At 64.7% G+C, this 49,910-nt stretch carries 43 protein-coding genes and 1 pseudogene (1 of these 44 only partly in view); 22 read left to right on the top strand and 22 right to left on the bottom strand.

Going from position 1 to position 49,910, the window contains the following annotated elements; genetic code table 11:
• Positions 1 to 141: 141 nt before the first annotated feature.
• A pseudogene (locus GRZ55_RS18275) lies at positions 142 to 795 on the bottom strand (ArdC family protein); the annotation flags it as partial.
• Positions 796 to 924: 129 nt separating this feature from the next.
• Positions 925 to 1,242, bottom strand: coding sequence for a hypothetical protein (locus GRZ55_RS18270; protein WP_169288390.1), 318 nt, complete (start codon positions 1,240 to 1,242; stop codon positions 925 to 927).
• 211 nt (positions 1,243 to 1,453) lie between these two features.
• On the opposite strand from GRZ55_RS18270, the gene GRZ55_RS18265 reads away from it, so the two are divergent.
• Positions 1,454 to 2,074 carry an SOS response-associated peptidase gene (locus GRZ55_RS18265; RefSeq protein WP_169288389.1) on the top strand — a complete coding sequence of 207 codons (621 nt, stop codon included), beginning with the start codon at positions 1,454 to 1,456 and terminating at the stop codon, positions 2,072 to 2,074.
• Positions 2,071 to 2,766, top strand: coding sequence for a hypothetical protein (locus tag GRZ55_RS18260; RefSeq protein WP_368856641.1), 696 nt, complete (start codon positions 2,071 to 2,073; stop codon positions 2,764 to 2,766). Before GRZ55_RS18265 ends, GRZ55_RS18260 begins: the two co-directional genes overlap by 4 nt.
• A gap of 32 nt (positions 2,767 to 2,798) precedes the next feature.
• Here GRZ55_RS18260 and dinB read toward each other — a convergent pair whose 3' ends face one another.
• From dinB to GRZ55_RS18190, 14 genes are all read right to left on the bottom strand, one after another.
• On the bottom strand, positions 2,799 to 4,061 hold the full coding sequence (gene dinB, locus GRZ55_RS18255; RefSeq protein WP_169288388.1) for a DNA polymerase IV: 1,263 nt from the start codon (positions 4,059 to 4,061) through the stop codon (positions 2,799 to 2,801).
• 4 nt (positions 4,062 to 4,065) lie between these two features.
• Entirely contained in the window at positions 4,066 to 7,356 is a 3,291-nt protein-coding gene (locus GRZ55_RS18250; RefSeq protein ID WP_169288387.1) for an error-prone DNA polymerase, read from the bottom strand.
• Positions 7,353 to 8,819, bottom strand: a complete 1,467-nt coding sequence (locus tag GRZ55_RS18245; protein WP_210257409.1) for a DNA polymerase Y family protein — start codon at positions 8,817 to 8,819, stop codon at positions 7,353 to 7,355. Before GRZ55_RS18245 ends, GRZ55_RS18250 begins: the two co-directional genes overlap by 4 nt.
• Entirely contained in the window at positions 8,791 to 9,546 is a 756-nt protein-coding gene (locus tag GRZ55_RS18240) for a damage-inducible protein (RefSeq protein ID WP_169288385.1), read from the bottom strand. The genes GRZ55_RS18245 and GRZ55_RS18240 overlap by 29 nt, the downstream gene beginning before the upstream one ends.
• 92 nt (positions 9,547 to 9,638) lie before the next feature.
• A complete protein-coding gene (locus tag GRZ55_RS18235; RefSeq protein WP_246734857.1) occupies positions 9,639 to 10,427 on the bottom strand; it encodes a hypothetical protein in 789 nt (262 codons plus the stop codon).
• A gap of 327 nt (positions 10,428 to 10,754) precedes the next feature.
• Positions 10,755 to 12,374, bottom strand: coding sequence for a hypothetical protein (locus GRZ55_RS18230; RefSeq protein ID WP_169288384.1), 1,620 nt, complete (start codon positions 12,372 to 12,374; stop codon positions 10,755 to 10,757).
• Positions 12,371 to 13,168, bottom strand: coding sequence for a TIGR02391 family protein (locus GRZ55_RS18225; RefSeq protein WP_169288383.1), 798 nt, complete (start codon positions 13,166 to 13,168; stop codon positions 12,371 to 12,373). Before GRZ55_RS18225 ends, GRZ55_RS18230 begins: the two co-directional genes overlap by 4 nt.
• Positions 13,169 to 13,175: 7 nt before the next feature.
• On the bottom strand, positions 13,176 to 13,991 hold the full coding sequence (locus tag GRZ55_RS18220; RefSeq protein WP_169288382.1) for a hypothetical protein: 816 nt from the start codon (positions 13,989 to 13,991) through the stop codon (positions 13,176 to 13,178).
• A gap of 7 nt (positions 13,992 to 13,998) precedes the next feature.
• A complete protein-coding gene (locus tag GRZ55_RS18215) occupies positions 13,999 to 15,762 on the bottom strand; it encodes an ABC-three component system protein (RefSeq protein WP_169288381.1) in 1,764 nt (587 codons plus the stop codon).
• Positions 15,759 to 16,004 carry an ABC-three component system middle component 6 gene (locus GRZ55_RS18210; RefSeq protein WP_169288380.1) on the bottom strand — a complete coding sequence of 82 codons (246 nt, stop codon included), beginning with the start codon at positions 16,002 to 16,004 and terminating at the stop codon, positions 15,759 to 15,761. The genes GRZ55_RS18215 and GRZ55_RS18210 overlap by 4 nt, the downstream gene beginning before the upstream one ends.
• On the bottom strand, positions 16,001 to 16,819 hold the full coding sequence (locus GRZ55_RS18205) for an ABC-three component system protein (protein WP_246734856.1): 819 nt from the start codon (positions 16,817 to 16,819) through the stop codon (positions 16,001 to 16,003). Before GRZ55_RS18205 ends, GRZ55_RS18210 begins: the two co-directional genes overlap by 4 nt.
• A gap of 85 nt (positions 16,820 to 16,904) precedes the next feature.
• Positions 16,905 to 17,291 (bottom strand): XRE family transcriptional regulator, encoded by a 387-nt coding sequence (locus tag GRZ55_RS18200; RefSeq protein ID WP_169288378.1) that lies wholly within the window; start codon positions 17,289 to 17,291, stop codon positions 16,905 to 16,907.
• On the bottom strand, positions 17,276 to 17,587 hold the full coding sequence (locus GRZ55_RS18195) for a type II toxin-antitoxin system RelE/ParE family toxin (RefSeq protein WP_246734855.1): 312 nt from the start codon (positions 17,585 to 17,587) through the stop codon (positions 17,276 to 17,278). The genes GRZ55_RS18200 and GRZ55_RS18195 overlap by 16 nt, the downstream gene beginning before the upstream one ends.
• 370 nt (positions 17,588 to 17,957) lie before the next feature.
• Positions 17,958 to 19,370, bottom strand: coding sequence for a site-specific integrase (locus GRZ55_RS18190; RefSeq protein WP_169288376.1), 1,413 nt, complete (start codon positions 19,368 to 19,370; stop codon positions 17,958 to 17,960).
• A 312-nt stretch (positions 19,371 to 19,682) separates the two neighbouring features.
• Between GRZ55_RS18190 and GRZ55_RS18185 the strand changes: the two genes are divergently transcribed.
• Entirely contained in the window at positions 19,683 to 21,317 is a 1,635-nt protein-coding gene (locus GRZ55_RS18185; RefSeq protein ID WP_169288375.1) for an AMP-binding protein, read from the top strand.
• Here GRZ55_RS18185 and GRZ55_RS18180 read toward each other — a convergent pair.
• The 3 genes from GRZ55_RS18180 to secA form a co-directional block, all read right to left on the bottom strand.
• Positions 21,314 to 22,597, bottom strand: a complete 1,284-nt coding sequence (locus tag GRZ55_RS18180) for a GNAT family N-acetyltransferase (RefSeq protein ID WP_169288374.1) — start codon at positions 22,595 to 22,597, stop codon at positions 21,314 to 21,316. The genes GRZ55_RS18185 and GRZ55_RS18180 overlap by 4 nt on opposite strands.
• A complete protein-coding gene (locus GRZ55_RS18175; RefSeq protein WP_169288398.1) occupies positions 22,597 to 24,009 on the bottom strand; it encodes a lipopolysaccharide biosynthesis protein in 1,413 nt (470 codons plus the stop codon). Before GRZ55_RS18175 ends, GRZ55_RS18180 begins: the two co-directional genes overlap by 1 nt.
• A gap of 177 nt (positions 24,010 to 24,186) precedes the next feature.
• A complete protein-coding gene (gene secA, locus GRZ55_RS18170) occupies positions 24,187 to 26,916 on the bottom strand; it encodes a preprotein translocase subunit SecA (protein WP_169288373.1) in 2,730 nt (909 codons plus the stop codon).
• A gap of 264 nt (positions 26,917 to 27,180) precedes the next feature.
• On the opposite strand from secA, the gene GRZ55_RS18165 reads away from it, so the two are divergent.
• The 6 genes from GRZ55_RS18165 to GRZ55_RS18140 all read left to right on the top strand — a co-directional run bounded on the left by GRZ55_RS18165 (position 27,181) and on the right by GRZ55_RS18140 (position 31,229).
• Positions 27,181 to 28,056 (top strand): peptidylprolyl isomerase, encoded by an 876-nt coding sequence (locus tag GRZ55_RS18165; protein ID WP_169288372.1) that lies wholly within the window; start codon positions 27,181 to 27,183, stop codon positions 28,054 to 28,056.
• Between the two features lie 21 nt (positions 28,057 to 28,077).
• Positions 28,078 to 29,325 (top strand): bifunctional glutamate N-acetyltransferase/amino-acid acetyltransferase ArgJ, encoded by a 1,248-nt coding sequence (gene argJ, locus GRZ55_RS18160; protein WP_169288371.1) that lies wholly within the window; start codon positions 28,078 to 28,080, stop codon positions 29,323 to 29,325.
• Between the two features lies 1 nt (position 29,326).
• On the top strand, positions 29,327 to 30,115 hold the full coding sequence (locus GRZ55_RS18155) for a GNAT family N-acetyltransferase (protein WP_246734854.1): 789 nt from the start codon (positions 29,327 to 29,329) through the stop codon (positions 30,113 to 30,115).
• On the top strand, positions 30,112 to 30,525 hold the full coding sequence (locus GRZ55_RS18150; protein WP_169288369.1) for a (deoxy)nucleoside triphosphate pyrophosphohydrolase: 414 nt from the start codon (positions 30,112 to 30,114) through the stop codon (positions 30,523 to 30,525). Before GRZ55_RS18155 ends, GRZ55_RS18150 begins: the two co-directional genes overlap by 4 nt.
• A gap of 170 nt (positions 30,526 to 30,695) precedes the next feature.
• Complete coding sequence (locus GRZ55_RS18145) at positions 30,696 to 30,950, top strand: hypothetical protein (protein ID WP_246734853.1); 255 nt, start codon at positions 30,696 to 30,698, stop codon at positions 30,948 to 30,950.
• Between the two features lie 93 nt (positions 30,951 to 31,043).
• The gene (locus GRZ55_RS18140) at positions 31,044 to 31,229 is read left to right on the top strand and encodes a Flp family type IVb pilin (protein WP_169288367.1); all 186 of its coding nucleotides are present in this window, start codon (positions 31,044 to 31,046) and stop codon (positions 31,227 to 31,229) included.
• Here the strand turns inward: GRZ55_RS18140 and GRZ55_RS18135 are convergent, their stop codons facing one another.
• Positions 31,230 to 32,123, bottom strand: a complete 894-nt coding sequence (locus GRZ55_RS18135; protein ID WP_169288366.1) for a methyltransferase domain-containing protein — start codon at positions 32,121 to 32,123, stop codon at positions 31,230 to 31,232.
• A gap of 124 nt (positions 32,124 to 32,247) precedes the next feature.
• Between GRZ55_RS18135 and GRZ55_RS18130 the strand changes: the two genes are divergently transcribed.
• From GRZ55_RS18130 to GRZ55_RS18115, 4 genes are read left to right on the top strand one after another with little or no spacing between them, the layout of a single operon-like run.
• A complete protein-coding gene (locus GRZ55_RS18130) occupies positions 32,248 to 32,988 on the top strand; it encodes a ComF family protein (RefSeq protein WP_169288397.1) in 741 nt (246 codons plus the stop codon).
• Between the two features lie 31 nt (positions 32,989 to 33,019).
• Entirely contained in the window at positions 33,020 to 33,295 is a 276-nt protein-coding gene (grxC, locus tag GRZ55_RS18125; protein ID WP_169288365.1) for a glutaredoxin 3, read from the top strand.
• Entirely contained in the window at positions 33,292 to 34,146 is an 855-nt protein-coding gene (locus GRZ55_RS18120; protein WP_169288364.1) for a carbon-nitrogen hydrolase family protein, read from the top strand. The genes grxC and GRZ55_RS18120 overlap by 4 nt, the downstream gene beginning before the upstream one ends.
• Positions 34,143 to 34,568: a DUF1178 family protein gene (locus GRZ55_RS18115; RefSeq protein WP_169288363.1), complete on the top strand. Its 426-nt coding sequence runs from the start codon at positions 34,143 to 34,145 to the stop codon at positions 34,566 to 34,568. The genes GRZ55_RS18120 and GRZ55_RS18115 overlap by 4 nt, the downstream gene beginning before the upstream one ends.
• Before the next feature lie 9 nt (positions 34,569 to 34,577).
• On the opposite strand, the gene ubiG is transcribed toward GRZ55_RS18115, so the two are convergent.
• On the bottom strand, positions 34,578 to 35,351 hold the full coding sequence (gene ubiG / locus GRZ55_RS18110) for a bifunctional 2-polyprenyl-6-hydroxyphenol methylase/3-demethylubiquinol 3-O-methyltransferase UbiG (protein ID WP_169288362.1): 774 nt from the start codon (positions 35,349 to 35,351) through the stop codon (positions 34,578 to 34,580).
• 127 nt (positions 35,352 to 35,478) lie between these two features.
• Between ubiG and GRZ55_RS18105 the strand changes: the two genes are divergently transcribed.
• The 9 genes from GRZ55_RS18105 to GRZ55_RS18065 all read left to right on the top strand — a co-directional run bounded on the left by GRZ55_RS18105 (position 35,479) and on the right by GRZ55_RS18065 (position 48,354).
• Complete coding sequence (locus GRZ55_RS18105) at positions 35,479 to 36,114, top strand: LysE family translocator (RefSeq protein WP_169288361.1); 636 nt, start codon at positions 35,479 to 35,481, stop codon at positions 36,112 to 36,114.
• Positions 36,115 to 36,216: 102 nt separating this feature from the next.
• On the top strand, positions 36,217 to 36,975 hold the full coding sequence (locus GRZ55_RS18100; protein WP_169288360.1) for a protein-L-isoaspartate O-methyltransferase: 759 nt from the start codon (positions 36,217 to 36,219) through the stop codon (positions 36,973 to 36,975).
• Positions 36,976 to 37,120: 145 nt separating this feature from the next.
• On the top strand, positions 37,121 to 38,395 hold the full coding sequence (locus GRZ55_RS18095) for an aspartate kinase (RefSeq protein WP_169288359.1): 1,275 nt from the start codon (positions 37,121 to 37,123) through the stop codon (positions 38,393 to 38,395).
• A gap of 184 nt (positions 38,396 to 38,579) precedes the next feature.
• Complete coding sequence (ptsP, locus tag GRZ55_RS18090) at positions 38,580 to 40,865, top strand: phosphoenolpyruvate--protein phosphotransferase (RefSeq protein WP_169288358.1); 2,286 nt, start codon at positions 38,580 to 38,582, stop codon at positions 40,863 to 40,865.
• Between the two features lie 10 nt (positions 40,866 to 40,875).
• Positions 40,876 to 41,958, top strand: coding sequence for a peptide chain release factor 1 (gene prfA / locus GRZ55_RS18085; RefSeq protein WP_169288357.1), 1,083 nt, complete (start codon positions 40,876 to 40,878; stop codon positions 41,956 to 41,958).
• On the top strand, positions 41,951 to 42,874 hold the full coding sequence (prmC, locus tag GRZ55_RS18080) for a peptide chain release factor N(5)-glutamine methyltransferase (RefSeq protein ID WP_169288356.1): 924 nt from the start codon (positions 41,951 to 41,953) through the stop codon (positions 42,872 to 42,874). The genes prfA and prmC overlap by 8 nt, the downstream gene beginning before the upstream one ends.
• 250 nt (positions 42,875 to 43,124) lie before the next feature.
• Complete coding sequence (locus tag GRZ55_RS18075) at positions 43,125 to 43,847, top strand: DUF4167 domain-containing protein (RefSeq protein WP_169288355.1); 723 nt, start codon at positions 43,125 to 43,127, stop codon at positions 43,845 to 43,847.
• Positions 43,848 to 44,073: 226 nt separating this feature from the next.
• Positions 44,074 to 46,680 (top strand): ATP-dependent chaperone ClpB, encoded by a 2,607-nt coding sequence (clpB, locus tag GRZ55_RS18070; RefSeq protein WP_169288354.1) that lies wholly within the window; start codon positions 44,074 to 44,076, stop codon positions 46,678 to 46,680.
• A 144-nt stretch (positions 46,681 to 46,824) separates the two neighbouring features.
• A complete protein-coding gene (locus tag GRZ55_RS18065; protein ID WP_169288353.1) occupies positions 46,825 to 48,354 on the top strand; it encodes a L,D-transpeptidase in 1,530 nt (509 codons plus the stop codon).
• Positions 48,355 to 48,392: 38 nt separating this feature from the next.
• Here the strand turns inward: GRZ55_RS18065 and GRZ55_RS18060 are convergent, their stop codons facing one another.
• Positions 48,393 to 49,910, bottom strand: partial view of a M23 family metallopeptidase gene (locus GRZ55_RS18060; RefSeq protein ID WP_169288352.1) — the 3' portion only. Its footprint extends 423 nt past the window's final position; only the last 1,518 of its 1,941 coding nucleotides appear in the window; its start codon lies beyond the right edge, outside the window — the gene reads right to left on this strand; it ends in the stop codon at positions 48,393 to 48,395.

Genomic DNA, 49,910 nt, shown 5'->3' with positions numbered 1-49,910 from the left:
CCTCCCGCGCAGCGGGTTCGTTCTTCCACCCCATACTCGCCTTCTTCAAAGCGCTCTGATTATGCCGAACTGCCGCATGGCCGACAGCAGACGCAGCAGCCGCCGAACTCGGCCATGCGGCATAATCCATCTTACGGCATAATGGCCCATCTCGTGCAATGCCGTGCGGTGCCAGTTGATCGGCTCGTGGTAGGCTTGGGGCGGGGGGACCTGAACATAGTCGAGCGCGGGCGTGTAGAAGGCGCGGCTGCCGCCGATTCGAAAGTCGATCGCCGTGGCTTTGATCAGTGCATCGACCTGCGGCTCAATCATGTTAGGCGGAGGCGGTGGCGCGACGATTGCCACATCGTCGGGCAAACCCTCGCATTGGGCAGCGTTGAAGACGGTGTAACGCTTCAGGAACGGGATGGCGGCGACTTCCTCGCCGGTCTCGCGCGCGCGCTGCTTCTCGTCTTCCGGAACGAAGCGGTTGGCGAAGACGATTGTGGTGCCGCGCTCGCCCTTCATCACGTTGCCGCCGAGCGAAAGAGCCTGGCGGAAGGTCAGCCAACTCTGACATGGAAAGCCGTGTTCAATCACGGAGCCCCAGAGCAGGAGAATGTTGATGCCCGAATACTGCCGCCCGGTGGCGCCGTTCTTGGGCATGGCGAGCGGCGCCTTCGCGGCCGCGGTTCCCCAAGGTTGGACCCAGGGCACGCGGCCGTCCTCAAGCTCGGCGATGATCTTGTCGGTGATGTCGTCGTAAAGGCTCCTCCGGTCATTTCCGCAGCGAGCGACGCGATTGTTTCTTGCCATCGGGATGGTCTCCGCGACGGGCCTCGGGAGCCTCTCTCCCGATCCTCAACCCGTCACGGCCCATCCGGCCGCCCTCTCACTCTATAGGGGAGCGCATTCCTGCGGGATGACGACGGCAACTCAACCGGCTCAATAGTTAAGCGAGCACGGCCGCGCGGCCCATCGCGCCGTCCGGTGCGCGTCGAACTCCGGATCTATCTCCCGACACAGGCGGTCCCCCTCGTGGCGCACAATCGAGTCGATGCCAGCGATATGAAGGGCGGTGGCGAGTCCCTCGCAGTATTTGTCGACGAGCAAGGCCGCGAGGTCGGCAGTCTCGGCACCGCGGTCGACGTCGTTCTGCCTGGATTGCGCATAAGAGCGCAGGTCGGCCAGCACGGTGCGTTCGACCGCGTCAAGCAAATGCGGCCATATAGTTCCTGGCGGGAGGTCTTTCAGTATCTTCATTTGTAGGTCCTGGGTATGTCTTGGGACGGCCCGGCGTTGGACGGTTTGGTATCCATCCAAGCTCTGTAGCGCCGAGAGGCGCGTCGCGTCAGGGATCAAAGCCCGTCAGGGTGAAGACCCACGAAGCGGGGCTTCAGCGCCAGCCGCGAGCGCGGCCCGAAGGGAGACGCCCGGTCTCGAACTTCCTCGATTTTCAAGATAGACTTCGAGAATGTGCAACGCCTACGAGCAACACGTCAAATGGATTGAATACGTCAGGATGATGCAGGCGCTGGAATTGAACATTCCGACGCAGCAGACCGAACTCGACCTCCCGCAGGCTGACGACATCCGCATCAACCAGATGGGTCCGCTGATGCGGGCCGCCGCCAACGACAACGCGGTCGAGCTTACGCCGATGAATTTCGGGCTGCCGTCCGACCAGCCCAAGCGTGGCCCGGTCTTCAATTTTCGCTCCGAGAAACGCAGCTTCGCCGACTCCCGGCGTTGCCTCGTGCCGGCCTCCGGCTTCTTCGAGTTCACCGGCACGAAATATCCGAAGACCAAGCACCGCTTCACGCTCAACGGCGCGCCCTTCATGGCGATCGCCGCGATCTGGCGCGAGGCGCGCGGCAACCATCCCGCCTCCTTCGCCATGCTGACCACGGAGCCCGGCCCGGACGTGGCGCCCTACCACAATCGCCAGGTGGTGGTGCTGCGGCCGCAGGATTGGGCGGCGTGGATTTGGCTGACCCGGCCGGAGGCCGAGCTGCTGCGACCGCTCGATGCGGGATCGCTCGCCGTCGAGACGGTCAGGAAAGGCAGGGATGACGCGAGCGAGGCGACGGCGTGAAGCTGGGCGCGGACGACGTCGTATCGCGCCTTGCCGCCTTCACCGGCCATGACCTGACCAGAACGCTCGGAGCGATCGAATCCTCGGTCCGTGGGATCGGGGCGGAGGAGAGCGCGGCGTTCGTCGAGAATGCCGGCGCGGGGCGTGAGGTTCTGGCGGCCGCCGCCGAGATGAAGCGGCTTGCCGGTCAGATCAACGTGACCATCCACGCGCTCGGCATCCTGCTGTGCCTGCCGCATGTGCTGGAGCAAGGGGAGCGCGTCGAATATGTCTCGCTCGGCGCCGGCAATACCGGGCGGCGCTTCGATCTGGAGACCAACCTTCGCGTTGCCGAGTTCAAGTTCATCAGATGGCGCGGCGGACCGGAGGCGATCCGCCAGAACTCGATCTTCAAGGACTATTTCCAGCTTGCCGATCACGAGACGGACAAGCGGAAAAATCTCTATCTGCTCGGCACCGATCATGCGACGGCGTTCCTCAAGGGAGGGCGGGCACTGAACAGCGTGCTGAGCCGCAACGAGAAGGTCCGCGCGCTTTTCCGGGAGCGGTTTGGCGACAAATATCGCACGGTCGGGGACTACTATGCGGACCATGCCGGCACGGTGACGATCGAGGACGTGTCGCCGTGGCTGTCGGAGCTGGCGGAAGACCTCATCGAGGAGCCGGGTGCCGACGCTCTGGCGGAGGAGTGACCCCGGATCGCCGCGGCGATCATGGGCCAAGGTCATCGTTCGCTGTTTCCCAGATCCTTCTCGGCCAGTTCCCTGAAGGCGTCCGGCACGGATCGGGCGCGATCGAGCTGCGTTGCCGCATAGCCCACGGCGTCGCGGCCGAAGCGCTCGCGCACCGCGTCCATCGCGCGGTCGGCGCTCCAGCGGGCCGCGCCCTGCCGCGCGCCGGGCCGGCGCTTCTCGTCGGGCAGGCCGAGCGGCAGTTCGAGCTGGATCGCGGGCTGGTTGCCGAGATGGGAGACGGAGACGGCGAGCAGCGTGATGACGCGCTCGTTGCTGTGATCGGCGAGCGCGGCGCGGACCAGCTCTCCGGCGATCTCCGCCAGCATCGACGTCGCGGAGATCGGCGCGTCGAGCGTGGTCGAGCGCGTGACGGCGCGCATGTCGCCAAAGCGGACGCGGACCGTGACGGTGCGGCCTGCCAGGGACTTGGCGCGCAGGCGCGAGGCGACGCGATCCGCCAGATGCAGCAGGACCGGGGTAATGACCCCTGCGACCGCCGGTTTTCGGCCGAGCGCCGACTGCGCGCCCGCCGAGCGGGAGCGGCGCTGCGGCCGGATTTCTCGGGCGTCTCGGTTCCAGGCGAGCGCCGCGAGCTTCTCGCCGGCGGCGGGACCGAGCAGCCGGGTCAGGGAATGGCCCGGCGTGGTGGCGAGCTGGCCGATGGTGAGGATGCCCCGGTCCTTCAGCTTTGCCTCGGTGACGGGTCCGACGCCCCACATCACGCCGACCGGGAGGTCATGGAGGAAGTCCAACTCGGTCGCGGGATCGACCACGACGAGACCGTCAGGCTTGGCGACTTGGGAGGCGATCTTGGCGAGGTGCTTGGTGCGCGCCACGCCGACCGAGATGGGCAGGCCGAGTTCCTCGCGCACGCGCCGCCGGATGGTCGCGGCGATCTCCTGCGGCGAGCCGAACAGGTGGGTGCAGCCGGCAACGTCGGCGAATGCCTCGTCGATAGAGATGCGTTCGACCAGCGGCGTGTAGTCGCCAAGGATGGCGATAGCGGCATCGCCCAGGCGTTGATACTCGCTGAAGCTGCCCCTGACGAAGACGAGCTGGGGGCACAGCTTGCGCGCCTTCCGGCCGGACATGCCGCCATGCACGCCGAACTTCTTCGCCTCGTAAGAGGCAGCGAGCACCACGCCGCCGCCGACCGCGATGGCTTTGCCGTGCAGGTCAGGATTCAGCAATTGCTCCACGGATGCGTAGAAGGCGTCGAGATCGGCATGGAGGATGGTGGCCTGGCTCTCCATGTCGTCACCGGAAATCCCGCGTCCTGACCCTGATCTCGTCCTGCCCAGAACGCATCTCATCCAGATGGCGATAGGGATCGCCGATGTTGCGCGTAGCGGGGACCTTGGGTCGACCGCGCGGATCGGGCGCCGGGCTGCCATGATGAAACTCGTCGCCGCGCCCGTGCGGCAGGGGAAAGGCGCCGTCGCGGTGCCCGACCGATGAAAGCAGATCGGTGAGGTCGGTGAGGTGATGGGCGACCAGATGCACTACATCGCCCTCGCGCTGGATGCGTCCGCGCACGCCGAGCATGGCCGATCCCAGGACGACGCGCCGGTATTTCTCGAAGGTCTTGGTCCAGACCACAACGTTGGCGATCCCCGATTCGTCCTCGATGGTCGCGAAGAGGACACCCTTTGCCGAACCCGGCCGCTGGCGCACGAGGATGAGCCCTGCGGTCTCCAGCCAGCGTCCGTCCCGCGCGCCCATCGCCTCGGCGCAGGGCACGATGCGCCGCTTCCTCAGATCAGCGCGCAGAAAGGCGATCGGATGCCTGCGCAGCGACAGGCCGGTGTGCCCGTAATCCTCCACGACCTCGCGCCCATCCGTCATGGGCCGCAGCATGACGGCGGGCTCGGTGATCTCGGACAGCGTCTCGGCCTCGCGGTCGGCGGCGGCCGCGAACAGGGGCAGCGGCTCGTCGCGCAGCGGGCGGATCGCCCATAGCGCCTCGCGGCGGGCGAGGCCGAAGGCGGGCCGGAAGGCGTCGGCCTTGGCCAGGTCCCTGAGCGCGGCGGCCGGAACGCGGGCGCGCCGCCACAGATCGTCGATTGAGCCATAGGGCCGGTCCCCGCGCGCGGCCACGATGGCGGCGGCGTCGCGGTTGGCGAGGCCCTTGACCAGGCGCATGCCAAGGCGGACGGCGAAGCGGCCCTCATTCCCGGCCGGCTCCAGCGTGCAGTCCCAACGGGATCGGTTGATACAGACGGGCCGGATTTCGACGCTATGCTCGCGCGCGTCGCGCACGATCTGGGCGACGGCGTAGAATCCCATGGGCTGAGAATTGACCAAGGCGCAGCAAAACACGTCCGGATGCCAACATTTCAACCAAGCGCTGGCATAGGCCAGCAGGGCGAAGGAGGCGGCGTGGCTTTCGGGGAAGCCGTAGGAGCCGAACCCCTCCAATTGCCGGAAGGTGGCTTCGGCGAACGCCTCGTCATAGCCGTTGGCGACCATGCCCGCGACGAGCTTGTCGCGGAACTTCGAGACCCCGCCGGTGAACTTGAAGGTTGCCATGGAGCGCCGGAGCTGGTCGGCCTCGCCCGGCGTGAAGCCGGCACAGGTGATGGCGACCTGCATGGCTTGCTCCTGAAAGAGTGGCACCCCCAGGGTTTTTCCCAGCACCGCTTCCAGCTCGGGTTTGGGATAGTGGACGTCCTCGACGCCCTCCCTGCGTCTCAGATAGGGATGGACCATATCGCCCTGGATCGGGCCGGGGCGCACGATGGCGACCTGCACCACGAGATCGTAATAGGTGCGGGGTTTCAGGCGCGGCAGCATCGACATTTGCGCGCGGCTCTCGATTTGGAAGGTGCCCAATGTGTCCGCGCGCCGGATCATGGCGTAGGTCCGCGGATCTTCCGCAGGGATGGAGGCGAGATCGAGCTTGATGCCCTTATGGTCGCCGAGCAGGTCGAGCGCCTTGCGCATGCAGCTCAACATGCCGAGGCCGAGCACGTCGACCTTCATCATCTTGAGCGCCTCAATGTCGTCTTTATCCCATTCAACGACTTGGCGGTCCTCCATAGCCGCCGGCTCGATCGGCACGAGATCGTCGAGCCGATCGCGGGTCAGCACGAACCCGCCCGGATGCTGGCTGAGATGCCTCGGGGCGCCGATGAGCTGGCGCGCGAGATCGAGGGCGAGGCGCAGGCGGCGATCTTCAAGGTTCAAGTTGAGCGCGTCCACATGCTGGGGACCGGCCTCCTGCTCGGACCAGCCCCAGACCTGGCTGGAGAGCGTCTTGATGAGGTCTTCGGGCAAGCCCATCGCCTTGCCGACGTCCCAGAGCGCGGCTTTGGCCCGGTAGCGGATCACGGTCGCGCACAGCGCCGCCCGCTCCCGGCCGTAGGTGCGGTAGATCCACTGGATCACCTCTTCGCGCCGCTCATGCTCGAAATCGACGTCGATGTCGGGCGGCTCGTTGCGCTCGGCCGAGACGAACCGCTCGAAGAGCAATGAATTGCGGTCGGGATCGATGGCGGTGATGCCGAGCACGTAGCAGACTGCCGAATTGGCAGCCGAGCCGCGCCCCTGGCACAGGATACCCTCGCCGCGCGCGAAGCGGACGATGGAATGGACCGTCAGGAAATAGGGCGCGTAGTCGAGTTGCGCGATCAAGTCCAGCTCGTGCCGGATGGCGGCGCGCACGCTCTCGGGCAGGCCCTCGGGATAGCGAGTCTCCGCGCCCTCCCACGCCAGGCGCTCCAGGGTCTGTTGCGGGGTCAGGGTGGGATCGTCGCGCTCCTCGGGATATTGATAGACCAGATCGCCCGGCGAGAACCGGCAACGGCCGGCGATCAGAGTGGTGCGTGCCAGCGCCTCGGGATAGCGGGCGAACAGCCGGTGCATCTCCTCGGGGCTCTTGAGGAAACGGTCGGCGTGGCGCTCGCGCCGGAAGCCGAGCGCGTCGATCGTCGTGGTGTGCCGGATGGCGGTCACGACGTCCTGCAGAACGCGGCGGCCGGGCTCGTGGAACAGCACGTCATTGGTGACGACGGTGGCCACGCCCGCCCGCGCGGCGAGGCCAGCGAGCTGGTGCAGCCGCATTTGGTCGTTGGGCCGGCGGCGCAGGGTGAGCGCGAGATGGGCGTCCTCGCCGAACACCTCGCGCAGGCGGCGGAGCCTGAGCGCGCATGTCTCGTCCGCTTCGTCGGGGACGAGAATGGCGATCAGCCCCTCGGCGTAGCGCGCGAGGTCGGACCATTCGAGATGGCATTTCGCCTTACCCGCCCGTCCCTTGCCGAGTGTTAACAAGCGACACAATCGCGCCCAGGCGGCGCGGTCGGTCGGATAGACGAGCACCGCCATGCCGCAGGCGAGATCGAGCCGGCATCCCGCGACCAGCCGGACGCCGGTGGCCTTAGCCGCCTCCCAGGCGCGCACGATCCCCGCGACGGAATTGCGGTCCACGACGCCGAGCGCCTCGATCCCCTGCGTGGCGGCGGTGGCGAATAGCTCGTCGGCCGATGACGCTCCGCGCAGGAACGAGAAATGCGACGTGACCTGAAGCTCGGCGTAACGGGGCGCGGTCATCCGAAGATTCCGTGGATGAACCAGCGATGCGAGCCGGTGGCGGGGTCCTCGCCGTCGCCGGCCCGGTAGAGCCAGAAGCGTTCGCCCGCGTCGTCCTCGACCCGGAAATAGTCGCGCACCGCGATCATCTCGGCGTCGCGCTTCCACCATTCCCCGAACACGCGCTCCGGGCCATCGGCACGCGCCACGCGGCGGCGCACGCCCCGCCATGTGAAGGAGACGGGCGGATGGTCGGGCAACAGCGCGATGGTCTCGACCGGCTCGGGCCGGAGCAGGAGGCGCGCGGGGCGCGGCCAGGCATCGGGCCAGCCAGCTCCGGTGTCCGGGGACAGCGCGGGCACGCGGCAGACCGAGCGTTCGGGCACGTCGCTGGCAACCGGGGCGGCGCGATGGATGGCGCGCTCGCCGACCCTGTTGGCCAGGGTGTCTATGAGATCGGAGATGTCGGGTTCGGCCTCGTCGAGCAGCGTGGTCGCCGACTGGCGGGGCTTCAGCGGCTCGGCAAGGACGGCGCAGAGTGAAAGCCCCTCGATGCCGTAACCTGGGTCGAGGGTCTCGATCTTGTCGCACAAGAGGCGCGTCAATCGCTTGACGTCGCGCACCGGCCGGGCGGTTCCCACGCGCACGACCTGGGCGGTGTTGTCCACGCGCTGGCAGACGAGATCGAGACGGCGCGCGCCGAGGCCCTCCTGTTCGAGATTCGAGCACAGGGTCTCGACCAGCTTGCCGATATAGCGGGCGATGGTTTCCGCCGCCGAGATCGGCTCGGCGAAGACGCGCCGGGTCTCGATTAGCTCGGCGGGTCGGATGGGCTCGATCGGCTCGGCCGAACGGCCGAGTGCCTCGTCGAGTCTCCGGCCCGGCTCGGGACCGAAGCGCAGCACGAGCGGCGCGCGAGGCTGGGCGAGCAGATCGCTGACCGTCTCGAAGCCGAGGACGCGCAACTCGGCGGGCATTGCGCGCGGAAGCCGCAGCGCCTCAATCGGAAGCGGTGCGAGGACCGGCGCGCCGTGTCCGGGCTCGGTGATCACGGCCGCGCCGGAGGCGAAGCGGGCGAGCGCGTGGGCCGCGCCCCAGGTGTCGGCGACCGCCGCACGAGCGGCGACGCCAGACATGGCGAGTCGTCCTATGAGGGCGTCGAGCATGGCGGCCTCCCCGCCGAGCAGGTGATCGGACCCGGTGGAGTCGATGACGATGCCGTCAGGGGGATCGGAGGCGACGACGGGCGAGAACCGCTGGAGTATCCAGAGCGCCAGCCGCTCCAGCGCTTCGGCGTCGCCTTCGGGATCGGCGTCGCAGATCGCAAGGCCCGCGACGAGGGCCTGCGCTTTGGCGACCGGCATGCCGACGCGCAGGCCGAGACCATGGGCCGCCGCGTCCAGCGCCGTCACCACCCGTTTCGCTCCTTCCCGGCCCGCCAGGATCAGGGGCGCGTCAGCCGGCGGCGCGTCGGCGCCGGTCATTCGCCGGAGCCGGTCTGTCGGCCAGCTCGGCAGGTATAGCGAGACGACCCGTTTGTGCATTACACGCTTCCAACTCGAAATCAGCACTTTCCCCTGCGCGGGCGCGGATCAGTTCGACCAACCAGCGATGGCGGCCGACGCCGGGAACCGGCAGGGGCGTTGAGGGCAGCGCCGAAACCCGCCAGCGCGTCGCGGCGGCGGTAGGCTGCCCGAAATCCATGGAGTCGGCTTGTCGGCGCCAGCGTCTAACGGCGATACCGACGGTGCCGGTCCCTTCCGCTGCGAGCATCAGACGGCGTGACGCCTTCATCGAGAGATGCGCGACTTCTCCGACCACCGCGCCGAGCCCGCCATGGCGCAGCCCTTCCTCCATGCAGGCCAGCACTCCGGTCTGGTCGCGAGCCTCCAGAAAGTAAACCCGGTCGGGCTTGAGCCCCGCCTGATCGAGGGCCGGGGCGAAAATATCCGCCTGGGTAAGGCACCAGAGCACGCGGCCCCTGGTGCGCGCGGCGATTCCGGCGGCGAACAGCGCGGCGGCGGCGCCATCGGTGACGCCGTTCCCGCCGCCCGCAATCTCATGGAGCGCGCCGAGCGCCAGCCCGCCGCCGGGCAGGCGCGCATCGACCTCGGCGACCCCAAAGGGAAGCACCGATTGGACGCGCCGCCGCTGCCCCTCGATCTTTTCGATCCGAGCGCGCAATTCCGCGATGGCGGGCTGTGGCCGCACGTTTCTCGTTGACCTCCGGTTTTTCGACCTTCATCATGTTCGCTATTTGTTCTATCTTTCGGCCTCGGGAGTCAAGACGAGTCTTCCAAGGGTCATCTCGTCCCGTCTTCACGCTGCTGGGGTGGCGGAACGGACGCCTCCTCGAACCGGATCAAGCCGAGGTCAATGAGGATCTGGCGTCCGATAAAATGCAGCTTCACTTCGTCGGAATTGAGCGTGTCCCCCGTCACGCTGTTTTGCACGTCGCCGGCCAGTTCGAGCATCATGAGGATGTAACTGACGTGGAGCGCATAAAGGTTGAGGGTGATTTCATGGTGGTAGATCGGGAGCAGTGAAGGACCATTGTTCTCGCCGATTTCAATGATGACGAAGTTTTTGAGCAGGTTCGCGTGCGAGACATGGGCGCCGCCGCTCAGGTCGCCATAGATACGGCCCATGTCGCGAAGTACACCGATGGTCGCATGTGGTGTCTTTCCGTCCTTGCGACGGTCTGCGGTGAACTCCTCGACCGCTGCGATGATCTCGTGCTGTTGGCGCAGAAGGGTCGCGGCCTGGGGATACAACCCCTCAACGATCGCCGTTTCACAGAGGTCGATCCCCTGGACAAAATGGGCGATCAACGCCGCCTGTCCCTGCGCATCCTCGCGATCGGCGGGGATCGGCTTTCCGGCCATTCGGGAGAGGAAGTTGACCAGCGCGCTGACCGCGGATGCGTGCGCCTGCGTTATCAACTCCGATTCTTTTGAGCTTTTGAAGGCGTCGCGGTTTTGCTGGCGGTGCTTCAGTTGCAGCCCGCCATGTATAGCGACGGGGCCGAGCGTCTTTTCGCCGATATTCCCCATCCGACTCATCCAGTCTTCTCCGATGTCCCAATCACCCATGTGTTCTTTCGGTCCTCGCTGCCCTATTGCCCTTGAGGCGACTATGTTCCCGAAACGACAGTTTCGCAGACACTCACGCTTACCGGAAACCCTGCGTCTTCACCTTTACTGACTCGATGTGCAGGCCGCGTACATACATATCGCGGGTTCGCGGACCTTTGAGCGGCTGACCCCGTGGATCGGGCGTCGGCGAACTCTGATGGAATTCGTCGCCACGCCCGTGCGGCAGTGGGAACAGGGAAGCCTAATCGCCGACGCTGGCGAGATTTGCCGAGAGGTCGCTCAGGCGTGCGACGTGCTCGGCGCGAGAGATGGCAATGCGGCCGCTCAGCCCTGTTTGGGTAAGACGCCGATAGCGTCGGCAGCGTCGCTGCGCGGCGTCATGGTTATGTTGCGCGGGTCGATGATGAGCTTCACGTCGGCGACCCCAGCCTGATCTAAACCATATTCCTCAAGGTCCTCGACAATCGGGCGAACATCGAGAGCTTCAAACCGTGTTGAGCGATACCGCCATTCGAGATCGTTGGTCTCCTCGAAGAATACCTTTGCGCTGAAGCTGATGCTCGTATCGGCGAATGATATGCTGTTGAAGTAAAGACCCACCGGTGGCGGCGCATTCTCCTCGACGTCGAGGCTTTGGAACTCAAAGCGAGCCTCCGGGCGAGGGTTGAGCAGGATGTCCACGACCATACGTGCATCATTGGCCGCCCAGAACGCACCGAATTTGAAACGGGTAGTTGAGCGCAGGCCGGCGTTGGTGAGCAGGCGCAGCCAACCATCCACGAAGGTCGAGATGAGCGGCAACTCGTCGAGATATGGCCCGGTGAGCGGCTCATTGACGGGAAGGGTGATCGGGGGAATCCGGCTATTTCCAGAAATCGTTAGCGTGGATCGCTCGGTCGCCATGAGCGTGAGACCGCGCAGCAGCTCCGCCCACTCTTCGAGCGTGTATTCCATATCGTCGATGGAGCCAACGCTTTCGAACCTGAGCGCAGGAGGAGTGAGACGAATGATGAAGTCCTGGCTGCGGACGAGCAGTTCGGGTCCGTGCGGCTCGATGATCGGCGGCCCAATGAACATCTCTCCGTCGAACCGCGCCGCCTGTGCGAAGCCGTGGCCTCGGATCGCGATCTCGCATGGTCCGAGCGACGGCGGGGTCAGTCGGAGTTCCTCGATGTCGTCGAAGAGCGTGCCTTGATACGGCAGGCGAATGCCGAAGCGGCTGTCGTACACGCGCAGACGGTGCGGCTTCAGCGGCTCGAGGCCGAGCAGCAGGTTGGCGAAATGCTCCGGGCCGTCGAACTGGAGTAGCGCTTCGGCCTCGAACCGGCCGTTCTCATAGCCGAGCTTGTCGAGTTGTCGCTGCTTCTCGGCGGTATAGGTGCCTGGGTCTTCTCCGCAGACGGCCGATAAGGCCGCCAAGAGGCCGGCGGCGGTCGGCTCGAAGCGCTGTCCGACTTTCTCATAGTCGTAGCTGATGTCTGCATGATTGATGTCGTGCGCTTTTCGAGCCTCTGCCAATCGCAATCGCTTGAGCACGCGGGCGAGTTCGTTGCCGATCAGGTGAACGAGGTATGCCGACTGGATCTCACTGTCGGCACGCATCCGGAAGACGATGATTAGCGCGGGCCGAGGGTCCTTGGCGAGGCGATCAATGGCGGACAGGCTAAGTCGGATGCGGCTTCCGGTGCGACCGAGCGTCGACTTCAGTTGGACCCGGGCGGCGTTGGTCTGGCGCTGATCGAGCGGCAGCGACGATTGTCCGCCTGATCCCATCGGGAATTCCACGATGAAGTCCCAGCCCATGATGTCGACGGTGCTCTTGTTGCAGAAGAGCCCTGCGCGTTCGCAAAGAAGCTCGAACTGGCGCTCACCGATGCGACCGATCCGATCGGATTCCAGCTCGCGTTCTATGTCATGTCCTCCGTCGGCGGCGTTCGTGGTCATGTGCGCGCCGGCATATGGGCGGCATCGAGGCGGCGGTGGATGAGCGACACGATCGTCAACAGGTCTTCTGCATCTTCTTTGGACATCGCCCAGTGGATGCGCGCCTCATGCGCCGTGGGGTTGCGGAACATACCGAAGGTGCCGCGGACCAGGTTTGCGAACCCGCTTTGCTCACTCCGCTCGCTCGCGGTGGACAGCGGGTTGATCGCAAGCATCGGCAGACTGCCGGCCAAGGCCCGATCGACCAGCGTCGCACCGTCGTCAATGAGCCCTGTCCGCGTCCGCATCTTGTCGGCGACGCTTTTGACCGCTTCCTGCACCGCATGAAAATAGTTGTCGGCAAGAAGCTCCGCACGGCAGAATTTGAGGACGTCGGCATGCACGCCGCGCCCCTCAAGATCGGCGCGCAGATCGCGCGCGCGACGCTGGGCTTCGGGCAGGGTCTGGGCGGCGTCGGCCTTGCTCAGCTCGGCTGACTGGTTGACGACGAGGCCCGCGAATGCCAGCGCCTGGTTGAGGCGCGCCCGCATTGGTTCGTAGCGATGCGGCTCGCGGCTATATCGCGCCGGCTTCATCGCTAGTCGGATGAATTCGAGGATGTTGGTGCGGTTCTGCTTGGTGTTCTGACACTCGGCGAAGGCGTTAAAGAGGCGAACGCGCTTCGTGGCTGGTCCAGGGTCAGCGATCTTCGATGAGGCGAGAAGATGCTCGATCTCCGGCCCGGTCAGGCCTTCTGAGGTTTCGCCGAGCGCGCCTGCAATCGCTTCCAGTTGGTCTTGGGTGAAGAACGCCATCGGCAACTCACTGGCCGTTCGCGAGGCGGCGCAGGAATGTCCTGGCAGTCACCAGCACGACATGCAGCCGGAAGGTGGCGTGATCCTCGTCGGAAAGGCCTGGGTGCGACCCTTCCGTGTGCAGCATCTTGAAGAGGCCGTTGATGTAATTCTTGCCGTCCTGCGTCCACTCGTTGCGGGCCGTCGACAGGAAGCCGATTTCCGCAAGAAGCGCGCGCCGATTCTCCGAACTCGGTCGGGCCACGGCTTCCGCCGGCCTGACATTGCGCGCGATGTCGTCGAACAAGCTCTCGATGAAGGTTCGAAGCTGTCCGTTGCAAGCGGCCCAATCGCCGCGCGTATGCGCCTCGATTGCTTGGTCGAGGTGCCCGAGCGGGGTGGTAAAGCTGAAGTGCTTCAGAAGCTGATGAACCTCGTCGTCGGTCTCGGGAAGATGGATCTCGCTGGGAAGGGCGGCGCGGATCGACGCGCTGCGGCCATAGTCGTCCCATACCAGAACGTAGCCGTCACGGGCGAGACCGCGCGCGAACGCTGTTTGAAGCGACGTGGCCAAGTCCTGCTGGGCGAGCAGTGCTGCTTGGCGGATCACCGCTTCACCCAAGGTCATCGAGCCGTCGAGCGTGTCGAGGACATTATCCATGCGCTGCAGGACGATCCGTCCAAGAAGATCGCATTTTTTCGCGACGCTGAGGGAGGTGGTCGAGGGTATCTCGTCCTCAAGCCCGAGCCGCAGCACCATCTGGTTGAATTTGGCCTGGCTGTGGAGTTCGAGCAGTTCGATAGCGGCAAGCAGTGTCGGGCGGGTGAACGGTGCGGAACGCATGGACAGCCTACTCGAAGCGTAGGCCGAACAGGCCGCCCGTATCGGTCGCGTCGGTCAGCTTGGTGTCGATGACATGGGCTTGAACATCGAAACCTCGCTGGAAGCCTTCGCTCGGCAGCGCGTCGGAGTTCATCGTTACGATATACTGGAAGCCGGCCGCCTCGGCGCGCTCGGCCCCAAGCTGAAGCGCCTTCGCGACCTGACGTTCATCCACGCCGTCGAACAGATGGCTGTCGTGGATGAGAAAGCGCGGCCCGCGACCGTTCTTGATGCTGATTTCGGTCAACATGAGATCGAAGCAGAAGATCTGCATGTTGGTGATGCCCTTGCTCCTTTGCCCGTCGATGTGGACCTCGAACTGCGGCCCGCCGCCGGTCTCCGAGATGGTGAGGCTTCCAGCCTTTTCGTAGAGCGACTCTGACAGCGCCTCGAAGGCGAGGATGGCCTCGCGGATGACGTCGGCGCGTTCGTGAATGTCGTCGCGCAGCTCCTTCGTCAGGTTGGCCCGTTCGATGTCGAGTTCCGCCTTGGTGCTTTCGATGCGCTCGGCGATTTCGAGCCGCTGGCGCAGGCCCTCGACTTCGGCTTCGGCTCTGCCGGCTTCCTCCCGAAGGCTGGTGTAATGTTCGAGCGCGCCACCCGAGCGCAGAACGCCCATAATTTGTCGGCGGCGCCGATCGCGGTCGGCGACCCGCTGGTCGCGCTCGGTCATGCGCGTTTCGGCCGAGGCGATTTCGGCGTTCAGATGCGCACGGCGGTTTTCAATGATGGTCAGATGGAAGCGCTCGACCTCGTCGAAGCGTCGGCGAACCATATCCGGTAGCACGACGCCTGCCTCGGCGTAGAGTTTGGTGACGTCTGCAAGGTCGGGCGCGTCCTCCTCGCCGAGCGAGGCGCGAAGTTGCTGCAGCAGGTCACCATCGACGACGTTTTCGATGTTGAGCGCGTCGATCTCGCGCGTGATCTCGTTCGCCTCGCGCTCGAGAGCCTTGTATTCCGGCACGACCTCAAAATTCTCGAGTTGAGCCCGCAACCGCCCGGTGCGGGCTTCCGCGATCGTCAGACGTGTCCGCAGGTCGGCCGCTTTGCCGAAGAAGCGGCCGAGATCGCCGCTGCGCGCCGCCTTGCGAAGCTCCTGGGCGACCTTCTCCTGGCCGCGCAGTTCTTGAAAGCGGCCCGGAATCGTCCAGTCGAGGCCGAGCAGATAGCAGATGGAAACCTGCTGATCCCAAGCCTGCTGCATGGTCGAATGCTGCATAGGCTGCTGGAACCCGCCGCTGAGCTGACGCCGGACGAAGTAGGAAAAGAGCGACCGGAACGAGGGTTGAAACCGCTCGGCTTCGTCGCCCGCCGAGATCGGCAGGCCGAACCAGAGATGGCCAAGATTAGCCTTCCAGTTCTCGTTCGACAGTTCGAACAGCCCGGCTCGCTGGTCGAACTGCGGCGGGATGGGCCAGTTCTCTACCGCACCATTGACGAAGATCCGGCTAGGCTTCGCGCCGCTGCGCGCCGCGGAGATGGCCTCGCCGGCGATGTCGACGGCGACATCAAATGTCCACTGCGACAGCGCGTCGGAACGGAAGATGCTTTCCTTGCGGGCGTCAGCGCCGAACAGGAAATGGACAAGCTCGATGAAGCTCGTCTTCCCAGCGCCGTTGCGGGACTGGCGATCGTTTGCGCCCTCGCTCTTGTCGGCGAGCAGGATGTTGAGGCCGGGTCCGAAGGTCAGGGTCTTGAAGGACGAGAGGTCACTACCGAAGCGGCGGATCATGACTGAACCCTCCGCACCAGGCCGCGCTCGAATTCCAGCGCACCTATCACATAGAGGAGATCCAGCGACAAGACGAACCATTGATAGTCGATCGGCGCGTTCGGGGCATGCAAGGAGCGCCGGCCGCGCACCTCGTCCCAGAGCCGCGACATCGTCATCGGCCGCTTCAGGATATCGAGCACCTCCGCGCCGACGCCGATCAGCGCGCGATCCGGACGGACGTGTTTGGTCGGAAGGATCATAGTGCCTCCAGCGAGGAGGCGACCGGATCTTCGAAAATGTCGCAGCTATCAAAGAAATAGGCGAGGACCGCGAGGGCTGCGCCTTGACGCTTGGGTTCGCCGTTGAACCCGGCATAGTCCTGTAGGTGCTTGAAAATCACGTCGGCGGGCAGGTCGAGCGCCTTCAGCTCGGCGTAGCGCGTGCGGAAGGCCTCGGCGATGCGTTCGCCGAGATCCGGTCGCGGGCTCTTGCGGAAGAATGTGTCGACCAGACTGGACTTGCGCCGGCCAATCCGCAGGAAGAGCCCGGTTTCCTCGGATAGCGCATTCTTTTCGAGCTTTTCGAGCGACGGCGGTGTCAGCGGCGGATTGGCCGGGCTGTCCTGGCGCTGCAGCGCGTCGATAATCGGCATGAGATCGGACAGCACCAACCGATCTACGATGGCGATCGAGGCCGCAAGGCCGAACAGGGCCTGTAGCGCGGAGAGATCGAGGCCCATCGCGAGAGCATGAAGCTCAGGTTCGGACCAAGTCGATATCTGAATCGCGGGGTGTGATTTGCGCAGGCCGTCCAAATGCTGAACCGCGTTTGGCGGGAGGCCGCGGCTGTCGTTATGGACGAAAATCCATTCCTGCATGTCGTCGCCCCAGTGGGCGCGCGCGCCGTGGAAATCCTCATCGATCTTGGCGATGAGGTCGGCCTCTTTCACGGCGTCCGGGGCATAGCACTGGAACACCGCGCCGCTGCTGATCCGGCGACCGTCGCATTTCAGATCGCCATAGGGACCGTAGGGCCGGACCTCTTCGAAGTCTGCGCCGAAAGCGTGGCCGGCCATGCGCACAAACCAGTCCTGAAAGGCAGTGCCCTTCTGGGTATGGAAGGCCAGGCGAAATCGGTCGACATAGATCGACCTTTGCAGCTCATCCATGACGCCGCCTTGGCGACGACGTGCCGCTCTTGCGTTGTGCGGGTGCTTTGCCGGCGATCGTGGGTGCCGAGTCGCCAAGATGATGGATGCGGAGCGCCGGTCGCTTCGGCAGCCTTACGGTCAATTCAAGTTCCCCCCCGACAGCTTCGACATAGCTGCGAAGTGTCGAGAGGTACATGTCGGTTTGCCGTTCGATTTGGGAGATCGAAGGCTGCTTTATGTTCAAGGCCGACGCTATGTCAGCCTGAGCCTTGCCCGCAATCTGACGAAGCTCACGAAGGCCCTCGACTTCCTGCTTTATTTCTTGATAACGAGCGTCGATCGCTGGCTGCTCTTCGGCAGGAAGGGAGTCGATGATGTCACTCAGGCTCCGACCCATCTCATTTGCCCCTTCTTTGCAGACTTCAGGCTTTCCAGATGCTCTGAAATGCGTAGATCCGCTTTTGCGATCAGCGTCTTATAGAATCGCTTCTCATTGACGCCCGATTTGTCCCCCGCCACGAGTACGAAAGCCTTCCGCTTGCGATCGTAGGCGACGGCGGCACGCCAGTCGTTATCGCCGCTCTCGAACCTTAGTACCTTCATATTGGCGTGTTTCGTTCTTTTGAGCGTATCGGCGTGAGACCGGGCCAAGCTGTGCCCGTAATCGGACAGCAGCCTTGTGGCCGCGATCAACGTGACGCTCAAAAGTCAGAGCCTTAGCCTAGAGGCAGTGCGGAATTCGACCTAGCGTTCCATATAGGTTACAACCTATATCTGGTCAATGGGAAGGACCTAGGGCGGTTCCGGCGATGCCGTCGTGGAGCGGCGGCAGCTCTTCGCCCAAGCGTCTAGATCGTTGACCGCGTAACGGACCCACTTGCCGAACTTATGATAGGCGGGACCGCCTCCGAGCGAACGGTAGCACTCCAATGTATGTGCTTCGAGGGCAAGGTAGCGCGCCGCCGCCTCAGTATCCACAAAACGAATTGGTCCGGCATCGTCGACGAACTTGGCCCGCTTAAGGACGTCCGGCGCCGGCCAACGACGGTCCGGCTTTGCTCGATCAGACATGGCCGGCCTCAGTCGCCTCGGCGCGCTTCGAACCCGGCGGAACGGAACGGTTTTCGCCGCTGCGGTGGCGGTAGGGTCGATAGTTGCCGAGACGCGTGCGCGAGGTATAGGCGCCATCTTCGAAGCCTAGGGGCTTCTCATCGGGGGCGACGGCAGGTTCTGCGAGTTCGGCAACCGGAGCGACACAAGGCAACTCCTGCGTCGTCAATGGAACGGGCGCCGAAGGCTGAACACCTCCGACGAGGGACATACGCCGCTGCGTAACAGCTTCCGCAGCCGCTCTTACCGGGTCATCCTCGGTATGGACGTACTTCATGAACATGGTGACCGTCTTGTGCGCCGTGAGGGCCATACCGACTTTCACCGGAATACCCGAGTTGGCGATATCGGTGGCGGATCGATGACGAATGCCGTGGGTGCCGATGTGTGGCAGCCCAGCGCGCTGAAGGATGCGCCGCCAGCCCTGGTAGTATGTGTGCTTCGACATCGGCAGGTTAGGGTCGAAGACAGACGGACACACGAAAGGCGACTCTTCAAGCCGAGGCGCGGTCTCGAAGAGCCGGAACGCCTCGGCGCTCATCGGCTTGGACATTTCCCCGGTCTTGCTGTCCGGCCAGACGACGCGCCGGTTCTGAGAGTCCACCCAGGCCCATTCGAGCTTGAGGATTTCGGACATGCGCGCGGCGAACTCGAACTGCAAACGGATGGCGAGAATGATGAAGGGGTGCTCCAGACCCTCGGCTTCCGAGCGGTCGAGATACTCGTAGAGATTGCGCAACTCGGCATCGGTTATGAGGCGTGTCCTGCCGCGCTCGGGATATTTAGGGACATGCCGGCAGGGGTTGGAGCCGTCAGGTCGCAGTCCCCATACTTCGGCCATGTTGAACATCTTGCGCAGCGCCGCCAGCACACGATTGGCGTTGGTCGGGCTCTTGGCCATCTTTTTCATCAAGGCCGAGATGTCGGCGCGTGTCACATCGGGCACCTTGAGGTTCCCAAGGACTGGAATGATGTAGCGCTTTCCGTAGCCTCTGTTCGATTCGACGGTGGACGGCTTGTTGTGCTTCTCGGAGTATTCCTCGATGAACCGCGCGAACAGCTCCTTGACTGTTGGGGCCTGACGAGCGGCCACTCGCTCCGAGCTGGGATCGACGCCGCGCCGAACCTCAGCGAGCCAGTCCTGCGCAATGCGTCGCGCCTGCTCAACGGTAACCTCGCCATAGCGTCCAATCGCGGGTTTCCTGCGCTGACCGTTGTGAGCGACGTAGGCGAGCATGAAAATCTTGCGACCAGCGGGCGTGACCTTTAATAGAAAGCCAGGTGTGGTCGTATCCCGGAGATCGTAATCGCGATCTTTAGGGGTCGCGGCGTCTACGGCAGTCTTGGTGAGTTTGATTTTGGGCATGTCCTAACCTCCGTTGAGGTCAGCTTTCAGGTGCGAAGTAGGTGCATTCAGAAAGCCAACCGTGGCGAATATCCGGTTAGGTATGAGCAACCCGTCAGGCCAGAATGTCCATACGGGACAAGCGCTTATCGGGAAAACGGATACCCCCGGATACATAAAGGATAGGGGATACCCGCTCTCTCAAAATCGAGTTCCGCAAGGAGTGCTGGTTCGAGCCCGGCCAGGGGCACCACGCTTCGCCTCCGGCTAGGTGTGGCGCAGCCGCGCGGAGGCGGACAAGGAAAGATGCGGCATGGGCCTGGATAGCTTGCTGTGCTGAGGCGGCGTGACAGCTACGAGGCTTTGTGCCGCGGGTTCTCCTGGAACATCCCCACGCGATTCAATATCGGCAGCGCCGTCTCCGATGACTGGGCGATGCGCGCGCCGGATCGTGTCGCGCTGTTCGACTACCGGCAGGAGGGCGAGGCCGCGAGCCTCACCTATGGGGAACTCGCCGAACGATCCAGTGCTTTTGCCAGCGCCTTGAAAGCCCGGGGGGTTGGACGCGGCGACCGCGTCGCGCTTCTGCTGCCGCAATGTTTCGAGACCGTGATCGCGCATGTCGCGATCTACAAGCTCGGCGCGATCGCCGTGCCGCTGGCGCTGCTCTTCGGCGTGGAGGCGCTGGAATACCGTCTCCATGCAGCCGGGGTGAAGGCACTCGTGACCAACGCGCAGGGGCTCGGCAAGGTGGCCGGCTTGACGGGACGCCTGCCGATGCTCGATCTGCTGGTCTCGATCGATGGCGACGAGGGGGCGGGCGTGGATTTCCACCGCCTCATCGCCGATGCGGACCCGCGCTTTGAAGTCGAGGAGACGGGTCCGGACGACCCTGCAATGATGATCTTCACCTCGGGCACGACCGGGCCTCCGAAAGGTGCGCTGCACGGTCATCGCGTTCTTCTGGGGCACATACCCGGCGTCCAGTTGCCGCACGAGTTCCTGCCGCAGCCGGGTGACCTTCTATGGACGCCTGCCGACTGGGCATGGGCTGGGGGACTGCTCAACGTCCTCCTTCCGGGGCTCTATCTCGGTGTACCGGTGGTTGCCGGACGGTTCGACCGGTTCGAGCCGGAACTGGCGCTCGGGCTGATGGAGAAGATGCGCGTGCGCAACGCCTTCATCCCGCCCACCGCGCTGCGTATGCTCAAGACCCAGACGGAGATTTCGAAACGATGGAAGCTTCCGCTGCGAACCATCGGTTCCGGCGGGGAATCGCTCGGTCGCGAGACCTATGACTGGGCGAAGGCCGAACTTGGGCTCACCATCAACGAGTTCTACGGGCAGACCGAATGCAATCTCGTGCTCGCCTCCTGCGCGGCCATCGGCGTCTCGCGGGGCGGGGCCATCGGCCGCGAGGTGCCTGGGCACAGTGTGGCGATCATCGACGAGGAGGGCCGGCGGGTCCCGGCGGGGCAAGCTGGCCAGATCGCGGTCCGCAAGCCGGACCCGGTCATGTTCCTGGAATACTGGCAGAACCCCGAGGCCACGCAGAAGAAGTTCGTCGGCGACTGGATGACCACGGGCGACCAGGGCATCCAGGACGAGGATGGGTATGTGCACTTCTTCGGCCGCGACGACGACGTCATCACCTCCTCGGGTTACCGCATCGGACCCGGCGAGATCGAGGATTGCCTGTCCGGCCATCCCGCCATCGCGCTGGCGGCAGCGGTGGGCAAGCCAGATCCTGTGCGCACGGAGATCGTGAAGGCCTATGTGGTGCTGAACGAGGGCTACGAGCCGGGACCGGAGATGGCAGACGAGATCAGCCTGTGGGTACGCGAGCGCCTGTCCGCCCACGAATATCCGCGCGAGGTCGCCTTTGTCGATTCCATGCCGCTGACGACGACAGGCAAGGTGATCCGGCGCATTTTCCGCGACAGGGCGCGCCGAGAGGCTGCGCGCTAGCGGCGTCGCGTCAGGGTGCGGACGCGCTCGCGGACCTGCCGCAGCACATTGCGCGTCTCGCGATAGAGGTGCAGCTGCTGGCCCACCTGCCGGGTCGCTCTTTCGGCGGCCGGGGTCAGGCCCAGCACCATGGTGCCGATCGGCCGCGTCTCCCCCCACAGCCGCCCGACAAGCGGGTGGTTGGGTGCCGCGCAGGAATCCGTCATCTCGATATTCGGGTCTTCCAGATGGGTCTTGGTGACCTCGATCATCAGAAGCGCGCCGGGCGAGAAGGCCGACAGCGTCTCGTCGAAGGCCGTCTTCCACGTGTAGGCGATGCCCGCCTCGACGAACACGACGAGGCTCGCGATCACGCGGCCGTTGAGACGCAAGGCGTGGATGCGGCACATGTCGAGTTCCGCCAGCCTGTCGATCGCTTCGCGCGCGAAGGCCGCCCGGAAACGATCGACGGCCATGGCGGTACGCTCGCGCCCCTTCCACCCGGAAGCTTCCAGCGATAGGAAGGCCTCCGTGGCGGCGCGGATGTCCTCGGGTGTACGTGCCACCTCGTAGCTGAGTTCGCCCTGTTCCTGCAGTCGCCGCAGGAGCCGGCGGAACTCGCCCCGACGGTGCGAGTTCAAGGTCGCACGCATGTAGCCTTCCCCGTCGAGCTGGCTGATCACGTGAGACCGTTCATATTCGTTGGTCACGGTGAGAGGCAGGTTGTTCGAGGTCGCAACGAGGCGGAGGATGCCCGCGAAGGCGCCATCGAGCCGGATCTCGGGAAACACGAACACGCGCGGCAGCTTCAGATGCGGCCGCGACAGCATCGCCAGGAAATCCTCCAGGACCGCGGAGGGGTCGTCGCGATCGAGGAGCGGCGTGCCGAGGGGGCCGTAGATGTTGGACCACGTCCGCATCACGGGCACGCCGAGCGGCAGCGACGAACGCTCGAGCGTGAAAGGGACCAGCAGCCGGAGACGCGAGCGCAGATCGTCTCCATCTCGCATGACGGCCAGACGGACTTCCTTGTCCTCGAGGCGTGGCATGGCCGGCGCCAGGAAGCGCGGGTTGAAAAAGACGTTTGGCTCGATCGTGCGCGCCGCGAGATGGTCGAGCTCTTCCACCATTTCGAAGCCCGCGGAGGCGGGATAGATCGCGAGGCTGCGGACCGGCCGGCGGGCCTCCATGGCCTCGGTGAGCTGAGGAGGCGTTTCGAGACGCTCGAAGCCGGCCAGATGACCGATCATCACGCCGGAGCGCGATGCGCTCGTTTCCTCGATCAGCGGGATAGCAGCCATCACGCCGCCTCTTCGGGAGCCGGCTGAGGCGCCAGGATGAACATCAGGATGCCGAGGCGACGCCAGATGAAATAGGCAAGCAGCGCGGCCTCGATGCAGATGGCCAGCGCAGTGGCCAGCGCCACGCCCCACAGTCCCAGCACAGGGATGAGAAGCGCCGTGAGAGCGACATTGCAGGCGAGGGTCATGCCGTAGATCGCCGCGCAGACATTCTGGTGGCCGCTCATGGTCAGGAGGCTTTCGGCCGGCCCCACCGCGGCGCGGATGACGACGCCCGCGACCAGCGGAAAAAGCAGCGGATAGCCTGCCACGAATGCTTCGCCGAACAGCATGAGCATGGGCTGGCCGAGCAAGAGCACGATGCCGCCCATCATCAAAGAGGGCCAGAAGGTCCAGGAGACCGTGTCGCGGGCAAAGGCGGCAAGGCGCGCATGATCGCCGCCATGGGCGTATTGCGCGTAGCGCTGCGCGGCCCCCGCCTTGACGGCGAAATAGACGAAGTGGACGAGAGCCAGCGTCTTGACGGTCGCGAAATAGACCGCGACGTCCTCCGGGCGCATGAAGTAGCCGACGAGCAGCACGTCGGCATTCGTGAGAAGAAAGAAGAACCCTTCGACGAGGAAGATCGGCAGGGAGACGACGATCCATTGTCCGAGATGGACCTGTCGTGGACCCGGCTGCAGGATCCGCTCGGCACGAGCCGTGGTCGCCAGGACCTGGTAGAAGGCCGTCGACAGGGTCGCGACGATGGTCGCGACGATAGCCGTCACTGCGCTCGCCTCGAAGCCCGCGATCAGGGCTCCCGCCATGAAGACCAGGATCAGCAACGGGCGCAGGATGTAGATCGGCATCAGTGCGAGATTGCCCCAATTGTGGGCGCGCGCCGTTCCCTCGGCTACCTCGGACATGGCGATCATGGGCAGGCAGATCAGGCCGAGATAGAAGGGAATGACGTAGTAGTTCTCCATGAACCCGGAAAGCAGCGTCACGCCGGCCACGCCGATGGCGGCGATCGCGCTCGAGGCCAGGAGCACGAAGACGCGGCTCGTCAGGAGCAGGCCGCGCAGTTCCGCCAGGCGCCCGGTCTCGCGGTATTCGGGAATGAAGCGGATGATCGAGGACTGGAAGCCGAGGCAGGAGAGGCTTCCCAGGATGATCACCGTCGTCCAGACGAGCACGAAGATGCCGTATTCGAAACTGCCCATCCAGCGCGCCAGGAGAACCTGGCTCGCAAAGGCGATGGCGGCGCTGGCGATGCGGATGAAGAAGGCGAGCAGGGAAAGTCGGCCCGCCTCCGCACGGTCGTCGCTCGTGGTGAGAATGGCGTCGATGCGCTCTGCAAATGGCAAGGCCAGCCGGGCGAGCCACCCGGGCAGAAGTCCCTCAGCCGTTTTCGCCGCGGAAAACCGCACGTCGAACTCCGTCGCTTGCGCCAATCCCTCCTTGCCTAGCGGGGAGTCTTTAAGAAACGGTGTGGGTGGGCGGTCGGCCGCGTCTCCAGGTGCCTGCCGCAAGGCGACGGCAGCCGGGCGAGGCGGCCCTCAAAAGGAAAATGCCCGCTCGAGGCGGGCATCTTGCGATCCTTCGGATCAGGCGAAAGCACCGTGGCAGTGCTTGTATTTCTTGCCGGAGCCGCAGGGACACTCCTCGTTGCGCCCGACCTTGCCCCATGTCGAGGGATCCGCGGGGTTGCGTGCTTCTGGAGCCACGCGCGCTTCGGGCCGGGCAAGCGTCATGGTGTCGCCATCCGCCATCTCGTTCTCGCCGGTGGTGGCATCGATATGCCGGGCCTGGATCCGCTGCGGTTCCTGCGGTGGCGGCGCGTCGGCAGCCTGGCGCACCAGTTCCACCCGCATCAGCTGCGAGGTGACGACCTGCCTCAGATTGACAAGCATGGCCTGGAATAGCTCGAAGGCTTCGGTCTTGTATTCGTTCAGCGGATCGCGCTGGGCGTAGCCGCGGAAACCGACCACCGAGCGAAGGTGGTCGAGATTGACCAGATGCTCCCGCCACAGGGAGTCGAGCGCCTGCAGCACGATCGACTTCTCGACATAGGTCATGATGTCCTGGCCGAAACGCTCGGCGCGGTCGGCAGCCGCCTGCTCGGCGGCCTTGTGGAGCCGCTCCATGATGCCTTCCTCGTCGATCCCCTCTTCCTGCGCCCATTCCTCGACCGGAAGGTCGAGATTGAGATATTCGAGCACGTCCGCGCGCAGGCCTTCCATGTCCCACTGTTCGGCATAGGCCTTTTCGGGGATGCGGCGGGCGACCATGTCTTCCACGACGTCCTCCCGCATCTCGGCGACGGTCTGGGAGATGTTCTCTCCTTCCATCAGCTGAATGCGCTGATCGAAAACGACCTTGCGCTGGTCGTTCATGACGTCGTCATATTTCAGCAGGTTCTTGCGGATGTCGAAATTGCGCGCCTCGACCTTCTTCTGGGCCTTCTCCAGTGCCTTGTTGATCCAGGGATGGACGATCGCCTCGCCTTCCTGGAGACCGAGCTTCTGGAGCATGCCGTCCATGCGGTCGGAGCCGAAGATGCGCATGAGGTCGTCCTGCAGCGACAGGAAGAACTTCGAGCGCCCCGGATCGCCCTGGCGGCCCGAACGGCCGCGCAACTGGTTGTCGATGCGCCGGCTTTCATGGCGTTCGGTGGCCAGAACATAGAGCCCGCCAGCGGCCTTGGCCTTTTCCTTGAGTTTCTGGACCTCCTCGCGGATGGCCTTTTCCTTGGCCTGGCGGTCGGGGCCTTCCGGCATGTCGCCCAGTTCTTCCTGGATGCGCATGTCGGGGTTGCCGCCAAGCTGGATATCGGTGCCGCGACCGGCCATGTTGGTGGCGATCGTGATCGCGCCGGGCTTGCCCGCCTGCGACACGATGAAGGCCTCGCGCTCGTGGTGGCGGGCGTTCAGTACCTCGAAATCCTGGATGCCATCCTTGCGCAGGCGTTCGGCAAGAAGCTCGGACTTCTCGATCGAGGTGGTGCCGACCAGGATGGGCTGCCCCTTTTCGCGCGCCGCCTTGATCTCCGTCACGATGGCCGCGAATTTCTCTTCCACCGTCCGATAGACCTCGTCGTCCTCGTCGATACGCGAGACGGGGAGATTGGTCGGAATTTCCGACACCAGAAGACCGTAAATGTTGGCGAATTCCTCCGCTTCCGTGTTGGCCGTGCCGGTCATGCCGGCCAGCTTCTTGTACATGCGGAAGTAGTTCTGGAAGGTGATCGAGGCGAGCGTCTGGTTCTCGGGGTGGATGGTTACCTGCTCCTTGGCCTCGAGTGCCTGATGCAGGCCCTCGGAGAAGCGGCGGCCGGGCATCATGCGGCCGGTGAACTCGTCGATGATGACGACCTCTCCGTTGCGCACGATGTAGTCCTTGTCGCGTTGGAACAGGCGGTGGGCCTTCAGCGCGTTGTTCAGGTGGTGCACGATGGTGACGTTTTCGATGTCGTAGAGCGAATTGCCCTTCAGCATGCCTGCGTCGCGCAGGAGCGTTTCCATCTTTTCCGTGCCCTCTTCGGTGAAGGTCGCGGTGCGCTGCTTCTCGTCGATCTCGTAGTCGCTCTCTTCGAGGGAGGGGATGAACTTGTCGATCGCGATGTAGAGGTCGGAGCGGTCCTCGAGCGGTCCCGAGATGATCAGCGGCGTGCGGGCCTCGTCGACCAGGATGGAGTCGACCTCGTCGACGATCGCATAGGCATGGCCGCGCTGAACCATCTGGGCGCGCTCATATTTCATGTTGTCGCGCAGATAGTCGAAACCGAGCTCGTTGTTGGTGGCGTAGGTGACGTCGCAGGCATAGGCCGCCTTGCGATCCTCGTCAGAGAGACCGTGGACGATGATGCCGGTGGTCAGGCCGAGAAAGCCATAGAGCTTGCCCATCCATTCGGCGTCGCGGCGGGCCAGGTAGTCGTTCACGGTAACGACGTGAACGCCCTTGCCGGCGAGCGCATTGAGATAGACCGGCAATGTGGCGACCAGTGTCTTGCCCTCGCCGGTTTTCATCTCCGAGATGCCGCCTTCGTGAAGGACCATGCCGCCGATCAGCTGCACGTCGAAGGGTCGCAGCCCAAGGGCGCGACGCGAAGCCTCGCGCACCGTGGCGAAAGCCGGGACGAGAAGGTCATCGACGGATGTGCCCTCCGCGACCTGCTGGCGGAACATGTCGGTGCGGGCTCGAAGCTCGTCATCCGTCAGGGCCTGCAACTCGGGCTCGAGCGCGTTGATCGCGTCGACCTTCGGTCGCAATGCCTTGATTTGCCTGTCGTTGGAGGAGCCGAAGATCTTGCGGGCGATAGCGCCAAGGCTGACCATCAATGGTCCTTTCAGTGTGCTTCTTCCTATAGGAGCATCCGGAAGTTCATATTCGGCTGCCCAAGTTCCTTCGTCGGGGGAAATCCATGGTCCGACCCACGACGGAATGGCGCCCTGAAATGGTTTCTGGACGCAAAGTCGAAGGAGAGATAAGAGGGGGCACCATCGATGTCAACGCCGGTGCAAAGGGCGCCGAGCAGCGCATTTCCGCCATATTGGGCCGCTTTGGAAGGCCAGTTCCATCCAATCCTCGGAGAATTTCGAATGCTTCAGCTCCTTCGCCAGTACTTGCCCGTCCGTTTGGTGACCGTGGCAGCGGTCGCCATGCTCCTCGCGGGACCGGCGCTGGCTCAGGACGACGCGGTCGTCGCGACGTTGAACGGGGAGCCGATCACCGAAGCCGACCTGGCCATGGCCGAAGCCGAACTCGACCAGCAATTCGCGCAGCTTCCCGAAGGACAGCGCCGCGCGGCTGCGATGACGGCGATCGTCGAAATCCGACTGATGTCGCAGCGCGCCGAAGCAGAGGGCCTCGGCGAGTCAGCGGAGTTCCAGAGCCGCATGGAGCTCCTGCGCCAGCGGGCCCTGCATGCAGCCTATATCGAGAACAACATTGCCGCAGAGGTCACCGACGAGGCGCTTCGCGCCCGCTATGACCAGGAGATTTCCGGGCTTGAGCTCGCCGAAGAGGTCCGCGCGAGGCACATCATCGTCGAGACGGAGGAGGAGGCGGCCGCTCTCATCGGCGAACTTGACGAGGGTGGCGATTTCGAGGAGCTCGCGCGCGAGCATTCGCAGGATGGGGCCGCCCAGCGCGGCGGCGATCTCGGCTATTTCAGCCAGGGCCAGATGGTGCCTGAGTTCGAGGAGGTGGTCTTCGACATGGAGGTCGATGCCTACACCAGCGAGCCGGTGCAGACGCAGTTCGGCTGGCATGTGATCCAGCTCGTCGACCGCCGTCAGCAGGAAGCTCCGGCCTATGAGGCGGTCGAGCAGCAGCTGCGCAGCCTCGTGTTGCGCGAGCGTTACTTCCAGCTTGTCCAGGAACTGCGCGAGGAAGCGGAGATCGAGTTCGAGGACGACGCACTGCGTCAGGCCTATGAAGGCATCGGCGCCGTCGAGCAGCCGCAGGCCGAGTAAAGTCGCAAGAGATCGCCGAGCATGTCTGCGCCAGTATCCGTCTCACCGCTCGCCCCGAAAGACTATCCGGCGATGCCGGAAATCGACGGCGTGCGCATTTCCACCGCCGAGGCCGGCATCAAATATGCCGGCCGCACCGATCTCCTTGCCATGACCTTCGCGGAGGGAACCACGGTTGCGGGGGTCTTCACGCGCTCGCAATGCCCCTCGGCACCGGTCGAATGGTGCCGCCAGAACCTTCCGGGCGGCAGCGCGCGGATGCTGGTGGTCAATTCCGGCAATGCGAATGCGTTCACCGGAAAGCGCGGCCGCGAAACCACGCGCATGACGGGCGAATCGGCTGCCGAGGCCGCGGGCTGCGCGGCCGATGAAGTTTTTCTGGCCTCGACCGGTGTCATCGGCGAGCCGCTCGACGCCACCCGCTTCAGCCATCTGCTGAAGGACATGGTGCAGCGGGGCCGCGGCGACGCCTGGCTCGACGCAGCGCGAGCGATCATGACCACCGACACCTATCCCAAGGTCGCGACCGAACGCGTCGCCCTTGAGGGGACGGAGGTCACGCTGAACGGGATCGCCAAGGGCGCGGGAATGATCGCGCCCGACATGGCGACCATGCTCTCCTTCCTCGCAACGGACGCCCCGATCGGACCGGCCGCGCTGCAGGCGCTGCTCTCGGAAGCCGTCGGCCCGACCTTCAACGCGATCACGGTGGACAGCGACACCTCCACGAGCGACACGCTGATGCTGTTTGCCACGGGCGCGGCCGCCCGGCATGGCGCGCCCCGCATCGACGACCCGGCAGATCCCCGGCTCGAGACCTTCAAGGCCGCACTCGGCCGGGTGCTGAAGTCGCTGGCGTTGCAGGTGGTCCGGGATGGGGAAGGTGCGCGCAAGCAGGTCGAAATCAGGGTTACGGGTGCCACCTCCGATCAGTCTGCCAAGCGCATTGCGCTTTCGATCGCCAATTCGCCCCTGGTGAAGACGGCCATCGCCGGCGAAGACGCGAATTGGGGCCGCGTTGTCATGGCCGTCGGCAAGGCCGGCGAACCGGCTGATCGCGACCTCCTGTCGATCTGGTTCGGCGATCTGCGCGTGGCGCATGGCGGCGAGCGCGACGCCTCCTACTCGGAAGCGGCGGCATCCGACTACATGACACGCGAGGAAGTCGTCATCCGGGTCGATATCGGCCTTGGAAACGGGGGCGCGACGGTGTGGACGTGCGACCTGACCAAAGAATATGTCGCGATTAATGGCGACTATCGGAGCTGACATGTCGTTGGAGGCCGGCCCGGGCGCAGCGTCCGAACTTCCCGTCGTGCGGCGCTTCGAGGCGGCGGGCTTCAGGGCCTGGCCGGCGGCTTCCACCCATTACGACGGCACGTGGGCGATCCGCTTGACGGCCGGCCTCGCCTCTCGCCGGCTCAACTCGATCAATCCGCTCGACCCCGGTGACGATGGAAATCTCATGGAGCGCATGGCTCGGGCCAAGCGCCGGTTCGAGGCCTATGGCCGCCCACAGACCTTCCGGCTCTCGCCGCTGGCGGGCCCGATGCTGCAATCCCTGCTCGACGAGGCAGGCTGGAGCCGGCTGTCGGAATCGCTCGTCATGCGGCTCGATCTGGGCGAAGACGCGCTTGCCGAAGCCTTGCCGCAGATACCGTTGAAGGACATGGGCCGGTTCATCACCGCAGCCATCGGCATCGGCAGCCTCGCTCCCGCTTCCAGGCCGGGGCTCTCGGAACTCATCAGTTCCATACAGCCGGAAGCGGGGCTGTTCGTCGTCGAACACCGTGGGCAGCCGGTTTCGACCGCCGTCTGCGTCCATGACGGTTCGCTGGCCGGACTGTTCGAAATCGCGACCGCCGGCACGATGCGCGGGCAAGGCTTCGGCCGACGGGCGATCCTGTCGGCTCTGAAGTGGGCGCATTCGCGTGGCGCCCGCCAGGGTTGGCTGCAGGTCGAGGCCGACAACGAACCCGCGATCGGGCTCTACCGCGCGCTCGGCTTCAAGGAACTCTACCGCTACCACTACCGCCAGCCTTCGGGAGGCGGAGCTTGAGCGCTGCGACCAAACCGATCGTGCTGGTAGCTGCCTGCGCTCTGCTCGATGCCGACGGGCGGGTCCTGGTCGCCGAGCGGCCAGCCGGAAAATCGATGGCGGGCCTGTGGGAGTTTCCGGGCGGAAAGGTCGAACCCGGCGAGACGCCGGAACAGACGCTCATTCGCGAGCTTGAAGAGGAACTCGGCGTCGAGACGAAGGCCGCGTGCCTGGCTCCGCTCAGTTTCGCCAGCCATGCCTATGAGGACTTCCATCTGTTGATGCCGCTTTACGTGTGCCGACGCTTCTGGGGTATTCCGACCCCCCGCGAAGGCCAGCGGATCAGGTGGATGCGACCCGCCAAGCTGCGCGAACTGCCAATGCCACCGGCCGACGAACCGCTGATCGCGTTCCTGATCGATCTCGTCTGATCCGGCGAGAGCGTTAATCAATCCTTTAGGGCGACATGAAATTCTTAAGCGGTCGCAGACCGGCGAGATGGCGTCGGCTGTCCGTTAAGATGCAGGGTGTCAGAATGTCGATGCGTGGTGGGTGGAGTGGATACCAGTCCGGTAGGCATTGGAACTTCGCCACGGCGGGGATGAGCGCTCTTCGCGTGACCTTGCTGTTCGGATCGGCCGCCGTTGCCATGGCGTTGATCCTCGCGCCGATCGCGGATCGCCACGTCACTTCGGGGCCATCGACACAATCGGCCATGAATCCCGGCATAGACTTCATGACGACGGGCGCGACGCGGCAGGGCGGGACCTATACGGAGCGCCGCAGCGTGCTGCAGGCTTCTCCGAATTCCGTCTGCATCATCCGCGACAATGGCATGCGCAGCGGCGATTGCTGACAAGCCACCCCCATTAACCGTTGAGCAAGCCTGACGGCTCAAGCTTTCTTAAGGTCCAGCCTCTATCTTCCGGGTGAAGTTGGAGACCGACGTATGCTGAAGCTGGCGGGCAGATTTCTTGCCGACGAAACGGGCGCGACCGCGATCGAATACGGACTGATCGTGGCTGTCCTGTCGCTCGCCATGATCGCGGGTTTCACCCAGTTCGGCAACGCGCTCGAGAGCATGCTTACCCACCCCGAAGGCGAATTGCAGCAATCGCTGCAGCGCCACCAGTAATCAACCCTTCCCGTCTTCTGGATCACGGTTCCCGGCCGCCAGTGCGGTCGCCAGGGAGACCTGGCCGCTGCCGGGTTTCAAGGGTTTCTGTTGCGTGGGCGCGGGCGCCCAGCCCGACAGCCAGATCGTGTTGAAAGTTGCGCGGATGCGGCCATCCGCATCGGAAAAGCGTTCGGCGTAGACGCGCGCTGCCTCGACAAAGAGCGCGCGGCTTGCCGGTATCCGCGTGCGCTGGACGAGGCTGTTGGTCGCGCCCATGGCGCGCAGGTCGCGCATGAGATCGAACATGGTGTCGTAGCGGACCGTCACCTCGTCGACATCGACAACCGGGAGCGCAAAGCCGGCTCGCTGCAGCAGCCCGCCGATTTCGCGCACGTCGGCGAAAGGCAGGACGCGGGGGCTTGCACCGCCGCTCAGGCCGGTCTCGGCCGCAAGCAGGCTCTCGCGAAGTTCCGCCAGCGTGCCGGCACCCGCCATGCAGCCGAGAAACAGGCCGTCGGGCCGCAACGCACGCCTGATCTGCACAAGCAGCCCGGGAACGTCGTTGATCTCGTGAAGCGCATAAAGCGAGACGGCCAGATCGAGGCTGGCAGCACCAAGCGGCAGGGTCTCGCCCTCGGCCGGTATGACATCGCCCGCCATGCTCGCGGCCAATGCGCCCTCCTCGACGCGCAGCACCTTGTCGACCTTGTCCGAGTGTCCCAGCATGTCGGCAGCGTCTCCCAACCCGCAATAGAGTGCCGCGCCGTCGGCGAAGGACCGCTGGACCGCGCCCAGGCGGTCGTCGAGTTCCTCGACCGCGCGGGCCATCAAAAAGCCGGCGCCCGGATCTCGGGCTGCGACCGCGCGTTTCTTGCGCCAGACGGAGGTGGGTCGGTCGATGAGCGGTTCCATGTCGTTCTCGCTGTGGCGGACGGCGTCCGTTGGCCTGTCCGCGGCCATCTGATATGGTGCTTGCGGGGTGGGTTGTCTCGTGAACGATCCGGCAGGCCAGATCAAGTTGCTGTGGCGGGAAGCGATGCGTTTGCCGGCCACGCTGCTGTTTCCGCCGACCTGCCCGGGCTGCCGGCGGCACGTTTCACAGCCCGGGACCTTGTGCGCGCATTGCTGGCCAGCTCTGCGGCTCCTGGAACGTCCCTGGTGCGAAATCACGGGCGTGCCGTTTTCACACGATCTGGGCGACGGCATCGTCTCGGCCGACGCCATCGCCAATCCTCCCGTCTTCGATCGTGCCAGGGCCGCCGTCGCCTATACGGATGTTGCCCGACGGATGGTCCAGAACCTGAAGTTCCGCGATCGGACGGAGCTGGCACCCTGGATGGCTGGGTGGATGATGCGGGTCGGCCGGGAACTCATGGCCGATTGCCAGGTCGTCGTACCGGTGCCGCTGCATCGGCGGCGCTTCCTGATGCGCGGCTTCAATCAGGCGGCCGAACTCGCCCGGCCTCTTGCCGCCCAGGGCGGGCTCGATTTCGCGCCGCAGGTGCTCAGGCGGCGCAAGCCGACGCGCCAGCAGGTGGGTCTCGCCTTGGCGCAACGCGAGCTGAACGTGCGCGGTGCGTTCGAGGCAAGCGCTGAGGCTGCGATCGCCATCAAGGACCGGCGCGTGTTGCTGGTCGATGACGTGCTGACCACGGGGGCGACGGTTTCGGCCTGCGCACGCACTCTGAAGAGGGCAGGAGCGACAGGCGTGGATGTACTCGCCTTCGCGCGTGTTCTGCCGGGGGACTTCCGCGATGCGGGGTGGGGCTCTATATAGACGGCGAAACAAGGGTTTGCGGACAGGTCACATGAGCCAGGTCACGATCTATACGCGCATGATGTGCGGCTACAGCACCAGAGCGAAGCGGCTTCTCGAGAGGAAGGGCATCGATTTTGTCGAGCATGATGCGAGTTTCTCGCCCGAACTTCGCCAGGAGATGATCCAGAAGGCCGGCGGGCGGGCGACATTTCCGCAGGTTTTCGTGGGAGAAACGCATGTCGGCGGATCGGACGAGTTGCATGCGTTGGAGGCGCGGGGCGAACTCGACACGCTCCTGGAACGCGAAGGGATAGCCACGAAATGACCACGGTCACGGTTGCCGCCCTGCAGATGCGCACCGGCATGGAGCCGGGGGCCAATGTCGAGGCGTTCGAGGCCCTGGTGCGTGAGGCGGCGGCGGCTGGCGCGGCCTATGTTCAATCGCCGGAGATGACGGGGCTGCTTGTCCGCGACAAGGCCCGGCTGATGGCCCATATCGCGCCGGAGAACGAGGATGCGCTCGTCAGTCGGGCCGCGGAACTCGCCCGCGAACTCGCCATCCACGTCCATGTGGGCTCGACGGCCATCGCGCGGCCCGACGGCAAGGTCGCCAATCGCGGCTTCCTGTTTTCGCCTGAAGGCGTGCGGATCGCGACATACGACAAGATCCACATGTTCGACGTCGACCTCGACAATGGCGAAAGCTGGCGTGAATCGGCAACCTACGAGCCGGGCGCGGCAACACGGGTCGCACAACTGCCATTCGGCAATCTCGGCATGGCGGTCTGTTACGATCTGCGTTTCCCGCAATTGTTCCGTGCCCAGGCGCTTTCCGGTGCAGATGTGCTGACGGTGCCGGCGGCGTTTACCCGCCAGACCGGCGAGGCGCACTGGCACGTTCTCCTGCGCGCGCGCGCGATCGAAAATGGCGCCTTCGTCATCGCGGCCGCCCAGGGCGGCAAGCACGAGGACGGACGCGAGACCTTCGGCCATTCGATGATCGTCGATCCCTGGGGGCGGATCCTGGCCGAGGCAGACCATGACGAGCCCTGCGTGGTGATGGCCGAACTCGATCTGGCGAAAGTGGGCGACGCGCGGCGCAAGGTGCCGAACCTCCGCAACGCACGCGATTTCGATATCGATGGACCGGCCCCCGCTTCGGGAGCCGCCGCATGATCCGTTTTTCTCTTCATTGCGAGAACGACCACGATTTCGATGGCTGGTTCAGGAGCGGCGAGGATTTCGATACGCAGAAGAAGCGCGGGCTGGTTGCCTGTCCGACCTGCCATTCGAGCGCGGTCGAAAAGGCGCTGATGGCACCTGCCGTCTCGACGGCGCGGAAATCGGAGAAGGTGGCGCTGGTCGCCAACGAGGCCCAGCGCCAGATGATGGCCATGATGAAGGACGTCGCCGAGAAGGTGCGCAAGAACGCCGATTATGTCGGCGACAAATTTGCCGAGGAGGCGCGCAGGATCCATTTCGGCGAGGCCGAGACCCGTGGCATCTATGGCGAGGCGACGATGGAAGAAGCCCGGGAACTGGCCGAGGATGGGGTGGAATTCATGCCCCTGCCGGTGCTGCCGGACGACCGGAACTGAGGCTGAAAGTCAGCCCTCAGGCGCCAGGACCGGTGTTTCCTCGGCCTTTCGGGCGAGCAGCATGTAGTTGACGTCCATGTCGCGCGAGCGGCCCCATTTGTCCGAAAGCGGATTGTAGGTCACGCCGGTGCGGTCGATCACGCTCATGTCGGCTGCGCTCAGCGCCTTTTCGAGCTCGTCGGGCCGGACCAGCCTGGAATATTCGTGGGTGCCGCGCGGCAGCCAGCGCAGGATATATTCGGCGCCGATGATCGCCAGGCCGAGCGCCTTGAGCGTGCGGTTGATTGTGGCCACGAACATGAGGCCGCCGGGCTTCACCATCTCTGCGCATTTGGAAACGAAGAAGTCGACATCCGCGACGTGCTCGACGACTTCCATGTTGAGAATCACGTCGAAGGTCTCGCCAGCGTCGGCCAGCGCCTCGGCCGTGCCCGCGCGATAGTCGATCTTGACGCGGCTCTGGGCGGCATGCAGGCGCGCGACCTCGATGTTCGTCTCGGACGCGTCGACGCCGACGACCTGGGCGCCCAGCCGCGCCATCGGTTCGCACAAGAGCCCGCCGCCGCAACCGATGTCGAGTATGCGCAGGCCGTCAAAGGGCTGGGCAGCATGCGGATCGCGTCCGAAATGCGCGGCCACCTGGTCACGGATATAGGCGAGCCTGACCGGGTTGAATTTATGCAACGGCCGGAATTTGCCGTTGGGGTTCCACCATTCGGCGGCCAGCGCTGAAAAGCGTTCCACCTCGTCCGGGTCGATGGTGGTGCGTTGGGCTTCGGCCATGCCGGTACTCTCCTCGTCAGACGCGAATGAAGTCGTTCGCCGAACGCACGATGTCAAGGTGCATTGTCCAACTTGACGGCGCGCCGGTGGCGTGGATTGCTGCTTCAATCAACTGAGGATTCCCGCCATGACGTTTGAAATGTGGTTGGCTTTCGCGCTTACCAGCGCCGCCGTCGTCGCGCTTCCCGGCCCGACCGTGCTGCTCGTGGTTGCCTATGCGCTCGGTCACGGTCGCGATTCCGCGCGTGCCGCCGTGGCTGGCGTGGGGCTCGGCGACTTCACTGCGATGACCGCCTCGCTGCTTGGGCTGGGGGCGATCCTGGCCGCCTCGGCCACGGCCTTCACGGCGGTCAAATGGGCGGGAGCGGCCTATCTGCTCTATCTCGGGATCAAGATGTGGCGGGCGCCGGTCGCCGCCGCCGACGACACAACACCCGAGCTGGCAACGGCACCGCGTTCGTTGAGCGTGTTCGCCCACGCCTGGCTGGTAACAGCGCTGAACCCCAAGAGTATCGTCTTTTTCGTCGCGTTCCTGCCGCTCTTTATCGACCCCGCGGGCCCGCTCATCCCGCAACTGGTGGTGATGGAGGCCACCTTCCTGGTGCTGGCCGTCACCAATGCGGCAGCCTATGCCTGGCTTGCCGGCCTCGCGCGGGGAAGGGTGCGTCAGCCCTCGGTGCGCCGCGCCGTCAACAGGATCGGCGGCTCGCTGATGATTGGCGCGGGGATTCTGGCCCTGGCCCTGCGACGTGGCCCCGCCTGATCGCTGCGGATTCTCATCACGATTGGATGAGGCTGGCTTTCCAAGTCGTCGTCCTCTGCTAGGCTCCTCTTTGTTGGCTGACGAAAGAGGAAAGGGCATCCGATGTTGGCGTTTCGACACATGCTTATGGCGGTCGTGGCAGGGCTGACCATTAGTTGCGCTGCCGCCGCGCAAGAGCTGGAAGCGGTCGAAGACGTCGATGCAGCCCGTGCCTTCCTCGTGGAGCAGGTCGTCGCCCATACGAGAGCCACCGCGCCGATCACGGGGCAGGAGGCCATCGACCCCGCGGTCCTCGCGGCCATCGGCTCGATCGCGCGCCACGAATTCGTCGCGCCGGAAGCGGCGCCTCTGGCCTATTTCGACCTGCCCCTTCCAGCCGAGCACGATCTGAGGGAATCCCAGCCCTTCATCGTCGCCATGATGACCGATCTGGTCACGCCCTCGAGCGAAGGCGATCTTCTCATCCTCGGCATCGGCGGCGGCTACCATGCCGCCGTCGCCAGCGGTCTCGTGAGCAGCGTGTTCCTGCTCGATCTCGATGCGACAGCCACCGCCTCGGGCATGGACCGGCTGGACCGGCTCGGCTTCGACAATGTCGAGGCACGCGTGGCCGATCCCTATTATGGCTGGCCCGACACCTCGCGGCAGTTCGATTCCATCATCATCCGACTGGCGGTGGACCAGGTGCCATCCATCTTGCTGCGCCAGCTCAAGCCGGGTGGCCGGCTCGTGGCCCCCGTCGGGCGCGGGGAGGAAGGGCAGGAACTGACGCTCTTCACCAAGAGCGCGCAGGGCGACATCTCCCGGCGAACGATCATGCCCGTCCGCTTCATGCGGCTGCCGGGTGGCGAGCGCATCTGAGACCTTCCGCAAAGGCGGCTTGCTTGCGGAAGCGCCGCGATTTGGATATGGAAGCGCTGCATTTCGCCCTGGCCCGCCAGGGCGCGTTCGTTTGGAGGCAGGGCGCCAGCCGCACCGGCCTTAGATTGAAGGGCCTTCCCCGCAGATGGCGCGCATCGTGATGAAATTCGGCGGTACGTCCGTCGCCGATATCGACCGCATTCGCAACGTGGCGCGGCATATCAAGCGCGAGGTCCTTGCCGGCCATGAGGTGGCCGTCGTCGTTTCCGCCATGTCCGGCAAGACCAACGAGCTGGTGGGCTGGGTGCGCGAGGCGTCGAAGGCCGAGGGCGCCAATTTCAACATTTACGACGCACGCGAATACGACACGGTTGTCGCCTCCGGCGAGCAGGTGACGTCCGGGCTCCTGGCTCTGGTCCTGCAGGCCATGGGCGTGCACGCGCGCTCCTGGCAGGGCTGGCAGATACCCATCCGTACCGACGGTGCGCATGGCGCGGCCCGCATTGCCGCGATCGACGCCGCGCTGATGATCGAGCGTTTCGGACAGGGCCAGGTCGCCGTCATTGCCGGCTTCCAGGGCATCGGTCCCGACAATCGCATCGCCACGCTGGGCCGAGGCGGATCCGACACCAGCGCGGTCGCCGTCGCGGCGGCAATCGGTGCGGATCGCTGCGACATCTACACCGATGTCGACGGCGTCTACACCACCGATCCGCGCATCGAACCCAGGGCGCGCCGCCTGGCCAAGATTTCCTTCGAGGAGATGCTGGAGATGGCGTCGCTGGGCGCCAAAGTTCTGCAGGTACGCTCGGTCGAGCTTGCCATGGTGCACGGGGTGCGCACCTTCGTGCGCTCCTCCTTCGAGGCCCCCGACGCGCCCGGCATGGGGGATTTCGACAACCCGCCCGGGACGCTCATTTGCGACGAGGATGAGATCGTGGAACAGCAGGTCGTGACCGGCATAGCCTATGCCAAGGATGAAGCGCAGATCACACTGCGGCGGGTGGCGGACCGGCCGGGGGTTGCGGGCGGCATTTTCGGGCCGCTTGCCGAAGCCGGCATCAATGTGGACATGATCGTCCAGAACATGTCGGAGGACGGCGCCCGCACCGACATGACCTTCACCGTGCCCTCAGGCGATCTCGACAAGGCTCTCGCCGTTCTCGGCCAGACCCGCGACTCGATCGGTTTCGACGCGATCCAGCACGACCAGGGATTGGCGAAGGTGTCGGTCATCGGAATCGGCATGCGCAGCCATGCCGGTGTGGCCGCGACGGCCTTCAAGGCGCTGGCCGAGCGCGGGATCAACATCCGCGCCATCACCACGTCCGAGATCAAGATTTCCATTCTGATCGACGATCCCTACACCGAATTGGCGGTGCGGACTTTGCATTCCGTCTACGGTCTGGATAAGCAATAGACAGGGTGTTTTGCCTTCAACCGGGCGGTGGTCTCCGATGTGGGGCCGGCCGCCGGAAGCCTTTGGAGAGTGGGCGCATGAGGCAGTTGCCGGCAAACGGTATGGCGGGAAGGTTGCGTGTCCGGGTACGGACGCGACCCGGCGCGCCGACCTGCGCCCGCCGGCCAAAGGCGGGGAGAGGCCTATGAGCCCCGCGACCGGCAAGGCGGCCATTCAGGGCCCGCGCGTCCTCTTGAAGCGGCTGCGCGAACTTATGGCCGAAGCTCTGGAGCCCCAGGATCGGCTGGACCGGATCGTGCGCGAAATCGCGCAGAACATGGTCGCGGAAGTCTGCTCGCTCTACGTTTTGCGGGCCGATTCGGTGCTGGAGCTCTACGCCACCGAGGGTCTCAACCCCGGTTCGGTCCACCTGGCGCAACTGCGCCTGGGTGAAGGTCTGGTCGGTACCATCGCGGCGAGCGCGCGGGCGCTGAATCTGTCCGATGCGCAGAATCACCCCGCCTTCGCCTATCTGCCGGAAACGGGCGAGGAGATCTATCACTCCTTCCTCGGGGTGCCGGTGCTCAGGGCCGGACGAACCCTCGGGGTCCTCGTCGTCCAGAATCGCACCATGCGCCAATATCGCGAGGAGGAGATCGAAGCCCTCGAAACGATCGCTATGGTGATTGCCGAGATGGTGGCGTCGGGCGAGCTTTCGCGCTTGACCCGACCAGGGCTGGAACTCGACCTGAGCCGCCCCGTCACCTTCGAGGGCATGGCCTTCAACGACGGCATCGGGCTCGGCCACGTGGTATTGCACGAGCCGCGCGTGGTGGTCACGAACCTCTTCAACGAGGACAGCGACGCCGAACTGGAGCGCCTGGAAGACGCGCTCGGGTCATTGCGGCTTTCGATCGACGACATGCTGTCACGCCGCGAGATCGCGTTCGACGGCGAACATCGAGAGGTGCTGGAAGCCTATCGCATGTTCGCCAATGACCGCGGCTGGGGGCGACGGTTGGAAGAGGCGGTGCGCAACGGGCTAACGGCGGAAGCCGCCGTCGAGAAGGTGCAGAGCGACATGCGCGCGCGCATGCTCCACATGACCGACCCCTATCTGCGCGAGCGGATGAGCGATTTCGACGATCTTGCCAATCGGCTGCTTCGCTTGCTGGTCGGCCAGGGTCCCGATGGACTCGCCGATACGCTGCCGCGCGATGCCGTGGTCGTGGCACGCTCGATGGGGGCGGCGGAACTGCTCGACTATCCACGCGAGCGGCTGCGCGGGCTGGTGCTCGAAGAAGGCGCATTGACGAGCCATGTCGTGATCGTCGCCCGCGCCATCGGCATTCCGGTGACCGGCCAGATGATCGGTGCGGTGTCGATGTCGGAGAATGGCGACCCCATCATCATCGATGGCGACGAGGGCGTGGTGCATCTGCGCCCGCAGCCCGATGTGGAGGCTGCCTATGCCGAGAAGGTGAAGTTCCGGGCGCGGCGCCAGGAACTCTACCGCGAATTGCGCGACAAGCCTGCCGAGACGCTGGACGGCGTCACGATCGACCTGATGATGAATGCGGGGCTGGCCGTCGACCTGCCGCAGCTCGACGAATCGGGCGCGGTCGGCATCGGTCTCTTCCGCACGGAACTCCAGTTCATGGTTGCGGCCACCTTCCCGCGCGCGGAGGCGCAGGAGAAGCTTTACCGCGAGGTGATCAGAGCAGCCGGCGACCGGCCCGTCACCTTCCGCACCATCGATATCGGCGGGGACAAGGTCCTTCCCTACTTCAAGGGCACCGGGCCGGAGGAGAATCCGGCGCTCGGCTGGCGGGCGATCCGGCTGGCGCTCGACCGGCCGGCGCTGCTGCGCACCCAGTTCCGGGCGCTGCTGAAGGCGAGCGGAGGACGCGAGCTGAAGCTGATGCTGCCCATGGTCACCGAGATTTCCGAGATCAGCGAGGCGCGCGATCTGCTTGAGCGCGAAGTGCGGCATCTCTCGCGCTTCGCCGCTCACTTGCCGACCCGGGTGAAGCTCGGTGCCATGATCGAGGTGCCTAATCTGCTCTGGCAGCTCGACGAGTTGATGGAGGCGGTGGATTTCGTCTCCGTCGGTTCCAACGACCTGTTCCAGTTCGTGGCGGCCACCGATCGCGGCAACACGCGGCTTGCCGACAGGTTCGACCCGATCTCCGTGCCGTTCATGCGGCTTCTGCGCCAGATCGCGCGGGCCGGAGACGCCGCGGGCACGCCTGTCACCTTGTGCGGCGAGCTTGCCGGCCGACCCCTTTCGGCCTTGGCGCTGTTCGGGGCGGGATACCGCGCGATCTCCATGTCGCCGGCCTCGATCGGCCCGGTCAAGGCCATGCTGCGCGAGTTGCACTGGGGGCAGGTCACCGAAAGGGTGGGCCAGTTGCTGGACGGTCGCGCGACCGACTGCGAATTGCGTGCCGAACTTCAGAAATTCGCCGCAGACAACCAAATTCCGCTGTGAAAAGACCCGCATGACCATCGAACTTCCCCGCGATCGCATGGATCAGGTTCTCAAGCGCTTCGAGATGCTCGAAGCGCAGATGGCGGCCGGGCCGGAGCCGGACAAATACGTCAAGCTCGCATCGGAATATTCCGAGCTGCAGGAGATCGTCGCCGGCATCCGCGACCTGCGAACTGCCGAAGCGGAGCTTGCGGATCTGAAGGCATTGCTCGCGGATCGCGCGACGGATGCGGAGATGCGCGAACTGGCCGCGGCGGAGGTCCCGGAAGTGGAAGAGCGTATCGAAAGCCTGCGCGCTTCCATGCAGATAATGCTGCTGCCCAAGGATGAGGCCGACGACAAGAGCGCGATCCTCGAAATTCGCGCCGGGACCGGTGGCGACGAGGCGGCGCTTTTCGCCGGCGACCTCTTCCGCATGTATGAGCGCTATTGCGCCAAGCATGGGTGGAAGGTGGAGGCCGTCTCCGCCTCGGAGGGCGAGGCGGGCGGCTACAAGGAAATCATCGCCACCGTGTCCGGCCGGGGCGCCTTCGCTCATCTCAAATTCGAATCGGGCGTGCACCGGGTGCAGCGCGTGCCCGAGACCGAGGCAGGCGGCCGAATTCACACGTCGGCCGCCACGGTCGCGGTGCTGCCGGAGGCCGAGGAGGTCGACATCGAGATCCGCAACGAGGACATCCGCATCGACACGATGCGGGCGTCCGGGGCCGGCGGCCAGCACGTCAACACCACCGATTCGGCTGTGCGTATCACCCACATTCCGACCGGCATCGTCGTCATGCAGGCGGAGAAGTCGCAGCACCAGAACCGCGCCCGCGGCATGCAGATCCTGCGCGCCCGGCTTTACGACATGGAGCGCAACAAGGCGGCCGACGAGCGGTCGGAAGCGCGCAGGCTGCAGGTCGGGTCCGGCGATCGCTCCGAGCGCATCCGCACCTACAATTTCCCGCAGGGCCGCGTCACGGACCACCGCATCAACCTGACGCTCTACAAGCTCGATCGGGTGATCGAGGGTGACCTCGACGAGATCGTCGACGCGCTGATCTCCGATCACCATTCGCGGCTGATCGCGGCCATGGACGGCGATGGGTGAGGCCTCCCGCTCCATCACGCTGGCAGGTCTTCTGGCCCATGCCCGGCAATCGTTGAAACAGGCTGGTATCGAGGAGGCCGTACTCGAGGCACGGCTGCTGGTGGAGCACTTCACCCAGACCGACCGGACAACCGCGCTTTCGGCGCCGGATCGCGTCGTCGCCGAAGAACAGGTCCACGCCGTGGCCGGGGCTCTGGAAGAGCGGACATCCGGCGTGCCGGTCCACCGGATTATCGGCCAGCGCGATTTCCACGGCGTGACGCTCCGCCTGTCGCCGGAAACGCTTGATCCCCGACCGGATACCGAGGCGCTGGTCGATCTGGTGCTGCCTGCGCTGAGCAGATTTGCCGAAAACGGGTCTTGCCGCATTCTCGATCTGGGGACCGGCAGCGGTGCGATCGCGCTGGCCCTGCTCAAGGAATTGCCCTTCGCCACCGCGCTCGGCACCGATATCCAGCCCGGCGCCCTTGAAACGGCCATGGCGAATGCCGATCTCAATGGGGTGGGCGACCGGTTCGACGCGAAGATCTCGAACTGGTTTGAAGCGGTCGATGGTCGCTTTCATGCGATTGTCTCAAATCCGCCCTATATTGCGAGCAAGGAGATCGAGACGCTGTCGCGAGAAGTGCGTGAGCACGACCCGCTTCAGGCACTGGATGGCGGCAAAGACGGGCTTGATGCCTATCGCGCGATCGCAGACGAAGCGGCAGCCTTTCTGACGCCCAACGGCGTCGTAGCAATCGAAATAGGGCACGATCAGCGCGAAGCGGTCACTGCACTTTTCCACGGGCGCGGTTTTTCATCGGCAGGACAGGCGAGCGATCTTGCCGGCCGCGACAGGGCGCTGATGTTCCTGCCGGAGCACTTGGGCGCACCGCAGCAAAAAAGGCTTGGCAATAGAATTGATTGCCGCTAGTTTCCCGTCACCGGATGCGACGAAGCAGGCAGTGCCGTTATCGATTCGGTTCTCTGGGAACAAGCTGCCTTCTGTCTTGATAGATCTCCAAGCTTCGTACGGGGGTCATCCGGCAAGTGACATGAGATGAGACAGGATTCGACTTGGCGGTAGCGCGAACGCGCGATGATGCGCCAATCCCCAGATGCAGATTTGCCGTGTTCCAAGAGGAGCCGGTGAGCATCCGATATTTTCAACAGAAGAGAAGTCGATGAGGCCACAGCAGAACAGGCGCATGCGCGGACGCGGCGGCAGTAACAATACCAATAACAACAATCGCAAAAGCCCAAATCCGCTTACCCGCAGCTATGAGAGTAACGGTCCGGACGTCAAGATTCGGGGTACCGCCCAACAGGTTGCCGAAAAATACACGACGCTGGCGCGCGACGCCCAGTCCAGCGGTGACCGCGTGATGGCCGAGAATTATCTCCAGCACGCCGAGCATTACAACCGGTTGATTGCGGCGGCGATGCTTCTCCAGAACCAGAATCAGCAGCAGCCACGCTCGCGCGACGATGATGATGAGGATCGCGACGACCAGGACGACAACCAGGGTTCGCGCGACGATCAGCCTCGTGGCGATCAGACCCGCAATGAGCAGCCCCGCAATGAGCGTGGCGATCGCCACGAGCGGTCCGACAATGGCAGAGGTTCCGGCCCGCAGCCGGTAATCGACGGCACGCCGGCGGAAGTGGCTCTGGAGCAGGGCGAGGTGGCACCTCCCAAGCCGCGTCGCGCTCGCAATTCCCCGGAAGCCAAGACCAACGGATCTACGGAAGCCGAACAGAAGCCAGTCGAGACGACCGAAGGTGGAGAGGGTGATGCCGCGCCGCGCCGTGCGCGTCGTCCGCGCCGTCCCCGCGCCAAGGCAGGCGAGGGCGAAGGCGAAGGCAATGCGTCGGACAGCGAGCTGGCGGAAGCCGCCAACAGCTGATCTCGCAAGAAAGCTTGAAGAGCGGCGGACGTCTGTCCGCCGCTCTTTTTTGTTGGCGTAAGGGTCAGTCTTGAGCGGTCCATGCGCCGTACCCATATCCTGTTCAACTGGACCTGCCGCGAGAGACTCTGGCCGAATTGATCCCGGTCATGGTTTCATGGGGGTCCGTCACTGAAGACTGACCCGGCGCCGCGAAGCGGGCCGGCGAAGAGCAGGAGACAGGTTCATGAATATCGAGAAATACTCCGAGCGCGTCCGGGGCTTCATCCAGTCGGCGCAAACGATGGCGCTGTCGCGCAGCCATCAGCAATTCACACCCGAGCATATCCTCAAGGTCCTGGTCGATGACGAGGAGGGCCTCGCCGGCTCACTGATCGATCGCGCCGGCGGCCGCTCCAAGGATGTCCGCCTCGCAGTCGATGCCGCCCTGGAAGCCTTGCCCAAGGTGGAGGGCGGAAATGGCCAGCTCTATCTGGCAGCGCCACTGGCGAAGGTTTTCGCCACCGCCGAGGATCTGGCCAAGAAGGCGGGCGATTCCTTCGTTACCGTCGAGCGGCTGCTGACGGCGCTGGCCATCGAGAAGTCGGCGAAATCCAGCGAGATCCTTTCCAAGGCCGGTGTGACGCCGCAAGGGCTGAACCGGGTGATCGAGGACATGCGCAAGGGGCGCACCGCCGATTCCGCGAGCGCCGAGCAAGGCTACGATGCGCTGAAGAAATATGCCCGTGACCTGACGGACGACGCACGTGCCGGTCGACTCGATCCGGTGATCGGCCGCGACGAGGAGATTCGCCGTACGATCCAGGTTCTCTCGCGGCGTACCAAGAACAATCCCGTGCTCATCGGCGAGCCCGGCGTCGGCAAGACGGCCATCGCCGAGGGTCTGGCGCTGCGTATCGTGAATGGCGACGTTCCCGAATCGCTCAAGGACAAGGATCTGATGGCGCTCGACATGGGTTCGCTGATCGCCGGCGCGAAATATCGCGGCGAGTTCGAGGAGCGGCTGAAGGCGGTGCTGTCGGAAGTCACTGCCGCTGAAGGCGGCATCATCCTGTTCATCGACGAGATGCACACGCTGGTCGGTGCCGGCAAGGCCGACGGCGCGATGGATGCCTCCAACCTCCTGAAGCCGGCGCTGGCTCGCGGCGAACTGCACTGCGTCGGTGCCACCACGCTCGACGAGTATCGCAAACATGTCGAGAAGGACGCAGCCCTTGCCCGCCGCTTCCAGCCGGTCTTCGTCAAGGAGCCGTCGGTCGAGGACACGATCTCCATCCTGCGGGGGCTGAAGGAGAAATACGAGCAGCACCATGAGGTGCGCATTGCCGATGCCGCGCTGGTCGCGGCGGCGGTGCTGTCCGATCGCTACATCAGCGATCGCTTCATGCCCGACAAGGCCATCGACCTCATTGACGAGGCGTCTTCGCGCGTGCGCATGCAGGCCGATTCCAAGCCGGAGGCGCTGGACGAGGTGGATCGCCGGATCATGCAGTTGAAGATCGAGCGCGAGGCGCTGAAGAAGGAAAGCGACGCCGCGTCGAAGGATCGGCTGGCGCGCATCGAGTCCCAGCTTGCGGGTCTCGAGGAAGAATCAGCCGCGCTGACCGCCACCTGGCAGGCCGACAAGCAGGCCCGTGGCCAGGCCGCCGAACTGAAAAGGCAGATCGACGAGGCGCGCAACGAGCTGGCGATCGCGCAGCGGCGGGGCGAATTCTCCAAGGCCGGCGAACTGGCCTATGGGCGCATCCCGGAACTCGAGAAGCGTCTGGCCGAAGCCGAGTCTCAGGAAGCCGAACTCGCGTCCGGCGGCGAGGAGGTGACTGCCGATGAAGTCGCGCAGATCGTCTCGCGCTGGACCGGCATTCCGGTCGACAAGATGCTGGAAGGCGAGCGCGACAAGCTCCTGCGCATGGAAGACGAGATCGGCAGGCGCGTCGTCGGGCAGGGCGAGGCGGTGCAGGCCGTCTCCAAGGCGGTGCGCCGCGCGCGTGCCGGCCTGCAGGACCCCAACCGGCCAATGGGCTCCTTCATGTTTCTCGGCCCTACGGGTGTCGGTAAGACAGAGCTTACCAAGGCGTTGGCGGCGTTTCTGTTCGATGACGAGAGCGCCATGGTGCGCATCGACATGTCGGAGTTCATGGAAAAACACGCGGTCGCCCGCCTTATCGGCGCGCCTCCCGGCTATGTCGGCTATGAGGAGGGTGGCTCGCTGACGGAGGCGGTCCGCCGCAGGCCCTACCAGGTGATCCTGTTCGACGAGATCGAAAAGGCGCACCCGGATGTCTTCAACGTCCTTCTGCAGGTGCTGGATGACGGTCGCCTGACTGACGGCCAGGGTCGCACGGTCGATTTCCGCAACACGCTCATCATCATGACCTCGAATCTCGGTTCCGACTATCTGGTCGGCCTAGGAGATGGCGAAGACGTGGACTCGGTTCGTGACCAGGTCATGGGTGTCGTTCGGTCGGCCTTCCGGCCCGAGTTCCTGAACCGGCTCGACGAGATCATGCTCTTCCACCGGTTGCGCCGCGAGGACATGGGGAAGATCGTGGAAATCCAGCTCGCTCGTCTCGAGCGGCTGCTGACGGATCGCAAGATCACGCTTTCGCTCGAACCGGAAGCGGTCGAGTGGCTTGCCAATCGCGGCTACGACCCCGCCTATGGCGCGCGCCCGCTGAAGCGGGTGATCCAGAAATACCTTCAGGACCCGCTGGCCGAGCAGATCCTGCAAGGCGTCATCCTGGACGGAGCGACGGTATCCGTGACGGCTGGTTCGGATCGGCTCAATCTCACCGCGCGGGCTGAGGAAGAGCCGGCCGACAGGGCTGCCTGACAGCCAAAGGGCATCGAAATGATAATGGCCGCCTCAGCGCGGCCATTTTCATGTCCGGTTCATGTCTCATATTGCAGTGTGGATGATCTGATGCCCCGATCCATCTTCCGGAAAGGGGCGATTTGGATGATGGGCATGGGACGGATGATGAGATTTCCATTCGTGCTCGGCATTGCCGGGCTGTTTTCGATCGGGTCGGCCTCGGCGGCAACTTGGCCGGAGGGCGGGCCCGATCCGCGCAACGCGCCGAGTGTGGCCGACAGCACGATGATCCAGCTGGCACAGTCCCGCGAGATCGACATCTATATCGACGAATACGGCCGTGAAGTCCTGGTCGATGCGTGGACAGGCCGCGTCGTGGGCGTTCGCGATCCGCGCGGTTTCGACCGGCCTGCGGTCGGCGGTGACCGCGGGTGGCGGGAACCTGAGCGCGATCCGTATCTTCGCGATGACAGATCGCAGCGTGCACTCGAGCGACGCGAGCGTCGCATGCGTGAACTCGGTCGCGGCATGCCACAGCCGCGCGGCCGCGGCGTCTATGACGACGATTTCTATGACGACGAACCATATTACACCTACGAGCGGGAGCCGAGATGGAACGAGCCCGCACGTCCCGCCTGGGGCGAGCCGGAACGCCCGCGGCTCGACGAACAGCCGCCGGCCCGCACCGCCGTGCCGGACCCGGTGCAGCGCCAACCCCTGCCGGAAAGCAGGGGCAGCGATTCGGCGCGACTGGACGAGGGCAGTTCGACCATCGACGAGATCATCATCGACGCAGAGCCGGGGTCGGGTGGGTTGCCGGATCCCGCGCAGCAGCCGGATGTGAGCCTGGTCCAGGAGGACGTGGCCCGGGTCCAGATTCTTCTCGACCGGCTGGGCCTGTCGCCTGGCGTCATCGACGGGCGGATGGGTGACAACGTCAACAAGGCGATCGCCACCTATCGCGAAATGACGGGCCGGGGTCTGCGCACCTACGACAAGGAGAGCATAGAGACTCTTCTCGCGGAAACCGGCGGCGACCCCTTCACCACCTACGAGATCACTTCTGCCGATGCGGCGGGACCGTTCGTTGCCTCCATACCGGAGGATTTCGGCGAGAAGGCGCGTATGGAGCATCTCGGATACACCTCGGTCGTCGAGAAGCTGGCCGAGCGTTTTCACATGGATGAGCGTTACCTGACGTCGCTGAACCCCGGCATCGATTTCACCAAGCCCGGCTCGCGAATCGTGGTCGCCAACGTGAAAAGGCCGGAGCGTCAGCCGGTCGCACGAATCGTGGCGGACAAGTCCGGCAAGCAGATCCGCGGCTACGGGGCGGATGGTCGCCTTGTCGTCGCCTATCCGGCGACCATCGGTTCAGAAGCGACCCCGTCGCCGACCGGCACCCATACGGTCGAGCGCATCGCGCTCGACCCCGAATACACCTACAATCCGCGCATCAATTTCCAGCAGGGCGAAAATGACCGCGTCCTCACCATTCCCCCCGGGCCGAACGGCCCGGTCGGCTCGGTGTGGATCGGCCTGTCCAAGCCGACCTACGGCATTCACGGAACGCCCGAGCCGAGCCGGATCGGCCGTTCCTATTCGAATGGCTGCATCCGCCTGACCAACTGGGACGCGCGCGAACTTGCCGGCCTGGTGAAACAGGGCGTCACGGTTGAATTTTCAAACTGAGAATCCGCCGAAGGCGGAGGGCCGGTGCCCTCCGTCGATCAGTTGCTGCTGGCCAGTGTGAATGCGGGCATGCCGTCCTCCTCGAGCAGGGCGTCGATGCGTTCGCGCTCGCTCTGGAAGACCATCAGTTCTTCGCCGTCGAGTTCCCTGCTGTTGGGCAGGCGAACGCGCATCGGGTCGACCGGGCTGCCGTTCACGTGCAGTTCGTAATGCAGGTGATTGCCCGTGGCCAGCCCGGTTGCGCCGACCTGACCGATCACCTGCCCCTGTCGCACCCGAGCGCCCTGGCTCACGCCATCGGCAATCGCGTTCAGGTGTGAATATGACGTCTCGTAGCCATTGCTGTGGCGGATGATGACCTGGCGTCCGTAGCCTCCGGACCAGCCGGCACTCTGGACGACGCCGTTGCCCGAGGAAATGATGGGCGTGCCGCGAGGAGCCGCCCAGTCCACGCCCGTATGCATGCGGCTGTAGCCGAGAATCGGATGGCGGCGCATGCCGAAACCGGAGGTAAAGCGCCCATTGGGCACGGGATTGCGCAGCAGGAACTGCCTGGCGCTGCGTCCCTCGTCGTCGAAATAGTCGACAGTGCCGTCTTCCATCTGGAAGCGGTAGAAATTGCGCGTCGTACCGCTGAAGGTGGCGCTTATATAGAGAAGCTCGGAATCTTCCGTTGCGCGGTTGTCGGTGTCGGGGCGCGAGAACAGCACCTCGAGCCGGTCGGCGGGCTGGAGCCGCGACTGGAAGTCGACATCCGCGGCGAGCATGCGAATGACCTGCCGCGTCATGCGCGAGTTCAGACCATAGGTGAACGCCGCGCGATAGATGCCGTCATAGACCGTCGGCAGGTTGCTGCGCGTGGTTTCTTGAGGCCTTTCGCCGAGCGCCGCCTGCACCACGGGATTGGGTTCGGGCTGCTCGCCGCGCACGAACTGGTCGCGGTCGTTGACCGCGATGGTCAATCGGTGGCGCCGGCCTTCATACAGCGTGGCGCGCTTGATCCGGCTGATTTCACCTTGGGTCTCGATGCCGACACGCAACGTGGAGCCGGCGGAAAGCTTGGTGCTGTTGAGCAGGGTTCCGAAGGCATCCGCCATGCGTTCGCCATCGGCGGTGGAATAGCCGGCGGCATGGAAGATCGCGTCGATTTCCTGCTCCTCGGCCACGGGAATGATGTCTTCGGCGAAGACCGCCGCGCCGCTGTCCATCTCGCGCCTCGCATAGGAGACGTTCTGCGCGACAATGCGTGCGTTGTAGTTCGGGCCGAGCGTATGGCTGGCGAACCGGTCGCCGAAGCGAAGCGGGTCCACATAATGAAGGGCGGCAACCTGAATGTCGCCGTCGGTCAGAATGGCGCCGGTGTTGCGGACCACCTGCTCCACCTCGTCGGCCGTCAATCCGATGCTTTCGTCGAAGTCGGCGCTGTTCACGGGGAACTCGACGGTGCGAAGGCTGACTTCGCTCTCGACCCGCGCGCCATAGATGATGCCGGTATTCGTCGCCACCCTGGCGCCGCCATCGTCGGTGAAGACCTCGAGCGGGTCGAAGGCTGGATA

The sequence above is a fragment of the Chelativorans sp. ZYF759 genome, from assembly GCF_012911015.1.
Lineage (GTDB): Bacteria > Pseudomonadota > Alphaproteobacteria > Rhizobiales > Rhizobiaceae > ZYF759.
This window is presented reverse-complemented; position numbering and strand designations above follow the sequence as displayed.

Bases quoted from the DNA above. Each gene is read 5' to 3' on its own strand.
- GRZ55_RS18265 (WP_169288389.1), top strand. From the start codon at position 1,454: ATGTGCAACGCCTACGAGCAACACGTCAAATGGATTGAATACGTCAGG.
- GRZ55_RS18130 (WP_169288397.1), top strand. From the start codon at position 32,248: ATGCGTTTGCCGGCCACGCTGCTGTTTCCGCCGACCTGCCCGGGCTGC.
- argJ (WP_169288371.1), top strand. From the start codon at position 28,078: ATGTCTGCGCCAGTATCCGTCTCACCGCTCGCCCCGAAAGACTATCCG.
- GRZ55_RS18235 (WP_246734857.1), bottom strand. From the start codon at position 10,427: ATGGGTGATTGGGACATCGGAGAAGACTGGATGAGTCGGATGGGGAAT.
- GRZ55_RS18140 (WP_169288367.1), top strand. From the start codon at position 31,044: ATGCTGAAGCTGGCGGGCAGATTTCTTGCCGACGAAACGGGCGCGACC.
- GRZ55_RS18095 (WP_169288359.1), top strand. From the start codon at position 37,121: ATGGCGCGCATCGTGATGAAATTCGGCGGTACGTCCGTCGCCGATATC.
- ubiG (WP_169288362.1), bottom strand. From the start codon at position 35,351: ATGGCCGAAGCCCAACGCACCACCATCGACCCGGACGAGGTGGAACGC.
- GRZ55_RS18135 (WP_169288366.1), bottom strand. From the start codon at position 32,123: ATGGAACCGCTCATCGACCGACCCACCTCCGTCTGGCGCAAGAAACGC.
- GRZ55_RS18165 (WP_169288372.1), top strand. From the start codon at position 27,181: ATGCTTCAGCTCCTTCGCCAGTACTTGCCCGTCCGTTTGGTGACCGTG.
- GRZ55_RS18155 (WP_246734854.1), top strand. From the start codon at position 29,327: ATGTCGTTGGAGGCCGGCCCGGGCGCAGCGTCCGAACTTCCCGTCGTG.
- GRZ55_RS18205 (WP_246734856.1), bottom strand. From the start codon at position 16,819: ATGGCCGGCCACGCTTTCGGCGCAGACTTCGAAGAGGTCCGGCCCTAC.
- GRZ55_RS18210 (WP_169288380.1), bottom strand. From the start codon at position 16,004: ATGATCCTTCCGACCAAACACGTCCGTCCGGATCGCGCGCTGATCGGC.
- prfA (WP_169288357.1), top strand. From the start codon at position 40,876: ATGACCATCGAACTTCCCCGCGATCGCATGGATCAGGTTCTCAAGCGC.
- prmC (WP_169288356.1), top strand. From the start codon at position 41,951: ATGGGTGAGGCCTCCCGCTCCATCACGCTGGCAGGTCTTCTGGCCCAT.
- secA (WP_169288373.1), bottom strand. From the start codon at position 26,916: ATGGTCAGCCTTGGCGCTATCGCCCGCAAGATCTTCGGCTCCTCCAAC.
- GRZ55_RS18180 (WP_169288374.1), bottom strand. From the start codon at position 22,597: ATGGCTGCTATCCCGCTGATCGAGGAAACGAGCGCATCGCGCTCCGGC.
- GRZ55_RS18120 (WP_169288364.1), top strand. From the start codon at position 33,292: ATGACCACGGTCACGGTTGCCGCCCTGCAGATGCGCACCGGCATGGAG.
- GRZ55_RS18245 (WP_210257409.1), bottom strand. From the start codon at position 8,819: ATGACCGGCGCCGACGCGCCGCCGGCTGACGCGCCCCTGATCCTGGCG.
- grxC (WP_169288365.1), top strand. From the start codon at position 33,020: ATGAGCCAGGTCACGATCTATACGCGCATGATGTGCGGCTACAGCACC.
- GRZ55_RS18145 (WP_246734853.1), top strand. From the start codon at position 30,696: ATGAGCGCTCTTCGCGTGACCTTGCTGTTCGGATCGGCCGCCGTTGCC.
- GRZ55_RS18220 (WP_169288382.1), bottom strand. From the start codon at position 13,991: ATGCGTTCCGCACCGTTCACCCGCCCGACACTGCTTGCCGCTATCGAA.
- GRZ55_RS18270 (WP_169288390.1), bottom strand. From the start codon at position 1,242: ATGAAGATACTGAAAGACCTCCCGCCAGGAACTATATGGCCGCATTTG.
- GRZ55_RS18100 (WP_169288360.1), top strand. From the start codon at position 36,217: ATGTTGGCGTTTCGACACATGCTTATGGCGGTCGTGGCAGGGCTGACC.
- GRZ55_RS18215 (WP_169288381.1), bottom strand. From the start codon at position 15,762: ATGATCCGCCGCTTCGGTAGTGACCTCTCGTCCTTCAAGACCCTGACC.
- GRZ55_RS18105 (WP_169288361.1), top strand. From the start codon at position 35,479: ATGACGTTTGAAATGTGGTTGGCTTTCGCGCTTACCAGCGCCGCCGTC.
- ptsP (WP_169288358.1), top strand. From the start codon at position 38,580: ATGAGCCCCGCGACCGGCAAGGCGGCCATTCAGGGCCCGCGCGTCCTC.
- GRZ55_RS18065 (WP_169288353.1), top strand. From the start codon at position 46,825: ATGATGAGATTTCCATTCGTGCTCGGCATTGCCGGGCTGTTTTCGATC.
- GRZ55_RS18250 (WP_169288387.1), bottom strand. From the start codon at position 7,356: ATGACCGCGCCCCGTTACGCCGAGCTTCAGGTCACGTCGCATTTCTCG.
- GRZ55_RS18075 (WP_169288355.1), top strand. From the start codon at position 43,125: ATGAGGCCACAGCAGAACAGGCGCATGCGCGGACGCGGCGGCAGTAAC.
- GRZ55_RS18230 (WP_169288384.1), bottom strand. From the start codon at position 12,374: ATGACCACGAACGCCGCCGACGGAGGACATGACATAGAACGCGAGCTG.
- GRZ55_RS18200 (WP_169288378.1), bottom strand. From the start codon at position 17,291: ATGGGTCGGAGCCTGAGTGACATCATCGACTCCCTTCCTGCCGAAGAG.
- dinB (WP_169288388.1), bottom strand. From the start codon at position 4,061: ATGGAGAGCCAGGCCACCATCCTCCATGCCGATCTCGACGCCTTCTAC.
- GRZ55_RS18115 (WP_169288363.1), top strand. From the start codon at position 34,143: ATGATCCGTTTTTCTCTTCATTGCGAGAACGACCACGATTTCGATGGC.
- GRZ55_RS18190 (WP_169288376.1), bottom strand. From the start codon at position 19,370: ATGCCCAAAATCAAACTCACCAAGACTGCCGTAGACGCCGCGACCCCT.
- clpB (WP_169288354.1), top strand. From the start codon at position 44,074: ATGAATATCGAGAAATACTCCGAGCGCGTCCGGGGCTTCATCCAGTCG.
- GRZ55_RS18225 (WP_169288383.1), bottom strand. From the start codon at position 13,168: ATGGCGTTCTTCACCCAAGACCAACTGGAAGCGATTGCAGGCGCGCTC.